Source organism: Streptomyces sp. JW3 (assembly GCF_052216785.1).
Classification (GTDB): domain Bacteria; phylum Actinomycetota; class Actinomycetes; order Streptomycetales; family Streptomycetaceae; genus Streptomyces.
On sequence record NZ_JBQOUX010000007.1, the window covers coordinates 1 to 54528 of the forward strand.

A 54528-nucleotide genomic window follows, 5' to 3' on the forward strand; every position below is an offset into this window, starting at 1 on the left:
GGCCGGCGCCGGCCCCCCGGCGGCGGTCAGGTCCCCGGCGAGCGCCGCCAGCACGGACCCCGCGTCGGCGCCCTCCGGTACCCGTCCCAGCAGCGTGCCGACCGGCCGTCCCGCCCGCCGGACCAGCACGAACACCTCGCCCGCGGTGACCGGCGGGCTCCCCGGCCCCGGTCTGAGCGACGGCCCCGCGGCCGCGCCGTCCCCGAGCTCCAGCTCGGCCACCTGCACCGGCCCGATGCGCAGGAAGTTCGCTATCTCCCGTTCCGCGGTCTCTCGTTCCGCGGTCTCCCGTGCCGTCCCCCGTAGGGCCCGCCCTGTCCCGAACACACGCATCCCCCCTCGGTCCTCGGTCCTCGGTCGTCGGTCCTCGGTCGTCTATGTGCGCCGCAGCCGCGCCGCGCCGCGCAGCGTCCGTGCCGCCAGCGAGGCCAGCCGCGGCCGGTCGCGGACGAAGCCGTGCGCCCGGCGCGCGGGCTCGCGGCCGAGCCAGTACAGCGCGGCGCCCGCCCCCCAGCGCGTCACCGCGCCCTCGTACACGGGCAGCTCGCCCGTCTTCAGCGAGTCCTTGTACTCGGCCGCGCCGCGCCCCATGTCCAGCAGGCCGATGCCCTCGGCGGCGGCGGCCTCGGCCATCCGCAGATGCAGCACCAGGCCCGGCGAGTACTTCCCGACCGCCACGTCGTACGCCGGGAACCAGCAGGCCAGGACGGTCGACGAGCGCAGCCCGAAGTGGGCGGCGACCGGCCGGCCGGCGGCGTAGAGGACGGACAGCGTGCCGGCGCACTCCGGGGTGCGGGTGGCGGCGAGCCGGCCGACGAGTTCGGTGATCCAGCGCTGCGCGAACCGGTCCCGGCGGCCGGTCCGGCGGTACTGCGCCGACTTCCACGCCATCAGCGTGCGCAGCGCGGCCGGGTCGCGCTCGTCGAACACGAAGCGCACGTCCCCGACCTGGCGGCCGAGCCGGCGCTCCTTGGCCAGGGTGGTCTTGAGGAACTTCGGCGACCGGGCGCGCAGCTCGCTCTCGTACGCCGGGTAGCCGTTGGCGACGTCGATGACGTGCGAGGCGTACTCCTGGGCGGCGTACGGCGTGAACAGTGCCTGGTCCGCCTCCAGGTTGTCGAAGGCGAAGCTCGACAGCCCGCAGGCGCGCAGCAGCCGGCGGGTGTCCGGAAGCGGGCCCTGGCGCAGTACCGCTCCCTGGCAGTCCGAGACCCCGAGACCGATGGCCCGGCCCTGCCCCAGCGGGCCGCGCTCGTACGGCAGGAAACCGGCCGGTTCGCCGCCGGCGTAGAGCACCGCCACCCGCGCCCGCGGCCGGACCCGGCCCACGGTCTCGGTGAACTCCGGTTCCATGAAGGGGTTGCGAGGGGCGTGCGACTTGGCGCGCAGCTCGCGCCAGTGCTCCCGTTGGCCCTCGCCCAGTTCCCCCGGCCTCAGCACACGAATGCGTCCGCTGCTCAACCCGACCCCCCGATCAAGTCCCCCTGAACAGAAGGACGGTACCCCTGGGGCCGCGCGGAGGGTAGAGAGCGGAGCATGTTGTTGCCAACCGGCGCACAGCGCTTTAACTGCCTTTAGCCGGTGATGCGTCAGCTTTCGGACATGTGGACCGGTGAACGAGTGGCGGCCGAGGGTGAGTCGGGGGCGCGCGATGTCCGTATTCTCTGATCATGGACCCCACCGCATACGCACTCGTCGCCACCGATCTAGACGGAACGCTGCTGCGCGGCGACGACACCGTCTCCGAGCGGTCGCTCGTCGCGCTCGGCCGGGTGGCCGCGGCCGGGGCGCACCACCTGGTGGTGACGGGCCGCCCGGCGCCGAGAGTGCGCCCGCTGCTCGGCGGCCTCGGCTGCGGCGGGCTCGCGGTGTGCGGCCAGGGCGCGCAGGTGTACGACGCCGGCGCGGACCGGCTGCTGTGGTCGGTCACCCTGGACCGGGAGCTGGCCGAGACCGCGCTCGGCAAGATCGAGGCCGAGGTGGGCCAGGTGCACGCGGCCGTCGACCAGGACGGGGTGGCGGGGCTCACGCTGATCGAGCCCGGGTACCTGATGCCGCACCCGACGCTGCCCGCGGTGCGGGTGGACCGGCGCGACGACCTGTGGGCGGCACCCATCAGCAAGGTGCTGCTGCGCCACCCCTGGCTGTCCGACGACGAGCTGGCGACGACGGCCCGCGCGGTGGTCGGCTCGCTCGCCACGGTCACCATGTCGGGGCCGGGGACGGTCGAGCTCCAGCCCAGCGGCGTCACCAAGGCGACCGGTCTGGCGCTGGCGGCGGAGCACCTGGGGCTGAGCCCGGAGCGGACCGTCGCCTTCGGGGACATGCCCAACGACATCCCGATGTTCCTGTGGGCGGCGCACGGCGTCGCGATGGCCGGCGCCCACCCGGAACTGCGGGCGGTCGCCGACGAGGTCACCACGTCGAACGAGGACGACGGCGTGGCCGTCGTCCTCGAACGACTGTTCAGGTGACGCGTGCTTCCGTCACGCGCCGGGGCTCAGTACGCGCTGAAGACGTTGTCCATCGAGCCGTACCGGTCGGCCGCGTAGTTGCAGGCGGCGGTGATGTTGGCGACCGGGTCGTACAGGTCCCAGGAGGTGCCGTCGACGTGGTAGGCGTCGAAGGTGGGCTGGATGACCTGGAGCAGGCCCTTGGACGGGGTGCCGTTGATGGCGTTGATGTCCCAGTTGTTGATGGCGAACTGGTTGCCGGACGACTCCCGCATGATGTTGCGGTAGATGCCGTTGTACGTGCCCGGGATGCCCTTGTCGGCCATGATGTCGAGCGACTGGCGGATCCAGCCGTCGAGGTTGTTGCTGTAGCCGTTCGCCGCGGTCATCGCGGCCGTGGTGGTCGCCGTGGTCGAGTCGGCGGCCGGAGTGGCGGCGGACGCGCTGGTGGCGCCGGCGATCGGCAGTGCGAGCACGGCCGCGCCGGCCCCGGCGAGGGCGAGCTTGCGGACGAGTCGGTTGGTCCCGGCGGCGTGCCGGAGGCCCTTTGCAGGCATGGTGCGGTCCTCTCCATACGCCTGCGAGGTGAGCTGTCGGGTTCGGGCGGAAAGGTGCCCGGCCGTGCCCTGTCGGGCCCGGCTTCACCCCGAGCCGCCCCGGTCCGGTGGACCGGCGCGGCGACTTACCTGGGTCCCCCGCTCCTGCCGTGAATGAGTCGGATGTGGGTGCGTCGGGCGGTGGCAGGATTCGGCGTCCGCTCGACAGGCCGGGAACGTATGCGACAGCACATGTCCGGAACAAGTGCCGGAATCACCTAACGTGCATGTTGACCTTGGTCTGAGGCATTTGGGGTGCTTGATCCTTTGCTGAAGGCAAGGGTCAACTGGCTTACGGGGCAAAGGGATGGACGCTGCGCGGGCGGTGCCGCGCGACCGGTCGGCGGCGTGAGTCAAGTCACTGGCGTCGACAAGTAAGGCAAATCGGGCAATAAGGCCAACTCGTGCTTTATGGGGCAGCGGTGGCGGGGCGGCCCGCGTCACTCGCCCGAAAGTGGGAACGGAGGTCCATGGGTCGAATGGGTGACGTTCCCGGGTCGCACGACGTTGGGAGGGGTGGTGGGATCCGTGATGTCTCTCTATGTCCGCTCATATCGCCTGATCAAAAACATACAGTTCATGATCTGATACCGACCGGCCTGTAACGGTGGGCGCTATCGGTGATCGAAAGGTGACCGGATACGCTGACTTGAGTGATGGCAGCGACCTATCGACCAGCCGTGTAACCGCGAGTAGACACCAGCAGACAGGAGACCCCTCGTGACCGTCGTCGGGCCGTTCGGGCTGAGCGTGCGGGACCAGGCTCTGGAAGCCGATGTCCAAGCCGGAATGGCGGCAGTCGAGGAAGGACTGCTGGAGGCAACCAAGAGCGAGGTGCCCTTCATCACGGAGGCCGCCCAGCACCTGGTGCGGGCCGGCGGCAAGCGGTTCCGGCCGCTGCTGGTGATGCTCGCGGCCCAGTTCGGCGACCGCCACGCCCCGGGCATCGTGCCCTCCGCCGTCGTCGTCGAGCTGACCCACCTCGCCACGCTCTACCACGACGACGTGATGGACGAGGCCGCGGTGCGCCGCGGGGTGCCCAGCGCCAACACCCGCTGGGGCAACTCGGTCGCCGTGCTGACCGGCGACTTCCTCTTCGCGCGGGCCTCGCAGATCCTCGCCGATCTCGGCCCGGAGGCGGTCCGGGTGCAGGCCCTGGCGTTCGAGCGGCTGGTCACCGGCCAGATCCTGGAGACCGCGGGACCGCAGGACGGCCGGGATCCGGTCGAGCACTACCTGGATGTGCTGGGCGGCAAGACCGGCTCGCTGGTGGCGGTCTCCTGCCGGTTCGGCGCGATGATGTCCGGCGCCGACGAGACGGTCGTCGACGTCCTCACCCAGTACGGCGAGCGGCTCGGCGTCGCCTTCCAGCTCGCGGACGACGTGCTGGACATCGCCTCCGACTCCGACGAGTCGGGCAAGACCCCCGGCACCGACCTGCGCGAGGGCATCGCGACCCTCCCGGTGCTGCGGCTGCGCGAGCGCGCCGCCCGGCTGGGGCTGGCCGAGGACCTCGCCCTGTGCGAACTGCTCGCCTCCGACCTCACCGACGACGACCGGCACGCCGAGGCGCTGCGCCTGCTGCGCGCCCACCCCGCCCTGGAGCAGGCCCGGCGGGACACCGTCCGCTACGCGGAGGAGGCCCGCGCGGCACTGGCCCCGCTGCGGGCGTGCGACGCGAAGACGGCGCTGGTGGAGCTGTGCGACGCGGTCGTGCACCGGGCCGGCTGACGCCCCGTCCCCTACGGGTCGGGGTGTGTCCCGTCGTCGCGTGTCATACCGCAGCAGTACACGGAGTTGAGCCTGCGGTCTGACGCATCCCGGTGGCCGATTTGGTCAGATGGTCATCACGGAAAACCACACATCCTCACCGATTCGGGTGAGAATGGCGGCTCAAGGTGGACTTCAGGGTGACGGGGCGAGGTCACGGACAGCCGCCGGCGACGACGGAGGTAGGGCACATGACACCGTACGAATCCGGAACCGATACCGATACCGATACCGATGCCGAGGAGCGCGGGGCGCGTCGCCGCAGGGCCGCGCGGTACGTCGTCCCGGTCACGGTGATGGGCGTCGCGGCGGCCACCATCGGACTGGTTCCCGCGCTCGCCGACTCCGGGGACCCCGACCTGCCCGACATCACGGCGCAGCAGCTGGTGGAGAAGATCGCCGCGTCGGACACGCAGCAGCTGTCCGGCACGGTCAAGATCAGCACCGACCTCGGCCTGCCGGACCTCGGGGGTCTGGAGAGCGGCCTGCTGTCCGGTGCCACGCCCTCCGGCGGCAGCGGCGGCGCGGACGACGGTTCCGCCGCGGACCCGACCACGAAGCTGACGGAGCTGGCCTCGGGCACGCACACGCTGCGCGTCGCGGCCGACGGCCCCGACCGGCAGAAGGTGTCGCTGCTCCAGGACGCCGCCGAGTACAGCCTGATCCACGACGGCAAGGACGTCTGGGGCTACGACAGCAAGTCCGGCGAGGTCTACCACTCGACTGCCGACACCACCGACGCCGCCGGCCCGGACGGTCGGGCGGAGGAGGTGCCGGCCACGCCCGGCGACCTCGCCGAGGAGGCCCTGAAGGCGGTCGACGACACCACCTCCGTGACCGTCGACGGCACCGCGCAGGTGGCCGGCCGGGACGCGTACCGCCTGGTGATCGAGCCGAAGCAGAAGGGTTCCACGGTCGGTTCGATCAGTGTGGCCGTGGACGCGAAGACCGGGGTGCCGCTGAAGTTCACGCTCAGCCCCGCGGGCGGCGGCTCGGCGGTGGTGGACGCCGGCTTCACCCAGGTCAGCTTTGCCAAGCCGGCCGCGTCGACGTTCGACTTCACGCCGCCGAAGGGCGCGAAGGTGACCGAGGGCGACGAGATCGACAAGGGCGCCGGGACCGACAAGGGCACCGAGACCGACAAGGGCACCGCGTCGGGCAAGGCGGAGAAGGGCGAGGTGGGCAAGGACCTCGACGGCCTGAAGGTCATCGGCGAGGGCTGGAACGCGGTCGCCACCTTCGACACCGGCGCCGAGGGCGGCCTGCCGACCGGTGCCGCCGGCGGTGACCTCGGCGGCTTCCTGGACTCGCTCGGCGACCAGGTCAAGGGCAAGTTCGGTACGGGCACGGTGTTCAGCACCCGGCTGGTCAACGCCCTGCTCACCGACGACGGCACGGTCTACGTGGGCGCCGTCACCAAGGACGCGCTGGTCAAGGCGGCCGACGCGGCCCAGTGAGGGGCCGCGCCCGTACCCCGCCGCAGCGGACGAAGTGAAGGAGCCGATGGACGACGCCGTCATCGCCACCCGGGGACTCACCAAGCGCTACCGCGGCGGACAGCTCGCCGTGGACGGTCTGGACCTGACCGTCCCGGCGGGCAGCGTCTTCGGCTTCCTCGGCCCCAACGGCTCCGGCAAGACCACCACCATCCGCATGCTGATGGGCCTGATCGCACCCACCTCGGGCACCGCCCGGGTGCTGGGCCGCCCGATGCCGCGCGCCGCCCGCGCCGTACTGCCCGAGGTCGGCGCCCTCATCGAGGGCCCGGCCCTGTACGGCTTCCTGTCCGGCCGCGACAACCTGCTGCGCTACGACGCCGCCGACCCGGCCGCCGACCCGCGCACCCGGCGCGACCGGGTGGCCGCGGCGCTGGACCGGGTCGGGCTGACGGCGGCGGCCGGCAAGAAGGCGAAGGCGTACTCGCTGGGCATGCGGCAGCGCCTCGGTCTGGCGGCGGCGCTGCTCCAGCCGCGCCGCCTGCTGGTCCTGGACGAGCCGACCAACGGGCTCGACCCGCAGGGCATGCGGGAGATCCGCACCCTGGTGCGGGACCTGGCCTCGGACGGCACGACCGTCTTCCTCTCCTCCCACCTGCTGGACGAGATCGAACAGGTGTGCACGCAGGTGGCCGTGATGACCCGGGGCCGCCTGATCACCCAGGGGCCGGTCGCCGACCTGGCCGCCGGCGCGCGCGGGCGGCTGGTGGTGACCACGCCGGACACGGTGGACGCGGCCCGGGTGCTGAAGGAACAGGGGGCCGCCGACGTGGTGATCGCCGAGGAGAGCGTGACGGCCGAGCCGCCGGAGCGCGACCCGGCCGAGGTGAACGCCGCGCTGGTGGCGGCCGGGGTCCGGGTACGCGGTTTCGGCCTGGAGCGGGCCTCCCTGGAGGACGCGTTCGTGGCGCTGACCGGAGAGGGCTTCGATGTCGCGGGCTGAGACGCAGGCGGACGTACCAGATGTACCGGAAGTACCAGATGTACCGGATGTATCAGGTGTGCTGGATGCACCGGACGTACGGGAGCCGCGTGCCCTGTGGAGCCTCGGGCTGCTGCGCAACGAGCTGCTGACCACCTTCCGGCGCTGGCGGACTCTCGCCCTGCTGGCGGTGCTGGCCGCCGTGCCGGTGCTGGTCGGCATCGCCGTGAAGATCGAGACCGGCGACGGGGACCCGGCCGGCGGCGGGGGCGGCGGACCGGCGTTCATCTCCCAGGTCACCAACAACGGACTGTTCCTGGTCTTCACCGCGCTGGCCGCCACGCTGCCCTTCTTCCTGCCGATGGCGATCGGCGTCGTCGCCGGGGACGCGCTCGCGGGCGAGGCGAGCGCCGGCACCCTGCGCTACCTGCTGGTCGCCCCGGCCGGCCGCACCCGCCTGCTGCTCACCAAGTACGCGACCGTGCTGGCCTTCTGCCTCGCCGCCACCCTGGTGGTGGCCGGCTCCGCGCTCGCGGTCGGGGCACTGCTGTTCCCGCTCGGCGACCTGACCACCATCTCCGGGACCCGGATCAGCTTCGCCGAGGGCCTGGGCCGGGCCCTGCTGATCGCCCTGGTGGTCGCCGCCTCGCTGGTCGGCGTGGCGGCGCTCGGCCTGTTCGTCTCGACGCTGACCGGCAGCGGCATCGCGGCGATGGCGACGACGGTCGGCCTGCTGGTCACTGTCCAGATCCTGGACCAGATCCCGCAGCTGCACGCCCTCCAGCCGTACTTCTTCTCCCACTACTGGCTGTCCTTCGCCGACCTGCTGCGCGAACCGGTCTACTGGGACGACCTGGTGCGGAACCTCGGCCTCCAGGCGCTGTACGCGGCGGTGTTCGGCTCGGCCGCCTGGGCACGGTTCGCGGCGAAGGACATCACGGCCTGAGTCACCGCCCGCGACCTGCGCCGGCGCCGGTGTCTTCGGCCCGCTGGGCGACCGCGAGCAGCAGTGCCTCCGCGCCGTGCGGTGCCACCAGTTGCAGCCCGGCCGGGCAGCCGTCGGCGCCGAAGCCCGCCGGGAGACTGAGCGCCGGATGCCCGCTGAGGTTGAACGCCCAGGTCAGCGCGGTGGAGTAGTGGTCGCCCGGACCCTCGTGGCCGTGCGGCGCGGTCGGGGTCGTCGGCGTGAGCAGCAGGGCGGCCGTGCCGAACAGCAGCACCAGCCGGCGGTCGTTCTCCGCCCGGGTCCGGTGCGCGGCGCGCGGGTCGGCGCCGGGGGTGCGCAGGGCCAGCCAGGCGGGCCCCGGGTCCAGCAGCCGGGGCGGCCGCCGGGGCCGTACCAGCCGTACCGCACCCGCCGCGACCAGCCGGTCCACTGCTGCGCGGGCCAGGGCGATGGGCTCCTCGTCGACGGCGGCGAAGCCGAGGTCGGGGGACCAGAGGGCGGGCGCGGGGAGCGCGGGGCCGGCCAGGCCGGAAGCGCCGGGCGCCACGGTCCGCAGATACGCCGCCGCGTCCGCCGCCGACCGGGTGAGGACGCCGGGCGCCGCCAGCCGGGTACGGTCGGCGTTGGTCAGCTTCAGCCCGAGCACGCCGCACCACGCCGCCGGGATCCGCACCGACCCGGCCCCGTCGCCGCCGGTCGCCAGCGGCACCAGCCCCGTCGCCACGGCCGCCGCCGCCCCGGCCGAGGAGCCGCCCGGCGTACGGTCGGCCCGCCACGGGTTGACGGTACGGCACCGGGCGCCGAGCCCCCAGGTCTGCCAGCCGGTGCCGGGGCCCGGCACGGAGGTCGCGCCCACGGCGACACACCCGGCCGCCAGCAGCGGGCCCGCCGCCCGCAGTCCCCGCCGGCCCTTCACGGCGATCGGTACTCCCGCCAGCGGCAGCCGGGCGTCCACCTCGGCGGCCCGGCGCGCCGCGTCTTCCGCCCAGACCTCCAGGAACGCGCCGAGCGAGCCGTCGGCGGCCGCGATCCGGCCGAGCGCCGCCGCCACGGCGTCCACCGCCCGCAGCCGTCCCGACCGGACCGCCTCGGCGATCTCCCCCGCGGCCGGGGCGGCGCGGCCCGCCCAGGGGTGCCGCAGCGACCGGTCGTCGTGACCGTGGCCGTGGCCGTGGCCGTGGCCGTGGTCGGGGTCGGGGTCGTGGTCGTGGTCGTGGCCGTGGTCGTGGTCGTGGTCGGGGTCGTACGGGTGCCGGGTGGTCAGCGGGTCGCCCCGGTCAGCCGGGCCAGTGCCTCCGTGCCGCGCGGCGGGGAGCCGTCGAGGTCGCCCAGCCGCCAGGCGGGCACCCAGGGCACGCGGTGCACCTCGACGGCGGATTCGAGCAGCCGCACCCGCTGCACGAGGGGGCGCGGCAGCCGCCCCGGCGCGTCCGCCACCAGCACGACGGCGGCCAGGTGCAGTCCCGGCGGCACCTCCCCGTGCCGGACGGCGTCCAGCGCGCGGACGGCGGCGGCCAGCCCCGCCGCGTGGGTGCGGGCGACCAGCAAGGCGGACGGCGGATCGGCGGGGCCGGGCCAGTTCCGGCCGCAGTCCTGGCCGCCGTAGACCTCGGCGAGGGTGGTGACGCCCGCGCCGCCGTGGGTGCCGACCCAGGAGTGGCGCCGTGCGGTGGGCGACGGCACCGGTTCGGGTGCGGACACCGGTCCGCGGATCCAGATCTCCGGCCCTTGCTGCATGCTGGTGCGCATGCCCGTGCTCCTCCCTCGTCACGCCCCGCCCCGCGGCCCGGAACGCCCCGGCGGCCCGGCCCCCACCTCCTGGAACGAGCCTGTGACAGCGCGGTGACGTGAGAACCGCGAGCGAGCGGAGAGACTCAACAGTAGGTGTTCGAATGGCTCCGGACGGCACGGGGAGGGAAACCACCGGTACGGCCGCCCACGGAACCCGCCCATGAGTGAGGGGACGATGGCACGACTCAGCCGCGACAAGAAGCGGGACCACCCACGCGTCGGACACGCGGCCGCCCAGGCGGCCCCGGTGGCGCCGATCGACGTGCGGGTGGCGGGCGCCGGAACCGGCACGGTCGGCGGCGTCCCCGTCGCCGCCGTACCGGGCGAGGAGATCCAGCAGACCGTACTGAACCGGCTCCAGGGCCTCGCCCGCGCCGCGGGCCGGCCGGTGCTCGCCACCGTCCACGACGAGCGCATCGGCTACGTCGTCGCGCTGCGCGTCGATCCGGACGGCTCCAGCCACCTCATGGCCGAGCCGGCCCGCACGGACCCGCCGCCGGACATCGCCCGCGCCGCGCACGAACGGCCCAACGGGGCGGTGCCGGCCGCGCCGGGTCGGGTACCGAGCCCTGCCCCTGCGCCGGCCCCTGCGCCGGCCCCTGCGCCGGCGGGCGATCCGTCCCCGACGTTCCGGCTGCGGACGCTGCCGGAGACCGGACCGCCGGCCGGTTCGCCAGCCGGACCGACAGCCGGACCGACAGCCGGACCGACAGCCGGTTCGCCGGCTGGTCCGGTGCGGGCGTTCGGCGCGGCTCCCGGGACGGTCGCGCCGCCGACCGGCGAGTTCGGCCCGCCGCCGCGGATGGACGGCCCGGCGGCGCCGGCCGAGCCTCCCCGGACCAGCACGCCGGTCGCGCCGCCCGCGGCCCCGGCACCAGCCACGACGCCCACCGCACCACCCACGCCCACCGCACCACCCACGCCCACCGCACCACCCACGCCCACCGCACCACCCACGCCCCCCGCGCCAGCCAAGCCCCCGTCGGTCAAGTCCCCGAAGCTCGACGTCCACCTGGGGAGTGACGCCGATCTCGTCGCCGATACCCAACCGACCCCGGCCCGCGGTTTCGACGCCGTGGCCGAGGCCGTGCTCGGGGACGGACCGATCACCGCGCCCGGCGACAGCACCGCCCCCGCCGTGCTCGCGGAGCCCACGGCCCGGGTCAACGAGGCGGTCCGGGACGGTCGTACCGAGGAGGCGGCCCAACTGGCCGAGCAGGCCGTCGCGGAGGCGACCGGGGCGCTCGGCGCCGACCACCCCGAGATCCTCCGGCTGCGCGAACTGACCGCCTACATCGCCTACCTGTCCGGCGACCCGGTGCACGCCCTGCACACGGCGCTGGACGTGGCCCGCGTGCACCACCGCGCGGGCGACGCGGAGGCCGCCTACGGCACCCTGCGCAGCGCGGCCACCGCCTGGCGGGCCGTGCGCGACCCCACCGAGGGGCTGGAGCTGGGGCACGAGCTGATCAGTCTGTGGACCGCGCTCGCCGTCGAGGCGGGCCCGGCCGCCGACGACATAGAGGAACTGGAGTCCGCCCGCGCCCGGATGGGCCGCCTCACCGAACGCGCCCGGGCGCTGGCGGAGTAGGACCGGGTCGGAGGGGGCGTACGGCCTCGGGGGAGGCGCCCGGGGCCGCGCCGGGCGCCGCCGCCCGCAGCGCCCGCGCGTTGCGTCGCGCCGTGCGCAGCGCGTTCCAGGTCAGCAGCACGAGCGCCACCCACACCAGGGCGAAGCCGGCCCAGCGCTCGGGCGGCATCTCCTCGTGGAAGTAGAGGATGCCGAGCAGGAACTGGAAGACCGGCGCCAGATACTGGAGCAGGCCCAGCGTGGACAGCGGGACGCGGATCGCGGCGGCGCCGAAGCAGACCAGGGGCAGCGCGGTGACCAGGCCGGTCGCGGCGAGCAGCGCGGCGTGCCCGGCGCCCTCGGTGCCGAAGGTGGCGTCGCCGTGCGCGCTCAGCCACACCAGATAGCCCAGCGCGGGCAGGAACTGGATCGCCGTCTCGGCGGCCAGTGACTCCACGCCGCCGAGGTTGACCTTCTTCTTCACCAGACCGTAGGCGGCGAAGGAGAAGGCGAGGCACAGGGAGATCCACGGCGGCCGGCCGTAGCCGACGGTGAGGACGACGACGGCCGCGAAGCCGGTCCCGACGGCCGCCCACTGCACCGGACGCAGCCGTTCCTTCAGCAGCAGCACGCCGATGGCGATGGTGACCAGCGGGTTGATGAAGTAGCCGAGGGACGCCTCGACGACGTGGCCGCTGTTGACGGCCCAGATGTAGACGCCCCAGTTGACGGTGATGACGGCCGCGGCGACCGTGACCAGGGCGAGTTTGCGCGGCTGCCGCAGCAGTTCGCCCGCCCAGGCCCAGCGCCGTACGAAGAGCAGCGCGACGGCGACGAAGACCAGGGACCAGGCCATCCGGTGGGCGAGGATCTCCCCGGCCCCGGCGGGCTTGAGCAGCGGCCAGAAGAGCGGGACCAGTCCCCACATCCCGTAGGCCGCGAAACCGTTCAGCAGCCCTATTCGCTGCTCGGCCTTCGACGTTCCGGCCGATGTCCCGGTCGCCGTTCCGGTCGCCGTTCCAGTCGACGTCCCGGTCGATGTTCCGGTCGACGTCCCGGTCGATGTTCCGGTCGATGTTCCGGTCACGGGCACCCCCTTCTCGCACTCTGGTCGCCCGCAGACGGTAGCGCCGCGCGCCGTCGCCTGTCATGTCCGTATCGCCATACGGTCATGACAGGCGGCGAACCCGGGGGCCCGGCGCTCACTTGCCCAGTGCGGCCTCGATCGCCTCGCTGAGCGCAGTGGTCGGGCGGCCGATGAGCCGGGACAGGTCGCCGGTGGTGACGACCAGTTCGCCCTTCTCGGTGGACGCCTCCACGCCGCCCAGGACCTCGGCCACCGGCTCGGGCAGCCCGGCGGCGACGAGGTCGCGGACGTACTCCTCGACGGACACGGGGCGGTAGACGACCTCGCGGCCGGTGCGCCGGCTCAGCTCGGCCGCGTACTCGGCGAAGCTCCACGACTCGTCGCCGCCCAGCTCGTACCGCTTGTTCTCGTGCCCCTCGCCGGTCAGTACGGCGACGGCGGCGGCCGCGTAGTCGGCCCGGGTGGCGGAGGAGATGCGGCCCTCGCGGGCGGCCTGCACGACGGCGCCGTGCTCCAGCGTCCGGGCGATGTTCTCGGTGTGGTTCTCGTGGTACCAGCCGTTGCCCAGGATCACCCAGGGCAGGCCGGAGGCGAGCAGCACCTTTTCGGTGGCCCGGTGGTCGTCCGCGAGGGCGGCGGTCAGGCCGCTGGGGGCGCTGGTGTAGGCGAGCAGCGCCACGCCGGCCGCCGCGGCGGCGTCGATGACGGTCCGGTGCTGGGCCGGGCGGTCCTTGGTGACCTCGTTGCCGGAGATCAGCAGCACCTTGTCGCCCGCCGCGAACAGCCCGTCGAAGGTCTCGGGCGCGCTGTAGTCGGCCACGGCGAGCCGTACGCCGCGCTCCGCGAGGTCGGCGGCCCGCGCCCGGTCCCGCACGACGGCGGTGACCTGGTCGGCCGGGACCTTCGCCAGCAACTGCCGCACCACGTGACGGCCGAGGTGTCCGGTGGCTCCGGTGACGACGATGCTCATGATCGGTGACTCCTTGTGCGGTGACGTTCTTTCTTGTCACTCACCCTAGGAGGGGCACTAACTTATGGACAGTACCCACTTTGGAGTAAGGTACCGACATGAAGGTGAGTGATACCCGGGCGGCCGACACCCGAGAAGCCGCCTGTCCCTACCGGCTGGTCCTGGAGCACGTCACCAGCCGCTGGGGCGTCCTGGCCCTGATGGAGCTGCTGGAGCGGCCCTACCGGTTCGGCGAGCTGCGCCGGGCCGTCTCCCGGCGGGGCCGGACGGCCAGCGAGAAGATGCTGGCGCAGACCCTCCAGACGCTGGAGCGGGACGGACTGGTGCACCGGGACGCCAAGCCGGTGATCCCGCCGCGGGTGGACTACTCGCTGACGGAGCTCGGCCGGGAGGCCGCCGAACAGGTGCGCGACCTGGCCGAGTGGTCGAAGGACCGGATGGCCGACGTCACCCGGGCCCGCCAGGCATACGACGAGGCCCGGGGCTGACCGCCGCCCCGGGCCCCGGTGCTCTCCGGACGGGTCAGCCCACGACCGTCCAGGTGTCGCCGCCGGCGAGCAGCGCGGCCAGGTCGCCCTTGCCGTTCTGTTCGATGGCGGCGTCGAGCTGGTCGCTCATCTGGTCGTCGTAGACGGGCCGGCGCACGGAGCGCAGCACACCGATCGGGGTGTGGTGCAGGGTGTCCGGATCGGCGAGCCTGCTCAGCGCGAACGCGGTCGTCGCGGAGGCGGCGTGCGCGTCGTGGACCAGTACGGACGCCTCGTTGTCCGCGGTGACCGGCACCACCTTCAGGTCGCCGGTGGCCGGGTCCCGTACGACACCCTTGGCGCGGTCGGCGCCGAACCGGATCGGCTGCCCGTGTTCGAGCCGGATCACCGCCTCCTCGGCCTGCTGCCGGTCCTTGAGGGCCTCGAACGCGCCGTCGTTGAAGATGTTGCAGTTCTGGTAGATCTCGATCAGTGCCGTGCCCGGATGGGCGGCGGCCTGCCGCAGCACCTCGGTGAGATGCCCCCGGTCGGAGTCGACGGTCCGCGCCACGAACGAGGCCTCCGCGCCGAGCGCGAGGGAGACCGGGTTGAAGGGCGCGTCCAGCGAACCCATCGGCGTCGACTTGGTGATCTTCCCGACCTCGGAGGTCGGCGAGTACTGGCCCTTGGTCAGGCCGTAGATCCGGTTGTTGAACAGCAGGATCTTGAGGTTGACGTTGCGGCGCAGGGCGTGGATCAGGTGGTTGCCGCCGATGGACAGCGCGTCGCCGTCGCCGGTGACGACCCAGACGGACAGGTCGCGGCGGGAGGCGGCCAGCCCCGTGGCGATGGCCGGGGCGCGGCCGTGGATGGAGTGCATCCCGTAGGTGTTCAGGTAGTACGGGAAGCGGGAGGAGCAGCCGATGCCGGAGACGAAGACGATGTTCTCCTTCGCCAGCCCCAGTTCGGGCATGAAGCCCTGCACGGCGGCGAGGATCGCGTAGTCACCGCAGCCGGGGCACCAGCGCACCTCCTGGTCGGACTTGAAGTCCTTCATCGACTGCTTGCCCTCGGCCTTGGGGACCAGGTGCAGTGCCTCGGTCGTCGTCACCTCAGTCATCTCAGTCATCTCAGTCATCGATGGCCTCCTGCAGTGCGGTGGCGAGCTGCTCCGCCTTGAACGGCATACCGTTGACCTGGTGGTACGAGTGGGCGTCGACCAGGTACTTCGCCCGGACCAGGGTGGCGAGCTGACCGAGGTTCATCTCGGGGATCATCACCTTGTCGTACGCCGCGAGGACCGCGCCGAGGTTGCCCGGGAACGGGTTGAGGTGGCGCAGATGAGCCTGCGCGATCGACTCCCCGGCCGCCCGCAGCCGCCGCACCGCGGCCGTGATCGGCCCGTACGTCGAACCCCAGCCCAGCACCAGCGTGCGCGCCCCGTCCGGGTCGTCGACCTCGATGTCGGGGACATCGACACCGTCGACCTTGGCCTGCCGGGTGCGGACCATGAGGTCGTGGTTGGCCGGATCGTAGGAGATGTTGCCCGAGCCGTCCTGCTTCTCGATGCCGCCGATGCGATGCTCCAGACCGGGCGTGCCCGGGACCGCCCAGGGCCGGGCGAGGGTCCCCGGGTCGCGTTTGTACGGCCAGAACACCTCGGTGCCGTCGTCCAGGGTGTGGTTCGGCCCCTGCGCGAACCGCACCCGCAGATCCGGCAGTTCCTCCAGCTCCGGGATGCGCCACGGCTCACTGCCGTTGGCCAGGTAGCCGTCGGAGAGCAGGAACACCGGCGTCCGGTACGTCAGCGCGATCCGGGCCGCCTCCAGCGCCGCGTCGAAGCAGTCGGCCGGGGTGCGCGGGGCCACCACCGGGACCGGTGCCTCGCCGTTGCGCCCGTACATCGCCTGGAGCAGGTCGGCCTGCTCGGTCTTGGTCGGCAGCCCGGTGGACGGGCCGCCGCGCTGGATGTCGATGACCAGCAGCGGCAGTTCGAGGGAGACCGCGAGCCCGATGGTCTCGCTCTTGAGCGCCACGCCGGGACCGGAGGTGGTGGTGACGGCCAGGCTGCCGCCGAACGCCGCCCCCAGCGCCGCGCCGATCCCGGCGATCTCGTCCTCGGCCTGGAAGGTGCGCACGCCGAAGTTCTTGTGCTTGCTGAGTTCGTGCAGGATGTCGGAGGCCGGGGTGATCGGGTACGAACCGAGGAACAGCGGCAGGTCCGCCTGCCGGGAGGCGGCGATCAGCCCGTGCGCCAGCGCCAGGTTGCCGGAGATGTTGCGGTAGACGCCGGGCGGGAACGCCGTCGCCGCCGGGGCCACCTCGTAGGAGACCGCGAAGTCCTCGGTGGTCTCGCCGAAGTTCCAACCCGCCCGGTACGCCGCGATGTTGGCCGCCGCGATGTCCGGCTTCTTCGCGAACTTGGTGCGCAGGAACTTCTCCGTGCCCTCGGTGGGCCGGTGATACATCCAGCTCAGCAGACCCAGCGCGAACATGTTCTTGCTGCGCTCGGCCTCCTTGCGGGTCAGCGCGAACTCCTTCAGCGCCTCGACCGTCAGGGTGGTCAGCGGCACCGGGTGCAGGCTGAAGCCGTCCAGCGACCCGTCGTCGAGCGGCGAGGCGTCGTAACCGACCTTCTGCATCGCCCGCTTGGTGAACTCGTCCGTGTTGACGATGATCTCCGCGCCGCGCGGCAGGTCCCCGATGTTGGCCTTCAGCGCGGCGGGGTTCATCGCGACCAGCACGTTCGGCGCGTCGCCCGGAGTGAGGATGTCGTGGTCGGCGAAATGCAGCTGAAAAGAGGAAACCCCAGGCAGAGTGCCTGCCGGAGCGCGGATCTCGGCCGGGAAGTTCGGCAGCGTAGAAAGATCATTTCCAAAGGAGGCGGTCTCCGAGGTGAAGCGGTCGCCGGTGAGCTGCATACCGTCACCCGAGTCGCCCGCGAACCTGATGATCACCCGGTCCAGCCGGCGGACGTCCTTCGTCCCCGCCGGTTTGCGCTGCTCTCCTACGACCGTTCCGTCGGCCTGCTCCGCTGGGCTGCTGACCTGGCTGGTCACTGAACTGGACCTCCCTCGAGGCGGCTGTCCGGGGAGTGGCCTTGGACCGGCCATCCCAGGATCAACCCTACGACCGTGGGGGTTGCCTTCCGGTGGACATTCGCATGATGGACACGACTTCGAGACAGCCCGGCGCCTTGCAATTCCACGGCTCGGCCACGACTCGCTCACCCCCCCGGCGCGGTGAAAGACGCGCCTGTTCGTCGTGCGGTTTCCCGTCTGTGTCGTCCGTTCGGGTGAACTGGCGATGATCGCGATGATCGGCGTGATCGGTGAATTCCTAGGAGTGCGGTGTGACCAGGGGATTCAGGAGTTCAGATAGGTGAGCACGGCGAGAACGCGGCGATGATCGCCGTCACTCGGGGACAGGCCGAGTTTCAGGAAGATATTGCTGACGTGCTTCTCGACGGCTCCGTCGCTCACCACGAGCTGCCTGGCGATCGCGGAGTTCGTCCGGCCCTCGGCCATCAGCCCCAGCACCTCCCGCTCGCGCGGGGTGAGTCCGGCGAGCACGTCCTGCTTGCGGCTGCGCCCGAGCAACTGCGCGACCACCTCGGGGTCCAGAGCCGTACCCCCCTGGGCGACCCGCACCACCGCGTCCACGAACTCACGTACTTCGGCCACCCGGTCCTTGAGCAGATAGCCGACCCCGTGGCTGGAACCCGCGAGCAGTTCCGTGGCGTAGCGCTCCTCCACGTACTGCGACAGCACGAGCACCCCGACCCCCGGATGCGTCTTGCGCAACCGCACCGCCGCCCGCACCCCCTCGTCGGTGTGCGTCGGCGGCATCCGCACGTCGGCCACGACGACGTCCGGCAGCGCACCCCGGCCGTCCAGCTCGGCGACGGTCTTCAGCAGGGCCTCGCCGTCCCCGACCCCGGCCACCACCTCGTGCCCGCGGTCGGTCAGCAACCGGGTCAGGCCCTCCCTGAGCAGCACTGAATCCTCGGCGATGACCACGCGCACCCTGTCCTCCATGAATTCCGGCCCCCCAAAGCCCCACGCGCCCGCCCCGGTGGACGGGTCCGGCGTCGGGCCTCGTCTGTGTCCGGGCAACGGTAATGCGGGGGAGGACATGCCGCCTCACCTCGGCCCGAGGACGTGCCCCGGCACCCTGTGCTCACCCCAGCCGGTCCGAGCGGTGCGGCGCCGAGGACGTGCCCCGGCACCTGGGGCTCATCGCAGCCGGTCCGAGCGGTGCGGCGCCGAGGACGTGCCCCGGCACCTGGGGCTCATCGCAGCCGGTCCGAGTGCTACGGCGCCGAGGACGTGCCCCGGCACCCCGGGCTCATCCCAGCCGGTCCGAGCGCCACGGCAGTTCCGCCGTGACCCGGGTGGGGCCGCCGGCCGGCGAGTCCACCACCAGGATTCCGTCCACCGCGTCCAGCCGCTCCGCCAGTCCCGCGAGTCCGGAACCGGACGACGCGTCGGCGCCGCCCATCCCGTCATCCATGACCTGGAGCATCAGCCGGTTCTCCACCCGCCACACCTCCACGGCCGCGGACCTGGCCCGCGCGTGCTTGCTGACGTTCTGGAGCAGCTCCGAGACGGTGAAGTACGCGATCCCCTCGATCGCCGGGGCCGGCCGCTCGGCCAGGTCCACCTCCACCGTCACCGGCACGGTGCAGCGGGAGGCGACCGAGGACAGCGCGGCGTCCAGGCCGCGGTCGGTCAGGACGGCCGGGTGGATGCCGCGAGCCAGGTCCCGCAGCTCCCGCAACGCCGTCTTCACCTCGCCGTGCGCCTCGTCCACCATCCGCGCCGCCTCCCGCGGGTCCTCGCGGAGCTTCTCCTTGGCCAGACCCAGGTCCATGGCGAGGGTGACCAGCCGGGCCTGCGCGCCGTCGTGCAGGTCGCGCTCGATGCGCCGCAGGTCGGCGGCGGCCGTGTCGACCACCACGCCCCGGTCCGACTCCAGCTCCACGACCCGCGTCACCAGCCGGGACGGGCCGAGCAGCCCGTGCACCATCACCCGGTCCACCAGCGTCAGCGCCCGGACGATCCACGGCCCGGCCAGCGTGAACAGCAGCCCCACCAGCGCCGTCACGGTGATCTCGAACGGGTTGTCCAGATAGATCCGGTGGGTCTCGTCGCCGTACAGCTGCAACCCGTCCTGACCGGCGTACATCGGGAAGACCCAGAACCACAGCGGGTACGTCAGCATCGCCCAGCCCCAGGTCCAGACGGCCACGGTGACGCCGAACGAGAGGACCGCCCACGGCAGGTGCAGCAGCGCGTACAGCAGCGACCGCCAGGAGGAGCCGCTCTTGAGGACGGCGCCCATCCAGCCGAAGGCACCCCGCTTCCGGGCCCGCAGCGGCTCCGGGTCGGCCACCTCCATCCCCAGCAGGGCGCGGGCCCGGACCCGCTCCACCGCGCCGAACCCGCGGGTGGTGGCGAGCGCCGCCGCCAGCACCGGGACACCGAGGAAGGTCACCAGCAGGCCGGCCCCCAGGGAGACCAGCGTGACGGCCGTGGTGAAGAGGAGGACGCTGATCGGCAGGCTCAGCAGTACGTAGCAGAACTCGCGCCAGCTGCGCGCCTCGAACGGTGCCCGCAGACCGGCCGGCAGCCGGTGCCGCCGCCCCGCACCGGCCTGCCCGGAAGACCCTCCGGATCCGGACCCCTGCCCGTACTCCCGCCCGGACCCCTGCTCGTATCCCCGCCCGAACCTCTGCCCGTACTCCCGCCCGGAGGACCCGTATCCGGACCTCTGCCCGTACTCCTGCCCGTACTCCTGTCCGTACTCCGTGGTCATCGCTGCCGTCCTTCTGCTCGTCCCTGCCTGCCCTGTGGCGCGCCCGCGTGCTACGGCTGTGCCGTCGTACCTCCACCCTCCTTGGTCACGCGGCCGTGGGACATGGAGCCCATCGGTCTCTTGGACCGGGGGTTTTCCCCACCTCGGACACCTCAGACGGGGGCGGAACGGTCCCGCCACGGCAGTTCGGCCGTCACCTTCGTCGGGCCGCCCTCGGGGGAGTCGACGACGAACAGGCCGTCGACGGCACCCAGCCGGTCCGCGAGCCCCTTCATCCCCGTACCGCCGTCCAGCCGCGCGCCCCCGCGGCCGTCGTCCCACACCTGTATGAGCAGCCGGGTCTCCGAGCGCCAGACCTCCACCGCCGCCGACCTCGCCGCGCTGTGCTTGCTGACGTTCTGGAGCAGCTCGGAGACGGTGAAGTAGGCGATGCCCTCGATGGCCGCCGCCGGCCGCTCCGCGAGATCGACCGTCACCTTCACCGGCACGGTGCAGCGGGAGGCGACCGAGGACAGGGCGGCGTCCAGGCCGCGGTCGGTCAGGACGGCCGGATGGATGCCGCGGGCCAGGTCGCGCAGCTCCCGCAGGGCCAGTTTCACCTCGCCGTGCGCCTCGTCGACCATCGCCGCCACCTGCTCGTCGGCCTGGCCCTCCAGCAGTTTCTCCTTGGCCAGGCCCAGCCCCATGGCCAGGTTGACCAGCCGGGCCTGCGCGCCGTCGTGCAGGTCGCGCTCGATGCGCCGCAGGTCGGCGGCGGCCGTGTCGACCACCACACCCCGGTCCGACTCCAGCTCGGCGATCCGCCGCTCCAACTCGTCCGAGGGGGACAGCAGCCCGCGCACCATCGCGCGGTCGGCGTTGGCCAGCCCCCGCGCGATGAACGGCAGCACCGGCCACAGCACGAACAGCGAGGTCAGCGTGGTGACGAAGGTGAGGATGCCCCAGGGCAGCCGGATGAACCCGTACAGGGCCGTGCGCCAGCCCACCGGGTCCCGCAGCGCCGACCACAGCCGTTGGAGGAACCCGCCCCGGCCGCGCCACGGCAGCCGGCTCGGCTCGTCCACCCGCACCCCGAGCAGCGCCCTGGCCCGGCCCCGCTCCAGCCTGCCCAGCAGACGCGCGCCCATCAGCCCGGCCGCCAGCAGCGGGAGCCCGACCACCGTGACGGTCAGTCCGGCACCCACCGACAGGACGGTCACCACGTACACGAATCCCACGAGCGCCGCCGGGAGGTTCGCCAGCAGATGGGCGATCTCCTTCCAGGTGTGCCGGTCGTAGGCGAAACGGGCCGGCGGCGGGCGGTCACCCGGCACGGCCGGCGAGAGGCTTTCGGTCATACGGATCAGCGTGCCGTGCGCCGGGTCCCGGCGCCATGAGGTGGACCTCCCGGAACCACTGAGGAAAACCCCACCCTGCTTACGGTTTCTTTAGCAGGCTCTAGACTCGCAGTCGTCTCAGTGGGGACAGGTACGGACAGCGACGGACAGTGACGAACAGGGAGCGAGGGACGGACGTGCCGGAACCGACCGTCGTCACGGCGGCGGACTACTTCCAGTCGTACTCGGTCGTCGGACTGCTCGCCGTCGTCGGCGTGCTCTTCGTGGCCGTGGCGTTCGGCGCGGGCCGCCTGCTGCGCCCGGTGGTCCCCACGCCCGAGAAACTCCTGACCTACGAGTGCGGGGTCGACCCCGTCGGCGAGGGCTGGGCGCACACCCAGGTCCGCTACTACGTCTACGCGTTCCTGTACGTGATCTTCGCCGTCGACTCGATCTTCCTCTTCCCCTGGGCGACGGTCTTCGCCGCACCCGGGTACGGTGCGACGACGCTCGTGGAGATGTTCATCTTCCTCGGCTTCCTGGCCGTGGGCCTGCTGTACGCATACAAGAAGGGCGTCCTGGCATGGACGTGACGCCGTCCGAACGGTCCGAACGGTCCGAACAGCTCGAACGGTCCGGACGACCCGAACAGGCCGAACCGGTGCCGCTGCCGGAACCGAAGCGGCTCGGTGCCCTCTCGCGGCTCGCCCCCGAGCCGATGAAGGTCGTCCTCAACTGGGGCCGCCGGTACTCGTTGTGGGTCTTCAACTTCGGACTCGCCTGCTGCGCGATCGAGTTCATCGCCGCGTCGATGGCCCGCCACGACTTCATCCGCCTCGGCGTGATCCCGTTCGCGCCGGGCCCGCGCCAGGCCGACCTGATGGTCGTCTCCGGCACGGTGACGGACAAGATGGCCCCCGCCGTCAAGCGGCTGTACGAGCAGATGCCCGAGCCGAAGTACGTCATTTCCTTCGGCGCGTGCAGCAACTGCGGCGGCCCGTACTGGGACTCGTACTCCGTGACGAAGGGCGTCGACCAGATCATCCCGGTCGACGTCTACGTCCCCGGCTGCCCGCCGCGCCCCGAGGCGCTGCTCCAGGGCATCCTCAAGCTCCAGGAGAAGATCGCCCGGGAGTCGCTGGGGGAGCGGTACGGCACCTCGCGGCCGTCGGCGGCGGCGTTGCGGAGCGGTCTGGTGCGGCCGCCCGCGTCCGGCCACGCGGAGGAGGGCCGATGAGCGGGGTCGGCTGGCTGCCCGCCGACGCCGGGGAACTCTTCGGCCCCGAGGCCACGGCCGAGGAGTCCTACGACGTCCTGACGGTGGACGTCCCCCCGGCGGACTGGATCACGGCCCTGCGCACCGCCCGCGACCGGCTGGGCTGCACCTACTTCGACTGGCTGAGCGCGGTCGACGAACCGGGCACGGGCTTCCGCGTCGCGGCGCACGTCGCCGCCCTGTCGCCGGTACGGCGCCTGCTGCTGCGGACGACGGTCGCGCACGAGACCCCGGTACTGCCCACCGCGGTGGGCGTGTTCGCGGGGGCGGCGTGGCACGAGCGCGAGACCCACGAGATGTTCGGCGTCGTCTTCGACGGCCACCCGGGACTGGATCACCTTCTCCTGCCGGAGACCTTCGAAGGCAACCCGCTGCGCAAGGACTTCGTCCTCGCCGCCCGGGTCGCCAAGGCGTGGCCGGGCGCGAAGGAGCCGGGGGAGTCCTCGGCGGGCGCCGGCCACGCCGGCCCCCGGCGCCGCCAGATGCTCCCGCCGGGCGTCCCCGACCCGAACGAGTGGGGTCCCCTCAAGGGCCAACTCCCCGCCGCCCCGGCCCGTCCGGCCCGCGCCGCCGCCCGCCCGCCCGCCACCACGGGCGACCGCCCGGTCCGCCGGACCCGCTCGGCCTCGGAGGGCTCCGCCAGCCAGGCGGGGACGGGTGCCGGTCAGGCGGGGGCGGATGCCGGTACGACGGGAGCGGATGCCGGTACGACGAGGTCGGATGCCGGTACGACGAGGTCGGATGCCGGTACGACGAGGTCGGATGCCGGTACGACGAGGTCGGTGCGGCGGTCCCGTACGGCGGCGGAGGGGTCGGCGAGTCAGGCGGCACCGGGGAGCGCGTCTCCGGCGCCGGCGCGGCGGTCCCGTACGGCGGCGGAAGGCTCCGCCAGCCAGGCGGCTCCGCCCGCCGAGCCTCCGTCGGCCCCATCAGCCTCATCAGCCCCGCCGGCCCCATCAGCCCCGTCGGCACCGTCAGTCCCGTCCGGTCCCTCAGCCCCGTCCGGCCCAGCTGGTGAGACGACGGTCTCTCGTGGCGGGACCGAAGAGACCGGTGACTCCCAGGACACCTCCGCCACCCCCCGCAGCCCGGACGCCCCGTGGCATCACGCCCGCCCGGCCTTCGACGAACCCACGTCCGAGCCGCGAGGCGACGCGGACGACGAATCACCCGAACCCGGCCACGACTCCGGACCCGCGCCCGACTCCGGACCCGCACCGAACCCCGCCCCCGAGCCGGACTCCGGACCCGCACCGAACCCCGCCCCCGAGCCGGACTCCGGACCCGCACCGAACCCCGCCCCCGACAAGGGCCCCGCCCCCAAGAACCCCCCAGGAGGCCCGCAGTGAACGACGCGCTCGACGTCATCCTGCGCCTCCTCGTCGTCTTCGTCGTCTTCCTCGCGTTCCCGCTGATCGTCGGCCAGACCGAGCACAAGGTGATGGCCCACATGCAGGGCCGCCTCGGTCCGATGTACGCCGGCGGCTTCCACGGCTGGGCCCAGCTCGTCGCCGACGGCGTGAAGTTCGCGCAGAAGGAGGACATCGTCCCCGCGGGCGCGGACCGCCGTATCTTCCAGCTCGCCCCCGCCGTCGCCCTCCTCCCGTACCTCCTCGTCCTCCTGGCTGTCCCCGTCGGCCCCGGCGAGGGCGCGGTCGGTCAGGCCGTCGACGCCGGGATCTTCTTCGTCCTCGCCGTGATGGGCGTCGGCGTACTCGGCTCGCTCATGGCCGGGTGGGCCTCCGCCAACAAGTTCTCCCTCCTCGGCGGCCTGCGCACCGCCGCCCAGCTCCTCGCCTACGAACTCCCCATGCTGCTCGCCGCCGCCTCGGTCGCGATGGCCGCCGGCACGGTGTCGCTGACCGGCATCCTCGACGCCTTCGCGTGGTGGTGGCTGCCCTGGCAGATCGTCGGCGCGATCGTCTTCTTCGTGGCCGGCCTCGCCGAACTCCAGCGCCCGCCCTTCGACATGCCCGTCGCCGACTCCGAGATCATCTTCGGCGCGTACACCGAGTACACCGGCCTGCGTTTCGCCCTCTTCCTCCTCGCCGAGTACGCCGGGATCGTCGTCCTGTGCGGCCTGACCACCGTCCTCTTCCTGGGCGGCTGGCACGGCCCGTGGGGCGCCGACGGCCTCGGTTGGGTGTGGACCCTGCTGAAGACCGCCGTCCTCGCCTTCGTCGTGATCTGGCTCCGCGTCACCTACCCCCGCCTGCGCGAGGACCAGCTCCAGAAGCTCTCCTGGACCCTCCTCGTCCCCCTCGCCCTCGCCCAGATCGCCCTCACCGGCGTCGTCAAGGTGGTGATCCAGTAACCATGGCCCCCATTCCAGGAAGTGGCCTGGCCAAGGGCCTGGCCGTCACCCTGCGCACGATGACGAAGAAGACCGTCACCGAGCAGTACCCGGACGTCCAGCCCGACCTCCCGCCCCGCACCCGCGGCGTGATCGGCCTGTTCGAGGAGAACTGCACGGTCTGCATGCTGTGCGCCCGCGAGTGCCCGGACTGGTGCATCTACATCGACTCGCACAAGGAGACGGTCCCCGCCGCGGCCCCCGGCGGCCGCGAACGCAGCCGCAACGTCCTGGACCGCTTCGCCATCGACTTCTCCCTGTGCATGTACTGCGGTATCTGCATCGAGGTCTGTCCTTTCGACGCCCTGTTCTGGTCACCCGAGTTCGAGTACGCCGAGACCGACATCCGCGACCTCACCCACGAGCGCGACAAGCTCCGCGAGTGGATGTGGACGGTCCCGGCCCCGCCCGCCCTCGACCCCGGCGCCGAGGAACCCAAGGAACTCGCCGCCGCCCGCAAGAGCGCCGAGAAACTGGCGGCGGCAGCCGAAGCCGAACCCCGGGAGGGCGACGCGTGAGCCTCGCGGCCGAAACCCACGGTTTCCTCTCCCCGACCGGCGTCGAGATCGCCTTCCTCCTCGTCGGCCTGGTCACCTTCGGCGCCGCGCTGGTCACCGTGACCACCCGGCAACTCGTACACGCCGCCCTGTGGCTGGTAGTGGCCCTCGGCGGTCTCGCCGTCGAATACCTCCTGCTCACCGCCGAGTTCATCGCCTGGGTGCAGGTCCTCATCTACGTCGGTTCCGTCGTCGTCCTCCTCCTGTTCGGGCTGATGCTCACCAGGGCCCCCATCGGCCGCTCGCCGGACGCCGACTCCGGCAACCGCTGGGCCGCTCTCGCCGTGGCCGTCGCCGCCGCGGCGGCCCTGGTCTGGGTGGTCGCCGACGCCTTCCGCACCACCTGGATCGACCTCGACGGCCCGGCCGCCGGCTCCACCGCCGTCACCGGAGCGAGCCTCTTCCAGCACTGGGTCCTCCCCTTCGAGGCCCTCTCCGTCCTCCTCCTCGCCGCCCTGGTCGGCGCGATCGTCCTGTCCCGCAAGGCCAAGGCCGACCAGCCCGCCGCCGACCAGCCCGCCACGGACCAGCCCGGCACCGGCGCGGGTGCCGGCCAGCCCGCCGCCGACACGGGTGCCGGCCAGCCCGATGCCGGCTCGGGTGCCGAGAAGGACGGTGTCCGCTGATGCACCTCGCCTACCCCGCCGTCCTGTCCGCCCTCCTCTTCTGCACCGGCCTCTACGGCGTCCTCGCCCGCCGCAACGCGATCCTGGTCCTGATGTCGGTCGAGCTGATGCTCAACGCCGTCAACCTCAACCTGGTCGCCTTCGACGTCTGGCTCAGCAGGACCGCCGCGGAGACCCTGCACTCCGGGCAGGCCCTGACCCTCTTCACCGTCGCCATCGCCGCCGCCGAGATCGGCATCGGCCTGGCGATCGTGCTCGCCGTCCACCGCAACCGCGGCACCGCCGACATCGACCGGCTCCGCGACACCGCCGAGGGCCCCGGCCCCGACGACCCCGCCCCGGACGAGGACGTCCCCGCCCCGCACAAACCCGACGCCCCCACCACCGGGACGGCCGCCGAGAAGGCCGAGGCCACCGCGTGACCACCACCAACCTCGCCGTCCTCGTCCCCCTCCTTCCCTTCCTGGGCGCCGCAGCCGGCCTGCTCCTGGGCCGCACCGCACCCGGCTTCGTCCGTCCACTCGCCGTGCTGCCGACGCTCGCCGCGTTCGCCCTCGCCGTGACCGTCGCCGCGCGCCAGGGCGGCGGCCGGGCGATCGACGCCGTCACGGAGCTGACTCCCACCGGCTCGGTCCCGATCGAACTCGCCCTGCACATCGACGGCTTCGCCGCCCTGGTCGCTGTCCTGGTCGGCCTGGTCGCCACCTGCGTCCAGCTCTACTCGACGGGCTATCTGCGCGACGACCCGCGCTACCCCTCGTACGCCGCGCTCGTCTCCCTGTTCACCTCCGCCATGCTGCTCGTCGTCTACTCCGGCGACCTGATGGTGCTGCTGGTCGGCTGGGAGGTCATGGGCATCTGCTCCTACTTCCTGGTCGGCCACTACTGGGAGACCCCTCAGGCCCGCGCCGCCTCCCTCAAGGCGTTCCTGGTGACCAAGCTCGGTGACGTCCCCTTCCTGATCGGTCTGTTCGCGCTGGCCGGCGACGCCGGTTCGTTCCGGATCACCAAGATCCTCGGCGCGGTCGCGAGCGACGGCGGCCTGGACCACCCGACCCTGATCGCGCTGCTGCTCCTGGCCGGGGTGGCGGGCAAGTCGGCGCAGTTCCCGCTGCACACCTGGCTGCCCGACGCGATGGCGGGCCCGACCCCCGTCTCCGCGCTGATCCACGCGGCGACGATGGTCGCCGCCGGTGTCTACTTCACCGCCCGGCTCCTTCCGGTCTTCGAGGCGTCGCACGCCGCGATGGCCGTGCTGGCCGTCATGGCCGCGGTCACGATGACCGGCTCGGCGCTCGCCGCGCTCGCCCAGGACGACATCAAACGCGTCCTCGCCTACTCGACGATCGGCCAGCTCGGTTACCTGACCGGCGCGCTCGCCGTCGCCGACCGCGGTGCCGCCGTCTTCCACCTCCTGTCCCACGGCGCCTTCAAGGCGCTGCTGTTCCTCGCCGCCGGCGTGCTCATCCACGCCGCCGGCACCAACTCGCTGGCCGCCATGTCCCGGATGCGGAACCTGCGCGCCCGGGTCCCTGACGCCTACTGGACGATGACCGTCGCACTGCTCGCGCTCGCCGCGATCCCTCCCTTCAGCGGCTTCTTCTCCAAGGAGTCCGTGCTCGGCGCCGCCGAGCACGTGGCCGGCGGCCACACCGAGCACGCCCCGGCCGCCGCCGGCTGGACCGTGCTCGTCGCCGGTCTGCTCACGGCCCTGCTCACCGCGGCCTACGCGACGCGCCTGTGGCTGCTGGCCTTCCGCGGCCACGGCGCCGACGCCCCCGACCACGGCCGGCAGCCGGTCGCCATGAACACCGTGCTCTGGGTGCTGGCGATCCCCTCTCTCGCGTTCGGCGGACTCGCCTTCCGCCTGCTGCCCGACTGGTTCGACGGCCGTTCCCTCACCCCGACGCTGACCACCTCCGTGCTCGGCACCGGTGTCGCCCTGGTCGGCGGCGTCGTCACCTACGGCGCCTGGCGGCACACCACCGCGCTCGCCGCCCGGGTGCCGCTGGGCGCGGTCGCGGCGCACCCGGAGCGCGACGCCGGCGTGGTGGAGGCCGAGGCCATCGCCAGCCACCGGCCCGCCTACGGAGACGTGGCCTACGCCCCCGACCCGGCCGATCCCGGACGGCTGCTCCTCGGCCCGCTGCACCGGCACGCGGCCGTCGGCTTCCACCTGGACGCGGTGTACGAGGCGCTCTTCGTCCGCCCGGTCCGGGCCGGCGCGAGGCTCGTCCGGTTCCTGGACCGCGAGGTCGTCGAGACCTACGTCCGCGGGGCGGGCGCCCTGCCCCGCTGGCTGGGAACCGCCGTACGCCGCGCCCAGACCGGCAATGTGCAGACCTATGTGAGCGCGCTGCTCGCCGGCACCGTCGTCCTCGCGGTCGCCGCCGTCCTCGTCGCCACGGGAGCGTGAGCAGGCGTGATCGATATCAACGAGTCCGTGATGCAGGTCCTTCTGGCGTTGATCGTCGTCGGCCCGCTCCTCGGCGCCGTCGCCGCCCTGCTGCCCGCGCCGCCCGGGCTGAAGGGGAAGTCACCGGAACAGGCCGTACTGCGGCACGGCGTCACCGTGACCGGTGCCGTGCTCATCGCCGCGATCGTCCTCGCGCTCGGCTTCGACCACGACCAGCCGTCGAGGATGCAGGCCACGACCGACATCAGCTGGATCCCCGCACTCGACGTGCGCATCCACCTCGGCATCGACGGCATCTCCCTCCCCCTCCTGGTCCTGACCGCGCTGCTGACGTTCCTGTGCGCGCTCTACTCGTACTTCAAGATGCCTGCCGGGCCCACCCCGAAGGCGTTCGTCGCGCTGCTGCTCGTCCTGGAGTCCGGCACGCTCGCCAGCTTCGCCGTCCTCGACCTGATCCTCTTCTTCCTCGCCTTCGAGATGGTCCTGGTCCCGATGTACTTCCTCATCGCCCGCTGGGGCGGCGAGGGCCGGGCCGAGGCGGCCTGGAAATTCATCCTGTACACCCTCCTCGGCTCCGTGGTCATGCTGCTCGGCCTGCTCCTGATCGGAATCAAGGCGGGCACTTTTGACATGGTGGCACTCGCCACTGACAACGGCCGGTCGCTGACCACATCCGTGCAGGTCATCGCGGTATTGGCGGTCGGCATCGGGCTCGCGGTCAAGACCCCGATGTGGCCGCTGCACAGCTGGCTGCCGGACGCCCACACCGCCGCGCCCACGGTCGGCTCGGTCCTGCTGGCCGGCGTACTGCTGAAGATGGGTACGTACGGGTTCGTCCGGATCGTCCTGCCGGTCGCCCCCGACGGGTTCCGTACTTTCGCGCCGTACCTGGCCGCCTTCGCCGTCGTCGGCATCATCTACGGCTCCCTGGCCTGCCTGGCCCTCGCCCGACGCGGCGCCAAGGGCGACCTCAAACGCCTCATCGCCTACTCCTCCGTCGGCCACATGGGCTTCGTCCTGCTCGGCATCGCCACCATGACCCCGACCGGCGTCAACGGCGCCCTGTTCGCCAACATCGCCCACGGTCTCATCACCGGCCTGCTGTTCTTCCTGGTCGGCGCGCTCAAGGACCGCACCGGCTCCACCGACCTCGACACCCTGGCCGAGGAGACCGGAGCCGCGCTCTACGGCAAGGCACCCCGCCTCGGCGGCCTGCTCGCCTTCGCCGCCGTCGCCTCGCTCGGACTGCCGGGACTGGCCGGGTTCTGGGGCGAGATGCTCGCCCTGTTCGGCGCGTTCGACCCCGCGCCCGGACTCAGCCGCCCCGCCTTCCTCACCTTCATGGCCATGGCCGCTTTCGGCACGCTGCTGACCGCCGCGTACCTGCTGATCGTGGTCCGCCGCGTCTGCATGGGCGCCAACGTGCCGGACACCCCGGCTCTCCCCGACGTCCGCCGCTACGAGTTCGCGGCCTGGACCCCGCTCGTCGCCCTCACCGTCGTCGCCGGCCTCTGGCCGAAGGCCCTGCTCGGCCTGACCGACCCGGCCGTGCAGCAGCTCCTCGCAGGAGGCACCCGATGAGCGCCCTGGCCCAGCCCTTCGCCCAGTCCTTCGCCGAGCCGTTCGCCGAGCCCTTCGCCGAGCCCTTCGCCGAGCCGTTCGCCGAGCCCCTTGTGCATCCCTTGGCCCAGGACCTCGTCCAGTCCGTCGACTGGCTCGCGATCGCACCGCCCACCCTGACCGCCGTGATCGGACTCGCCGCCCTGGTCGCCGATCTCTTCCTCAAGGACGGCCGGAAAACGCTCCTTGGCTGGCTGTCGGTTGCCGGTCTCGCCGCCTCGCTGCTCCTGCTGCTGCCCCTCCTGGACGGCGACCGCGCCACCTTCTGCCTGACCGACGGCACGCGCGCGTGCAGCTACGTCGCCGACCCGTTCACCCTGGTCATCCAGCTCCTGGTGCTGGGCGGCGCCCTGGTGGCCGCCCTGCTGTCGGTCACCACCCTGAAGGACGCCGACCGTGGACTGCCCGAGGGCGAGTTCTGGTTCCTGCTGCTGTCCTCCGCGGCCGGCGCCGCCCTGCTGCCCGCCTCCCGGGACCTCGCGACCCTGGTCGTTGCCCTGGAGGTCGCCTCGCTGCCCGCCTTCGCCCTGGTGGGCCTGCGCCACGGCGACCGGCGCTCCTCCGAAGCGGCCCTGAAGTTCTTCCTCTCCTCGGTCACCGCGACCGCCGTCAGCCTCCTGGGCATCAGCTTCGTGTACGCCGCCACCGGCACCCTGCACCTCACCGAGATCGCGCAACGCGTCCAGGACGTCGACGGGCGGTTCACCACCCTCGTCCACACCGGCGTCGTCCTCACCCTGGTCGGCTTCGCCTTCAAGACCGCCGCGGTCCCCTTCCACTTCTGGGTGCCCGACACCTACGTGGGCGCGCCGCTGCCGATCGCCGCCTACCTGTCCGTGGTCGGCAAGGCGGTCGGCTTCTCCGGCCTCATCCTGGTCACCGTCGTCGCCCTCCCGTCGTACGCCGACGTCTGGGGCCCGGCACTGGCCGCGCTGGCCGCCCTCACCATGACCGTCGGCAACGCCGGCGCCCTCCGGCAGCGGGGCACGCGCGCGTACAGCGCCGTACGCCTGCTCGCCTGGTCGTCCGTCGGACAGGCCGGCTACCTCCTGGTGCCGATCGCCGCCGCCGCGTACTCCGACGATCCCGAGCGGTCCATCGGCTCCACCGTCGCCTACGCCCTCATGTACGGCGCCGTGAACCTGGGCGCCTTCACGGTCGCCGCCCTGGTGGGCCGTACGAAGTCCGGCAACCGCGTCTCCGACTACCGCGGCCTGTACGCCACCAACCCGCTCACCGCCCTCCTCCTGGCGTTCTTCCTGCTCTGCCTCGCCGGGCTGCCGCCCGGCATCATCGGCCTGTTCGCCAAGGTCAGCGTCTTCTCCGCGGCCGTCGACGCCGGCCTCGGCTGGCTCGCCGTGCTCATGGCCGTGAACGTCGTCGTCGCGCTGTACTACTACCTCCGGTGGACCGCCCTGCTGTTCCGCGCCGCCCCGGAGGGCGAGACCCGCGGCCACCGCGTCCCGGCCCCGCTCACCGCCGCCCTCGCGGTCACCGCGGTGCTGGCCGTCGCCCTGTCCGGCGCCCCCCAGCTGATCCTCCGCTTCGCCGGCACCGGGCTCTTCTGACCCCCGGCCCGCCCGCGGGCCCGTAGCCGCCCCGCTCACCCGGACGGCCCACGCCCGCCCCCGCGTCGCCCGGGGAACTGGTGGCCGTCGCCTGGCGTTGACCAGTACGGAAGGGTCCACTGGACGTGTCACCACACACCGGTGGCATCGACCGACCGGGAAGCGACCACAGCGAGCGAGACCAGCAAGCAACGGGCTCAAGCAAAGGGTTCCCCTGCTGCACCATTTGGAGGGCGTACCGTGCACCGCCGGCACAACGGGCTCAGGACCGCAGTACTCCTCGGGGGACTGTCCGCGCTCATCATCGTCATCGGCAGCTTCTTCGGCCGAGCCGGACTGGTCGTCGCCGTTCTCGTCGCCCTGGGCACCAACGCGTACGCGTACTGGAACAGCGACAAGCTGGCGCTGCGCGCGATGCGGGCCCGCCCGGTCAGCGAGTTCGAGGCCCCGGGGCTGTACCACATGGTGCGCGAGCTCTCCACCCAGGCCCGGCAGCCCATGCCCCGCCTGTACATCTCCCCGACCGAGGCCCCGAACGCCTTCGCGACCGGCCGCAATCCGCGCAACGCGGCGGTGTGCTGCACCGACGGCATCCTGCGCCTGCTCGACGAGCGCGAGCTGCGCGGCGTCATCGGCCACGAGCTGAGCCATGTCTACAACCGCGACATCCTCATCTCCTCGGTGGCCGGCGCCCTCGCCTCGGTGATCATGTTCCTGGTCAACTTCGCCTGGCTGATCCCCATCGGCCGCTCCGACGACGACGACGGCCCCGGCCTCCTCGGCATGCTCCTGATCATGCTGCTCGGCCCGCTGGCCGCCAGTCTGATCCAGCTGGCCATCAGCCGCTCCAGGGAGTACGAGGCCGACGCGTCCGGCTCCCAGCTCACCGGTGACCCGCTCGCCCTCGCCAGCGCCCTGCGCAAGCTCGACGCGGGCACCAAGCAGCTCCCGCTTCCCCCTGAGCCCCGTATCGAGACGGCCAGCCACATGATGATCGCCAACCCGTTCCGCCCGGGGCAGGGCCTCTCGAAGATGTTCTCCACCCACCCGCCGATGGCGGAACGCATCGCCCGACTCGAGAAGATGGCAGGTCGCCGGCAGTGAAGACCATCCTCAACCTCATCTGGCTCGTCCTGAGCGGCTTCTGGCTGTTCCTCGCCTACCTGCTCGCGGGCGTGCTCCTGTGCGTCACGATCATCGGCATCCCGTTCGGCATAGCGGCGTTCCGGATCGGCGTCTACGCCCTGTGGCCCTTCGGGTACACCACGGTCGAGCGCCGGGACGCGGGCGCCGCCTCCTGCGTCGGCAACGTGCTGTGGCTGGTCCTCGCGGGCTGGTGGCTGGCCCTCGGCCACATCCTCACGGGCATCGCGCTGTGCGTGACGATCATCGGCATCCCGCTCGGCATAGCCAACTTCAAGCTGATCCCGGTCTCCCTGCTCCCGCTGGGCCGCGACATCGTCCGCACCGACCAGCCGTTCGCGGCCCGCTGACACCGGCGTCACACCAGAGATCGGGCGCCCGCCGCTACCTCCGGAATCCCGCCGGCCCGCGCACCGCGGCGGCGGCGAGTTCGCCGACCCGGGCGGCGGACACCGGCACCCCGGGCGCCTGCTGCACCCAGGCCACGAACTCCGGGACGGTGAGCCCGGACGGCGGCTGTCCCACGTACGGGAGCGCGTACAACGGGGTGTTGGGCTCGCTGCGCCAGCTGTCGGCCAGCGGGCCGAGGTCCACCGTGTCGAAGCCGAGGACGTCCAGCAGGCCGGCCACCTCCTTCTTGGCGGCCGGGTCGTCGCCGGACAGGGGCAGCGCGGTGCGGTCGGGGGCGCCGGCCGGGCGGAACAGCTCCAGCAACTGCTTGGGGCCGATGTTGTGCAGCGCCTTCACTACCCGGGCCCCCGCGAGGTGGCGCTGCACCAGCTCGCTGGAGGTCAGCTCGTCGCGGTCGAGTTCCGGCAGTTCGAAGCCGGCGTGCGGCGCGTAGTTCATCAGATCGATCACGGTCCTGCCGGCCAGTTCCGCCCGGGGCAGCCGCTCCCGGGCGGCCAGCGGCACGGCCGCCACGACCAGCTCGGCGGCGCGCGCCGCGGCGGCCGGGGTGGCCGCGCGGGCCCGCCCGCCGAGCTCCGCGACGAGCGGGGCCAGCGTCTGGGGACCGCGCGAGTTGCTCAGTACGACGTCCAGGCCGGCGTCGACGGCGCGGCGGGCGACCCCGAGGCCGACCATGCCGGAACCGATGACGCCGAGGGTGGTCACGCTCACTGTGTTCTCCGTTCGCATCTGCCCGCGTCGCTTCGACGGGTTGCACCGGCGGGCCGGGATGTACCCATCACACCCGCGATGACCTGCGCGAACAATGACCAAAGAGGCTCGGCAGCAATCACATCGTGTGATAGATCAGGGAGATGGAACTGAGGGCGTTGCAGTACTTCGTCACCGTCGCCGAGGAACTGCACTTCGGGCGCGCGGCGCAACGACTGGACATCGTGCAGTCGGCGGTGAGCCAGCAGATCGCCCGGCTCGAACGCGAACTCGGCGTACGTCTGCTCGACCGCACCTCGCGCCGGGTACGGGTCACCCCGGCCGGCGAACGCGTGCTCACCGCGGCCCGCAAGACCCTCGCCGCGGCGGCCCGGGTCCGGGTGGTGGCCGGCGAACCGGCGGCCGTACTGCGGATCGGGGTGGCGTCCTGCGTCACCCGGCGGCTGGACCGGGCGGTGGGCCGCCTGGGCGCCGGCGAGCGCCCCGCCGAGCCGAAACTGGTCGACCTGCCGGTGGCCGCGCGACTCGACGCCGTACGCGACGGCGAGCTGGACCTGGCGCTGGTCCGGGGCGCGTTCACCGCCACGACGGTGACGGTGGCGCGCGCCTGGTCCGAGCCGCTGTACGCCGTACTCGCCCACGAACACCCCGCCGCCCGCGAGCCCGCGGTCGGCCTGCGCGACCTCGATCCGGCCGGGCTGCGGCTTCCCGCCCGCGACAGCGACCCGCCGCTGCACGACGCGATCCTCGCCGCCCTGCCAGCTGCCCCGCTGCGGCCGCCGGCCGGGGACATGCTCAACGTACTGTTCGAGGTGGGCCGGGACCCCGAGGGCTGGACGCTGCTGCCGGCCGAGCAACTCGACGGGAACCGCTCCGAGCGGCTGCGCCAGGTGCCGCTCGACCCGCCGGTGACCATCGACGGCCACGTCGTGACCTCACTGGCCACCCCGGAGCTGTGCGTGGCGTCGTACGTGGCCGCGTTCGCGGACTGAACCGCCGCCCGGACCAACCGCAACCGCCACCGTCCGCAACCGCCACCCCAGTCGTTGCGTCTTCAACTTAGACAGAGCGCGGCAGAAGCAACGCACCGCACAGCGGTTTCGCAGCGCGGGCACAGGGAGAGAGGGCAGGTTCAGGGCATGACCGTCATCAGTTGGATCATCCTGGGGCTGCTGGCCGGAGCCATCGCCAAGGTCCTGTTGCCGGGCCGCGACCCGGGCGGCCTCATCGGCACGACCCTCATCGGTATCGCCGGCGCGTTCATCGGCGGCTGGATATCGGCCCGCTGGCTGGACCACCCGATCACGAACGACTTCTACGACGGGGCCACCTGGGCGGCCGCGATCGGCGGCTCGTTCGTCCTCCTGGTCGCCTACCGCATCCTGTTCGGCAACTCGCGCGACTGAGACCCCCGGAGCGCGGCCGGCGAACGGGGAAGGGCGGGCACCACCCGGTGCCCGCCCTTCCCCGTGCCCGCCTGGGACCGGATCACCGGTAGTTCACGAACTGGAGTGCGAAGTCGAAGTCCTTGCCCTTCAGCAGCGAGATCACCGTCTGGAGATCATCCCGGCTCTTGGAGCTGACCCGCAGCTCATCGCCCTGCACCTGGGCCTTCACGCCCTTGGGGCCCTCGTCCCGAATGATCTTCGCCACCTTCTTCGCGTTGTCCTGGGAGATGCCCTCCTCGACGGACGCGAAGATCTTGTACTCCTTGCCGGAGAGCTGCGGCTCACCGGCGTCCAGCGCCTTCAGTGAGATCCCGCGCTTGATCAGCTTGGACTGGAAGACGTCGAGGACGGCCTTGACCCGGTCCTCGGAGTTCGCCTCCATGAGGATCTTCTCGCCGGACCACGAGATCGAGGCCCCCACGCCCTTGAAGTCGTAGCGCTGCGAGATCTCCTTGCCGGTCTGGTTGAGGGCGTTGTCGACCTCCTGCCGCTCGACCTTCGAGACGATGTCGAAACTGGAGTCGGCCATGTCCTGTGGCTCCTTGTATCGGGGTGCGTGTCGGACAAGCCTAGCCACCCGACGCCCGCCGGGCGCAGACCAATCAGGTGGCGGAGCACCCCTCCCCATCGGGTATTGTTTACGTCGTTGCCACGGAGCACCGCCGAAAAGCGGTTCGAAGGGCAGCGAACCCCGGCGGTGTGCCCGAGCGGCCAAAGGGAGCAGACTGTAAATCTGCCGGCTCAGCCTTCCCAGGTTCGAATCCTGGCGCCGCCACACTGGGGAAGACCCCCTCCACCTGCGGAAACGCAGTGCGGAGGGGGTCTTTGTCATAGGGCTGCGGCACACTGGGGCCATGTCGTCCCGTCGCCGTCTCTGCCCCGCCTGCCGTCGCGAGATCGCCGTCGTCGCCGGTCGGTACGCGCGGCATGATCCGCCCGGCGCCCGGGAGAGCGGGGAGCTCACGTCCTGCCCCGGCTCCCGCCGGCCCGCCCAGATCGGCGCCGCGCAGCCCGCGCTGGACGGCTATGCCGTGCCCGACTTCCCTGGGCAGCTGCCCCTGTTCTGAACAGCTGCCCAGGGAAGTCGGTTCCCGCTCAGTTCCCCGCGACCGACTTCACGGCCACCGACACCGGCGTGGACCCGCTGACCAGTTCCAGCGTCAGGCCGGCCGTCGCCGAGGTGTCCACCAGCTCCGCCAGCACCGAGGCCACGTCGTCGCGCGGGACCGGGCCGCGGCCGGTACGCGCCTCCAGGCGGACCAGGCCGGTACCGGCGTCGTCCGTGAGGGCGCCCGGGCGCAGGATCGTCCAGTCCAGCGCGTCCAGCGACCGTACGTACGCGTCGGCCTCGCCCTTGGCGCGCAGGTAGACGTCGAAGACCTCGTCGCCCTGGTGCCCGGGGTCGGCGGCCATGGACGACACGACCACGAAACGGCGTACGCCCGCGCGGACGGCCGCGTCCGCGAACAGCACCGCCGCCGCCTTGTCCACCGTCTCCTTGCGGGACGTGCCGCTGCCCGGACCCGCGCCCGCCGCGAAGACCGCCGCGTCCGCGCCCCGCAGCCGCTCGGCGACCTCGTCGACCGAGGCCGACTCCAGGTCCAGGACGACCGGTTCGGCCCCGGCCGCCCGCAAGTCGTCGGCCTGCTCGGCCTTGCGGATGATGCCCGCCACCTCGTCCCCGCGCGCGGCGAGCAACCGCTCCAGCCGCAGCGCGATCTGACCATGACCACCAGCGATGACAATGCGCATGTCTTCGACCGTACGCCTCGGCGGACGTCCGCGCCGCACGGCTTCCCGGCCGCCTTCCCCGCGACTCGACGAAACCGGACCCGAACACTCCGCAGCGCCGACCGACGGAACGTCAGGGCAGCTGCCCCCGCCCCTGCCGGGGCAGCCCCAGCTCCGTGGCCGACGAGCAGTCGCCGTACTCCCGCACCGCGCTGGTACGCGCCACCACGCGCCCCCCGTGCACCACAACACGGCTGTACGCCAACGAGAGCGCCCCCGCGAGCCGGTCGCCGCGCACCGCGAGGAGTTCGGCCGGGAAACCCGCCTCCACCCGGACCTCGGGCAGCCCCAGCGCCGCCCGCGCCGCCCCGCTCACCGCCTCGTACGCCTCCTCCGGCCGCAACCCGTGCCGGGAGGCCAGCAGATACGCGGCCTCCAACGGGTCCCCGCGCCCCACCGGGTTGGCCAGGTCCCGCAGCGCGCCGCTGCCGGCCGCCACCCGCACCCCGGCCCGCCGCAGCAGCCGTACCGGAGCCGTCGCGCGCCGCCCCGCGTCGCCGCAGCCGCCCTGCGGCAGGCACACCACCGTCACCCCGGCCGCCGCCAGTTGGTCCGCCGCGCGGTGCGCCACCTCGGCCGGCAGCCCGTCCAGACCGCCGCACGGCCCCAGGGTCACCCCCGGCCGCAGCCCGCCCGCCATCGCCGCCAGCCGGGCCAGCCGGGCCGGGTCGGCGGCGTCCGTGTGCAGGTCGACGGGGCAGCCGTGCTCGGCGGCGACCTCCAGGACCGCCTCCACGTACCCGGTCGGATCGGGGTCCAGGTCCGGACATCCGCCCACCACCCCCGCGCCCATCTTCAGCGCGTCCCGCAGCATCGCCAGCCCGTCCGCCCCGGCCGCCCCGGTCAGCACCCTCGGCATCGCCACCGGCGTCAGCTCGACCAGCCCGCGCAGCGCCCGCCGGGCCCGCAGTACGGCGGTCAGGGCGCCGAGCCCCGGCACGTCGCCCACCCGCACGTGCGCCCGCAACGCCGTGGCGCCGTGCCCCAGTTGCAGCAGCGCTGCCTCGGTGGCCCGGCGCTGCACGTCCAGCGGCTGGTCGGAGACCGGCCCGGCGGAGTCGGCGGTCAGGGCGGTGTCGGCGTGCGCGTGCGGCTCGGCGGGGGCCGGCAGGAGCAGATAGCCGGTGAGGTCCACCCGGCCGCCGGCCCCGGGCGGGCGGGCCGGCGCGAGGCTGCCCGCCGTGCCGACGGCCTCGATCCGGCCGCCGTACAGCCGTACGTCCACGGTCCGGCCGTCGGCGAGCCGGGCCCCCGACAGCAGCAGCGCGCCGGGCCCCGCCGGGCCCCGGCGGGAGGAGGAGTGGGACGGCTGCTGCGGCTGGCTGTCGGGCATCGCGCTCCTCTGGGCTCGGGGCTGCGCAGTGGGGGACGCATGATCACGCAGAGTGAGTCGAGCCTAGGGCGGTGATCAGCCCCTGGCGCGGAGGAGCGCAATAGTCGTACCGGTGTGGTCGGCCCTTTCGGACCGGCCCGGCGGCCGGGCGACGGGCCGGGACAGGAGCCGCGAAACGGATTTGGGCGAACGGCGGCCGACCGTGTAATGTCTTCATCGCTCGCCCCAATAGCTCAGTCGGCAGAGCGTCTCCATGGTAAGGAGAAGGTCTACGGTTCGATTCCGTATTGGGGCTCTGGTGTGAGAGGTTCCCGCCGCGAGGCGGGACTCGATCGCATCGCAGCGGTGTAGCTCAGTCGGTAGAGCAAGCGGCTCATAATCGCTGTGTCACCGGTTCAAGTCCGGTCACCGCTACTCTAAGTAGCCGATTGCGGGGTCGGTCCTTCGATCGGCTACTCTTCTATGCGTTAACCCAGTCCCATCCGTTCGTCAAGGAGCACTCACGTGGCTGCCACCGACGTCCGCCCGAAGATCACGCTGGCCTGCGTGGAGTGCAAGGAGCGGAACTACATCACCAAGAAGAACCGGCGTAACAACCCGGACCGACTGGAGATGAAGAAGCACTGCCCGCGTTGCAATGCGCACACCGCGCACCGCGAAACGCGATAATTTCAGGCTCGTACACGAGGCCGTCCCCGAACGCTGGGGGCGGCCTCGCGTCGTTTCATCCAGTAGGAACCAGCAGCAGGAGGTACCGAGCCCATGGCGCTCGACCAGTCCTTCGTGGGGCGGACCTACCCGCCCACCGCGCCCTACGAGGTGGGCCGGGAGAAGATCCGCGAGTTCGCGGAGGCGGTGGGTGACACCAGTGCGGTGTACACCGACCCCGAGGCCGCCAGGACGCTCGGTTACCCCGACGTGATCGCGCCGCCCACCTTCGTGTTCTCCATCACGTTCCGGGCCGCGGGCGTGGTCATCCAGGACCCGCAGCTCGGCCTCGACTACAGCCGGGTGGTGCACGGCGACCAGAAGTTCGCCTACGTCCGTCCCGTGTGCGCCGGTGACCGGCTCACCGTCACCTCCACCATCGAGACGGTCAAGTCCCTCGCGGGCAACGACATCCTGGACATCCGCGGCGAGGTGCACGACGAGGCCGGCGAGCTCGTCGTGACCGCCTGGACCAAGCTGGTCGCCCGCGCGGCCGAGGGGGCGTGAGCAACCGATGACGGCGAAGATCGCGTACGACGACGTCGAGGTCGGCACCGAACTGCCGGCCCAGTCCTTCCCCGTGACCCGCGACACCCTCGTCCGGTACGCGGGTGCCTCCGGTGACTTCAACCCGATCCACTGGAACGAGCGGTTCGCCAAGGAGGTCGGGCTGCCGGACGTCATCGCGCACGGCATGTTCACCATGGCCGAGGCGATCCGGGTGGTCACCGACTGGACCGGCGACCCGGGCGCGGTCGTCGAGTACGGCGTCCGATTCACCAAGCCGGTCGTCGTCCCGGACGACGGCCGGGGTGCCGCCATCGAGGTCAGCGCCAAGGTCGCCGCCAAGCTCGACGACCACACCGTGCGGGTCGACCTCACGGCGACCAGCGCCGGACAGAAGGTGCTCGGGATGTCCCGGGCGGTCGTGCGGCTGGGCTGAACTCTTCATGAGCAGCGGTAAGGGGCGTTCCGTCAGAGGGGCGCCCCTTACCCGTCCTTCTGGGGGACGCCCCTTACCTGTCTGTCTGTCCTGCCTGTCCGCAGGGCTTGCGCAGGTTAGTGATTAAGTACTAACTTGGTCGCATGGTCAGGATGAGCGCAGAGGAACGGCGCGAGAGCATCGTCCGCGCGGCGATGGCCGAGTTCGCCCGCGGCGGCTACTACGGCACGTCGACCGAGGCGATCGCCAAGCGGGTCGGCGTCTCGCAGCCGTATCTCTTCCGGCTCTTCCCCGGCAAGCAGGCGATCTTCCTCGCCGCGGCGGAGCGGTGCATCGAGGAGACCATCCGCACGTTCGAGGAGGCGGCCGAGGGGCTGGAGGGCGAAGCGGCGCGGTACGCCATGGGGCACACCTACTCCGAGGTCATCATTCAGCGGCCGGAACGGCTGCTGATGCAGATGCAGATGTACCTCACCGTGGGCGCCGCCGAGCAGGCGGGCGACCGCGAGTTCGGCGAACTGGTGCGGGCCGGCTGGATGCGGCTGTGGGACACGGTCCATGCGCTGGCCGGCGGTGGCGACATCACCGGGACGGGTGACTTCATGGCGAAGGGGATGCTCATCAACACCCTGGTGGCCATGGGGTTTCCGCCCGGACACCGGGTCTGGGAAGGCGTGTACGGGACCGGACGTCCGTAAGGGGTCGGGGATGCGTCCTTGCGGGCCCTCTTTTTTTGACCATGAAAGTTAGTCATCAATAACTAATCGAAGCGTCAGTGACAACCTCTGGGGGAGTCATGTCACAGCAGCAGCAACAGATCTCACGCCGCGGGGGAGCGGCCTGGGCGCTCGTCATCACCAGCGTGGCCGGGTTCATGGCCGCCCTGGACAACCTCGTCGTCACCACCGCGCTGCCCGCCATCCGCGAGGACCTCGGCGGCGCACTGCACGACCTCGAATGGACGGTGAGCGCCTACACGCTCACCTTCGCCTGTCTGCTGATGACCGGCGCGGCCCTCGGCGACCGCTTCGGCCGCCGCCGGCTCTTCCTGGTCGGCACGGCCGTCTTCACCGCGGCCTCCGCCGCGGCCGCCCTCGCGCCCGGCATCGGCGGCCTCATCGCGGCCCGCGCGGTGCAGGGTGTCGGCGCGGCGATCATGATGCCGCTGACGCTCACCCTGCTGACGGCCGCGGTACCGGCCGCCAGGCGCGGCATGGCGTACGGCATCTGGGGCGCGGTCAACGGGCTCGCGGTGGCCTCCGGGCCGCTGATCGGCGGCGCGCTGACCGAGCACATCTCCTGGCAGTGGATCTTCTGGCTGAACGTGCCGCTGGGCATCGCCCTGCTGCCGCTCGCCCGCCTGCGGCTCGCCGAGTCCCACGGCACCGGCGCCCGGCTCGACATACCCGGCACCCTGCTCGCGAGCGGCGGGCTGTTCGGCGTCGTCTACGGCCTCGTCCGCGGGCCCGCCGACGGCTGGACCGACAGTGTGGTCCTGCTGTCCCTGTTCGCCGGGGCCGCGCTGCTCGCCGGGTTCGTCCGGCACGGCATCCAGGCCAGGAACCCGGTGCTCCCGATGCGGCTGTTCCGCTCCCGGGCGTTCGCCGGGATCAACGCGGCCAGCCTGCTGATGTTCCTCGGCGTGTTCGGTTCGGTCTTCCTGCTCAGCCAGTACCTCCAGGGCGTGCTCGGCTACTCGCCCACCGAGGCGGGCCTGCGCATGCTGCCCTGGACCGGCATGCCCATGCTGGTCGCGCCGATCGCCGGCCTCCTCGCCGACCGGGTCGGCGGCCGGCCCGTGGTCGCCGCCGGACTCTTCTTCCAGGCCACCGGCCTCGCCTACCTGGGCCTCGTCATCACCACGGACGCCTCCTACGCCGTCCAGCTGCCCGGCCTGATCATCTGCGGCATCGGCATGGCCCTGTACTTCGCCCCCGCCGCCCACCTCGTGATGTCCAGCGTCCGAAGCCACGAACAGGGCGTCGCCTCCGGCGCGAACAACGCCCTGCGCGAGGTCGGCGGCGCGCTCGGCGTCGCGGTGATGGGCTCGATCTTCTCCGCCCAGGGCGGCTACGAGAGCGCGCTGACCTTCGTCGACGGGCTGCGGCCCGCGCTCGTCACCGGCGCCGCGGCGGTCGCGGTCGGCGCGGTGGCGGCACTGCTGATCCCGGCGCGCCGCCCGGCCGGCCCGGCCGACGACGGCGGCGCGACGGCGCCCGCGCCCGCCCTGGAAACCGCCGCCCGCTGAGTCCCGCCCGCAGCCCGAGAAGCCCGCAGCCCCGAGAAGGAGCCCGCCATGCCCACCCTGCCCTGGATCACGCCGAACACCCCGCCGCCCGCCAACGACGGCAAGGGCGCCCCCGACGTCCACGTCTTCGCCTCCCGCTTCGAGACCCGCACCCTGTGGGGAGCGTTCCGCTTCCTCGCCCGGACCCCCGCCGTGTGGCGCCAGGTGGGGCGGGCGCCCGGCGCGTACGGCGCGTCCCTGCGGGCCCGGCCGTTCCGGCGGACCTTCTGGACGCTGTCCGCCTGGGAGTCGCCCCAGGCCCTCAAGGAGTTCGCCCGCGCGGGCGCCCACGGACCGGCGGCCGGCGGGCTGGCCGGGCAGATGAAGGACGCGAAGTTCGTCTCCTGGACGGCGAGCGGCGACAGCCTCCCGGCCGACTGGGCCGAGGCGCTGCGGCGCCTCGGCTGAGCCCGCACGCGCGCGTACCGGCGAGGAACGGCCCCGGCCGTTCCTCGCCCGTGGCGCTGTCAGTGGCTTCTCGTAGTCTTGGGCGCGTGCAGGAACTCCACGACGCCCCCCTCGCCCCGCTGACCACCTTCCGGCTGGGCGGTCCCGCGACCCGGCTGGTCACCGTCACCACCGACGCCGAGGTGATCGCCGCCGTCCGCGAGGCCGACGCCACCGGCACGCCGCTGCTGGTGATCGGCGGCGGCTCCAACCTGGTCATCGGCGACAAGGGCTTCGACGGCACCGCGCTGGCCGTCGCCACCAAGGGCTTCGCCCTCGCCGGCACCCGGCTGGAGCTGGCCGCCGGCGAAGTGTGGACCGACGCCGTCGCCCGCACGGTCGAGGCCGGACTCGCCGGCGTCGAATGCCTGGCCGGCATCCCCGGCTCGGCCGGCGCCACCCCGATCCAGAACGTGGGGGCGTACGGCCAGGAGGTCGCCACCACCATCACCGAGGTCGTCGCCTACGACCGCACCACCGGGGAGACGGTCACCCTCACCGCCGAGCAGTGCGGGTTCTCCTACCGCCACAGCCGCTTCAAGGCCGAACCCGACCGCTACGTCGTCCTGCGGGTCCGCTTCGCCCTGGAGGACGCCGCCGGGCTCTCCGGACCGGTCAAGTACGCCGAGACCGCCCGCGCCCTCGGCGTCGAGCCCGGCGACCGGGTCCCGCTGGCGGCCGCCCGCGAGACCGTGCTGAAGCTGCGCGCGGGCAAGGGCATGGTCCTCGACCCCGAGGACCACGACACCTGGTCGGCCGGGTCGTTCTTCACCAACCCGATCCTCACCGACGAGGAGTTCGCCGCGTTCCACGCGCCCGGCGTGGCCGCGGCGCCGCTCGGACCGGTCGTCGTGCCGGCGGTCGCGCCCTGCGACGGGGAGCCGGCCGGTGCCTCGGGGCTGCCGCCCTTCCGCGCGCCGGGGTCGGCGGGGAGCGCGGAGCCCGGCAGTTCGTTGCGCGGTCCCTCGCCGGGGCCGGGCACGACCACCCGGTCCGCGTCGCGCACGGCACCGCCGAGCAGCGAGCCGACCAGCAGCGTCACGCCGGTCACCAGGAAGGTGATCAGGGCCCCGCGGCGCAGCACGTACCGGCGCAGGTCCCAGAGGTGGGCGCGGGGGCCGAGCCGCCGCCAGGCGCCGCCGGCCAGCCGGCCGTCGACGGAGTAGACCGGCGCTCCGGCGATGACCAGCGGCGACCAGGCGGCCAGGTAGATGATGTCGGGCGCGTCGTAGGCGGGGACGCTCTTCCAGCTCACGGTGAGCAGCAGGGCCGCCGACAGGAACGCGCCGACCGCGGCGGCCACCCGCTGCCAGCAGCCGAGCACGGTCAGCACGCCGACGATGACCTGGAGGAAGGCGATGACCAGCCCGGAGCCGACCGGGTGGGCGAGGGCGAACTGCCGCAGCGGCTCGGCGACTTCCCAGGGGTGCAGGGTGTTCAGCCACTTCACCATGGAGCCGCGCTCGCCGCCGTCGAAGTAGACCGGGTCGCAGAGCTTGCCCATGCCGGCGTAGACGGAGATGAAGCCGAGGAAGACGCGCAGCGGCAGCAGCACGACGCCGAGGTTCATCCGGCGGCCGGGGTAGTAGGCGTGCCGGGCGGGGTCGTCGGCGCCCCGGCCGGAGCGCGGGTCCGCCGGGTCGAGGTCGTCGTCGAGGCCGTCCTCGTAGCCGTCCCGGTAGCCGTCCTCCGGGTAGCCGGGCGGCTGGAAGGCGGGTTCGTCGTAGGCGCTGCCGACGGTGCGCATGGCGGGCAGCAGCCGGGTGCCTCCCCCAGCGGGGGGACCCCCAGGCCGGCCGCCGGTGCGCTGGGCGCCGACGACGGGGGTCGGGACGGTCCCCGGGCCGAGGTCGTCGGCGCGGTCGTCGTACCCGTCGCCGTATCCGCCGCCGCCCGCGGCGCCGCCGTCGACGCGCGGGATGACCTGGGTGGCCCCGGCGTCGGCGGGCGCGGCGCCGGCCCGTACCGCCTGGAGCAGCCGGTGGGCACCGGAGTCGTCCGGGTCCGACCGGCCGCTCCAGACGACGGCCCGGCGCCGCGCGGGCGCGCCCGCGTGCTCGGACCCGCCGACGACGGGGATACGGGCGGTGTCCTGGGTGGCGCTCAGGTGCCGCGTGATCCGCGCGGACGTGGTCCGCCCCGCCGAGGCACCCAACCGGACGCGGAAACTCGCGTGGTTGACGATGACCTGGGCCGGATCGCTCGGCACCTTCACCATGCTCAGCGCGGGAGCGTCGTCGATTCCCGACGAGCGGTCCCCCGTGGGTGTGCGGGGTGTTCTGGTGTCCACACTCATCTAACCGAGTGACGTGACGTTAGGACACTGCCTTGACCACCGGTATCTGTCCGGACCCCGTCAAGATCGTCGGGGCGGGTGTTCCGGACGTGTTCAGGCCCGCTTGCGGGCCGCCTCGTACAGCACGACGCCCGCCGCCACACCGGCGTTGAGCGACTCCGCGCCGCCCGGCATCGGGATCCGCACCCGGTGGTCGCAGGTCTCGCCGACCAGCCGGGACAGGCCCTTGCCCTCGCTGCCGACGACGATCACGACCGGTCCGCCGAGCGCGGCCAGCTCGCCGACCTCGGTCTCCCCGTCGGCGGCGAGGCCGACCACCGTGACCCCGGCCTTCTTGTACTGCTCCAGGGCGCGGGTCAGGTTGGTGGCGCGGGCGACCGGGGTACGGGCGGCGGTGCCGGCGGACGTCTTCCAGGCACCGGCGGTCATCCCGGCCGCGCGCCGCTCGGGCACGACCACGCCGTGTCCGCCGAACGCCGAGACGGACCGGACGACGGCACCGAGGTTGCGCGGGTCGGTCACCCCGTCCAGGGCGACGATCAGCGCGTCCTCGCCCGCCTCGGCGGCGTCGGCGAGCAGGTCCTCGGGGTGCGCGTACTCGTAGGGCGGCACCTGGAGCACCAGCCCCTGGTGGTTGAGCCCGTTGGTCATCCGGTCCAGTTCGGGCCGGGGCGCCTCCATGAGGTTGATGCCGCCGCGGTCGGCGGCGAGCTGGAGCGCCTCGCGGACCCGCTCGTCGCTGTCGATGAACTGCTGGACGTAGAGGGTGGAGGCGGGCACGCCGCCGCGCAGCGCCTCGACGACGGGGTTGCGGCCGACGACCATCTCGGAGGCCGACCGGCCGCCGCGCCGGGCCTGGGTGCGGCCCTGGGTGCGGCGGGCCTTGGCGTTGGCGACGCGCTGCTTGACGTGTCCCTTGCGCATCTCGGCGGGCGGGGTGGGGCCCTTGCCTTCCAGGCCCCGGCGCCGCTGGCCGCCACTGCCGACCTGCGCGCCCTTCTTGCCGGACATGCGGCGGTTGTTAGCGGCCATGAGTAGGTGTCTCGCTTCCTGAGATGTGGTCGGTACGTTCTATGCAGTGTGCCGCCCGGGGGGCCGGGCGGCACAGTCGATCTTCGGTGACCGAGGGGAACCGGGTGCGGGTCAGCGGGGGCCGAGGCTCCAGCGCGGGCCCTGCGGGCCGTCCTCGATGACCAGCCCGGACTGGCCGAGCCGGTCCCGGATGGCGTCCGCGGTGGCCCAGTCCTTGCGGCCGCGGGCCGCCTCCCGCTGGTCGAGCACGAGCCGTACGAGGCTGTCGACGACGCCGCCCAGGTCCTCACCGGTCTCGGTGTCGCCGGCCCAGCGGGCGTCCAGCGGGTCGAGTCCCAGGACGCCGAGCATGGCCCGCACCTCGGCGAGCCGCGCGACGGCGGCCTCCTTGTCGTCGGCGGCCAGCGCGCTGTTGCCCTGCCGGACGGTGGTGTGCAGGACGGCGAGCGCCTGCGGGACGCCCAGGTCGTCGTCCATCGCGTCGGCGAAGGCGGGCGGCACCTCGGCGGCGGGCTCGACGGCGGTGCCGGCCAGTTCGGCGGCGCGCTGCACGAACCCCTCGATCCGGGCGAACGCCGTCTCCGCCTCGCGCAGCGACTCCTCGCTGTACTCGATGGTGGAGCGGTAGTGCGGGGTGCCCAGGTAGTAGCGGAGCACGATCGGCCGCCACTGCTTGACCATCTCGCTGACGAGTACGGAGTTGCCGAGCGACTTGGACATCTTCTCGCCGCTCATGGTGACCCAGGCGTTGTGCGCCCAGTACCGGGCGAAGGCGTCGCCGAAGCCTCTGGCCTGGGCGATCTCGTTCTCGTGGTGCGGGAAGATCAGGTCGATCCCGCCGCCGTGGATGTCGAACTCCTCGCCGAGGTACTTGTGCGCCATCGCCGAGCACTCCAGGTGCCAGCCCGGCCGCCCGCGTCCCCAGGGCGTCTCCCAGCTCGGCTCGCCGGGCCGGGCCGCCTTCCACATGGCGAAGTCCCGGGGGTCGCGCTTGCCCGTGGCACCCTCGTCGGGCTGGCGCAGGTCGTCGATGTCCTGGTTGGACAGCGACAGGTAGCCCGGCAGGGAGCGCACGTCGAAGTAGACGTTGCCCTCGGCCTCGTAGGCGTGGCCGCGCTCGATGAGGCCGCGCATCATCTCGACCATCTCGGTGATGTGCCCGGTGGCGCGGGGCTCGTAGGTGGGCGGCAGGCAGCCGAGGGCGGCGTAGGCGTCGTTGAACGCCCGCTCGTTCTCGTACCCGATGGACCACCAGGGGCGGTGCTGCTCCGCCGCCTTCTTGATGATCTTGTCGTCGATGTCGGTGACGTTGCGGATGAACGTGACGTCGTAGCCGCGGTGGGCGAACCAGCGGCGCATGATGTCGAAGTTCAGCCCCGACCGGATGTGCCCGATGTGCGGGGCGGCCTGCACGGTGGCACCACACAGGTAGATCGAGACGCAGCCCGGCACGAGGGGGGCGAAGTCACGGATCTGCCGGGCGCTGGTGTCGTACAGCCGAATAGTCACGAGTCCAGGGTAGTGGGCCGCGAGCAGTGCCCCATGACTTTTGGGTGGGTGAGGCCCCCCGCCCGGGTCCGGGCGGGGGGCTGCTCTTCTCTACCGACCTACCGACCTACCGACCTACTGACCTACTGACCTACTGACCGAGCCGGGTGGCCGAGTGGGCCGGCCCCTGCTGCTCGCGCTACTCCTGCTACTCCTGCCGCTCGGAGACGACCAGCGCCGTCGCCACCGCCATCAGTCCCTCGCCGCGCCCCGGGAAGCCCAGCCCGTCCGTGGTCGCGCCGGACACCGACACCGGCGCCCCGGCCGCGTCGGAGAGGATCCGCTCCGCCTCCGCCCGCCGCTTGCCGACCTTGGGCCGCGCGCCGACCACCTGCACGGCGACGTTCCCGATCCGGAACCCCGCCGCCCGTACGATCCGCGCCGCCTCCGTCAGCAGCGTCACCCCGGACGCCCCGGACCACTGCGGCCGGCCGGTGCCGAAGTGCTGGCCGAGGTCGCCGAGCCCAGCCGCCGAGAACAGCGCGTTGCAGGCCGCGTGCGCGACCACGTCGGCGTCCGAGTGTCCGGCCAGTCCCGGGCCCTCGCCCTCCCACTTCAGGCCGGCGCACCACAGCTCCCGCCCGTCCTCGAAGGCGTGGATGTCGGTGCCGATGCCGACCCTGGGCAGTACCAGGTCAGAAGCCATCGTTCAGCCTCCTGCGGGCCACGACCGCCTCCGCCAGCACCAGGTCCAGCGGCCGCGTCACCTTGAACGCCTCCTCGTGCCCCGGCACCACCACGACGGTCCGCCCGAGCTGCTCGACCATGCTCGCGTCGTCGGTCACGTTCTCCGTCACGGTCTCGTGCGCCCGTACCAGGATCTGCCGGTCGAAGCCCTGCGGGGTCTGCACCGCGCGCAGCCGGGCCCGCTCGGGGGTGGCCACCACCGGCTCCGGGCCGCCCGGCGCGGCGGCCGGCGCGACCTCCTTCACGGTGTCGGCGAGCGGCAGCGCCGGCACCACCGCCGGCGCGCCGCCGCGCACCGCCTCGATGACGGAGTCCACCGTGTCGACGGGGACCAGCGGCCGGGCCGCGTCGTGCACCAGGACGACGTCGTACTCGGGCGGCAGCGCGCCGAGGCCGAGCCGTACCGACTCCTGCCGGGACGCCCCGCCGGGCACCACCGCGAAGTCGGTCCGGTCGGGCAGCGCGTGGGCGTCGAGCAGGCTCTTGACCTCGGCGGCCCCGTCGGGCGGCGCGACCACGACGACCAGGGAGACCGCCCGGGAGGCGGCCATCGCGCGGACGGCGTGGATCAGCATGGGCGTGCCGCCGAGCGTGCGCAGGGCCTTGGGGGCGCCCGGACCGAGGCGCACGCCCCGTCCGGCGGCGGGGATCACGGCGGCGGTACGGGACCCGGCGGACCCGCCCGCCGGGCCGCTCTCGGAGCCGTTCGCGGCGGCAACCACGGGCGAGGGACGCGATTCGTCAGACATCGGTTCCTGTCAGGTTTGTGTGCTGGCCTGGCGTGGGTATGGCCCTGGGAGTGCCGGGCGCGACGCCTTGACCGGACCCTTCCGTGACACCGGTCGAGACAGCTGCCCGGGCCCGGCACACCAGGACCGGGGAAGAACATTCTCCGGGTGCGAGAACCCGGGCACGAACATGCCGCAGCGCCCGCGACGGCAAAGCCGTCATCGGGCACCGCGGCATTTCATGTGTGGAACCGAGCGGTGTGGAGCCGGGCGGTTCCGCCGTGCTTCAGGAGGAATGCCTCGGGAGGGGGTCCCTCAGGAGGCGAGCACCTCGTCGAGCAGAGCTTCGGCCTTGTCCTCGTTGGTGTTCTCCGCGAGAGCCAGCTCGCTCACCAGGATCTGGCGGGCCTTGGCGAGCATGCGCTTCTCACCGGCGGAGAGTCCGCGCTCACGCTCCCGGCGCCACAGGTCACGTACCACCTCCGCGACCTTGATGACATCGCCGGAGGCCAGCTTCTCCAGGTTTGCCTTGTAACGACGCGACCAGTTCGTGGGCTCCTCGGCGTACGGCGCGCGCAGCACCTCGAAGACCCGGTCCAGCCCGTCCTGACCGACCACATCACGCACGCCGACGAACTCCGCATTGTCCGCTGGCACACGTACCGTCAGGTCGCCCTGGGCGACCTTCAGCACCAAGTAGGTCTTGTCCACGCCTTTGATCTGGCGAGTTTCGATAGCCTCGATCAGCGCGGCCCCGTGATGGGGATAGACCACGGTGTCGCCAACCTTGAACGTCATGTGACAGGTACCCCTTCCGTGGCTATCCAGGGTAACACGGAAACGGCGGGTTCTGAATGGCGTTTTCGCAGGTCAGGGCATATCTCGGGGCTTGACAACAGCAACCGGAACGTGCTGCGCGGGCCGACCGGAAGAAGGTATTCGCAGGTCGGAGCGGCTCTTCGGGGTGGGTGAAACGCCGCCGTCACACTCGTCCGGAGGCACGGCCGAGTGACCGAACATCCCCATATGTCCGATTCCATCCGTGCGACTTCCGCTACTCCGTTCGATGTCCGGAGTGGGCTTCCGGACGATTCCGAAATTGATCACGACACGTTCGTGCCGCGTTCGCGCTACCCGGCTCGTGATCAATTCCGGGCCGCCCGCGCATTCCCGCACAGAAAATGTGCGGTCCGTTCGGCGGCCGGTATGCCGGACGGGTTCTTATCCGAATGGCGGATGCGCGGGTGGCCCAATGCGACCGGTGCGGGCCGTGCGGAACGGGCCGCGACGCGCCGCTCTCCGGGCGAAGCGGGAGCCCAGGGGGGAGGGTCGGGTGCGGCGGCGGGCGACCCGGTCGGTAACCTGAAGCCGCTGACCACCACTTAGGGCGGCTTTATCCCTGCCGCCGCCTCTGACGAGTCAAGGAGTTGCCGCCGCCGTGAGCAGCAGCCTTCGACGCGGCGCCCTCGCCGCCGCCGCCATCGCGTTCTCGATTCTCCCGCTCGCCGCGTGCGGCGCCGGCAACAGCGCCCAGACCCTGGAGATCAAGCCGGACAACGCGGCGACGAGCGTCGGCGACATCAAGATCCAGAACGCCATCGTCATCACCCAGCCCGACCTGGAGTCGACCGGCCCGGCCGCGATCTCCGCCACCCTCTTCAACGGCGGCTCCACCGACCAGAAGCTGGAGTCGATCCGCGTCGACGGCACCGGCAAGACCGCCGAGCTGAAGCCGGTCAAGGGCAAGGAGCTGACCGTCCCGGCCGGCGGCTCGCTGGTCATCGGCGGCAAGGACAACGCCGCCGCCACCCTGCCCAGCAGCCGCGAGGCGGTCAAGGACGGCAACGCGCAGAAGATCACCTTCACCCTCAGCAAGACCGGTGACGTGAGCCTGAAGGCGTTCGTCGTGCCGGCCGAGAACTACTTCACCTCGTGGGGCCCGAGCGAGGTGCCGACCGCGCCGGAGGCCTCCGAGGACCCGTCGACGTCGACCGCCTCGGCCGACGAGCAGACCGAGAGCGAGCCGTCCGGCGACGCGTCGGGCGACGCCGGTTCCGGCTCCAAATCGGACAGCTCCGAGTCGGCCGGCACGGAGTCGGGCTCCCCGACCGACGCGGCCTCCGCCAGCGTCTCCGCCGACGCGGACACCGCCGGCCACTGAGCGCCGTAGCGCCGGCCCCTGCACGCCGTGGCGCCGGTCACTGAACGCCGTAGAACCGGTCACTGAACGCCGTAGAACCGTGCGGTACGCCGAAGGGCGGGACCCCCGACGACCGGGGGCCCGCCCTTCGGCGTACCGCACGCGGGGCGCGGGCCGGTCTACGGCTCGAACTTGTAGCCGAGACCGCGGACCGTCACCAGGTACCGCGGCGCGCCCGGGTCCGGCTCGATCTTGGCGCGCAGCCGCTTGACGTGCACGTCGAGGGTCTTGGTGTCACCGACGTAGTCGGCGCCCCAGACCCGGTCGATGAGCTGCATCCGGGTCAGCACCCGGCCGGCGTTGCGCAGCAGCATCTCCAGCAGGTCGAACTCCTTGAGCGGCAGGTCGACCTTGGCGCCGGCCACGGTCACCACGTGCCGGTCGACGTCCATCCGGACCGGCCCGGCCTCCAGCGCGGCCGGGGTGACCTCCTCCGGCTCGCCGCGGCGGCGCAGGACGGCGCGGATACGGGCGACCAGTTCGCGGGTGGAGAAGGGCTTGGTGACGTAGTCGTCGGCCCCTATCTCCAGTCCGACCACCTTGTCGATCTCACTGTCCTTGGCGGTCACCATGATCACGGGGACGTTGGAGCGGGACCGCAGCTGACGGCAGACCTCGGTGCCCGGCAGGCCGGGCAGCATCAGGTCGAGCAGGACGAGGTCGGCGCCGTTGCGCTCGAACTCGTCGAGTCCGTCGGGCCCCGTGGTCGCGACGGCGACCTCGAAGCCCTCTTTGCGGAGCATGTACGACAGGGCGTCGGAGAAGGACTCCTCGTCCTCGACGACGAGCACACGGGTCACGGAAGGACCTCCGGGGCGGGAAGCGTTTCGTACGGGGATGGTGCGGGGGGTGTGACGGAGGACGCGCCGGTGGCTGCGGCGGGACGGCCGTCGTCGGGGTCGTCGGGGTGCTCGGCGTCGTCGGCGAGTCCGAAGCGGTCGGGACGCTGCCGTGCGCGGACGCGGGCCGAGCCCGCCTCCGGCAGCCGCAGGGTGAAGGTGGAGCCCTGGTTCTCGGCGCTCCACACCGTGACCTCCCCGCCGTGCGAGGCGGCCACGTGCTTGACGATCGCGAGACCCAGTCCGGTGCCGCCGGTCGCCCGGGACCGGGCCGGGTCGACGCGGTAGAAGCGCTCGAAGATGCGCTCCTTGTCCTTGTCGGAGATGCCGATGCCCTGGTCGGTCACGGCCACCTCGATCATGTCACCGCCGGCGGCGGCCACCCGCCGGACCGCGATACCGACGCGGGTGCGGGCGGGCGAGTAGTTGACGGCGTTCTCGACCAGGTTGCCGAGGGCGGCGGCGAGCTGGCCGCGGTTGCCGTGCACCCGCAGCTCGGCGGTGCCGCCGGCGGCCATGGTGATCTGCTTGGTGCCGGCCGCGTGCCGGCAGCGGTCGATGGCCTCGGCGACCAGTTCGTCGACGCGGACCGGTTCGGCGTCCTCCAGCGGGTCGTCGTTCTGCACCCGGGAGAGGTCGATCAGTTCCTGGACGAGGTTGGTCAGCCGGGTCGCCTCGATCCCCATGCGCCCGGCGAACCGGGTCACCGCCTCGGGGTCGTCGTAGGCGTCCATGACCGCCTCGGACAGCAGCGAGAGCGCGCCGACCGGGGTCTTCAGCTCATGGCTGACGTTGGCGACGAAGTCGCGCCGTACCGCTTCTATCCGCCGGGCCTCGGTGAGGTCCTCGACCAGCAGCAGCACCAGCCGGGAGCCGAGCGGCGCGACCCGCGCGGAGACCGCCAGCGCCTCGCCCCGGCCGGTGCCGCGGCGCGGCAGGTCCAGTTCCACCTGGCGTATCTCGCCGTCCCGCCGGGTGTCGCGGGCCATCTGGAGCATCGGGTCGACGGCGAGCTTGCCGCCGCGCACCAGTCCGAGGGCGTACGCCGCCGAGCTGGCCTTGACCACGGCGTCCTCCTCGTCGAGTACGACGGCGGAGGACCTCAGTACCGACAGGACGGTGTCCACCCCCGGCGGCAGCACGGGGTCGGTGTGCAGCGAGGTGCGGGTGGGGCGCTTCTGGTCGCGCTCGCTCCAGCGGAACGCGAGCATGGCGATGACACCGGTCACCGCTCCGGCGATCGCTGCCACTGCGGCGACCGCCGCGTTCACGTCCATGCGTCCAGGTTAGGCATGCGGAACGGCCGGGCCGAAGCCATCGGAGTGCGACCTCGAACACTCGTCGCCCAGAGTTCACCTTGGAGCCAGTGCTGGTTCATTTGAGGTGCCGGAAACGGACGCGTACGGGCCGGAACGTGGCAGCGTGGGAGTGAGTACCCCCTGGACAGGACCCCTCCTGCCCAGGAACCCCCAGGCGGAACGTACGAGAGGGAACCGAAGATGCGGGACGCGTACCACGAGGAACTGGATTCGATCGGCGACGGACTGGTGGAGATGGCCCGGCTGGTCGGGTCGGCGATCGGGCGCGCCACGACCGCCATCCTCGACTCCGACCTGAAGCTCGCCGAGAACGTGATCGAGGGCGACCAGAAGGTCGACGACCTCCAGCACGACCTGGAGGCCAAGGCGATAACCCTGCTGGCCCGCCAGCAGCCGGTGGCGACGGACCTGCGGATCGTCGTGACGTCGCTGCGGATGTCGGCGGACCTGGAGCGCTCCGGCGACCTGGCCCAGCACGTCGCGAAGCTGGCCCGGCTGCGGTACCCGGAGCGCGCGGTCCCGCAGGACCTGCACGCCACCATCCTGGAGATGGGCCAGCTCGCGCAGCGCCTGATGGCGAAGGCGGCGGAGGTGATCATCACCAAGGACGTCGACCTGGCGCTCCAGCTGGAGCAGGACGACGACGAGATGGACCTGCTGCACCGCACCCTCTTCCAGCACCTGATGGAGGAGAAGTGGAAGCACGGCATCGAGACGGCGGTCGACGTGACGCTGCTGGGCCGCTACTACGAGCGGTACGCGGACCACGCGGTGGCGGTGGCCAAGCGGGTGGTGTACCTGGTCACCGGTGAGCACGCGGACGAGCTCCAGGCGGACATCCAGCCGGTGACGGGGGTGGAAGGCGCCTGAACCGGGCGGGCGGCGGGGGCGCGTGCGGCGGTGCGTGCGGTAGTGGGCGCGGGGCGCGTACCGGCGCCCCGATGCGCCGTTGATGCGACCGCCGCCCTGGGCATCCAATGGGCACAGGCATCTGCCGCTAGGAGGACCCATGGCCGAATCCCCCAGCACCACGCCCGACC

General features: G+C 72.5%; 53 protein-coding genes, 3 tRNA genes, 3 pseudogenes and 1 riboswitch (1 of these 60 only partly in view). Of the genes and pseudogenes, 35 read left to right on the forward strand and 24 right to left on the reverse strand.

The window, feature by feature from the left end; translation table 11 throughout:
- Both ACTT8P_RS04850 and ACTT8P_RS04855 read right to left on the reverse strand, forming a co-directional pair.
- Positions 1-333 (reverse strand): annotated as a pseudogene (locus ACTT8P_RS04850) (hypothetical protein); the annotation flags it as partial.
- 42 nt (positions 334-375) lie between these two features.
- On the reverse strand, positions 376-1440 hold the full coding sequence (locus ACTT8P_RS04855; protein WP_442830263.1) for a GNAT family N-acetyltransferase: 1065 nt from the start codon (positions 1438-1440) through the stop codon (positions 376-378).
- 230 nt (positions 1441-1670) lie between these two features.
- Between ACTT8P_RS04855 and ACTT8P_RS04860 the strand changes: the two genes are divergently transcribed.
- Entirely contained in the window at positions 1671-2474 is an 804-nt protein-coding gene (locus ACTT8P_RS04860) for an HAD family hydrolase (RefSeq protein WP_442830264.1), read from the forward strand.
- 26 nt (positions 2475-2500) lie between these two features.
- On the opposite strand, the gene ACTT8P_RS04865 is transcribed toward ACTT8P_RS04860, so the two are convergent.
- Positions 2501-3010 (reverse strand): transglycosylase SLT domain-containing protein, encoded by a 510-nt coding sequence (locus ACTT8P_RS04865; RefSeq protein ID WP_442830265.1) that lies wholly within the window; start codon positions 3008-3010, stop codon positions 2501-2503.
- 4 nt (positions 3011-3014) lie between these two features.
- Positions 3015-3181, reverse strand: a riboswitch (cyclic di-AMP (ydaO/yuaA leader).
- Positions 3182-3769: 588 nt separating this feature from the next.
- Here ACTT8P_RS04865 and ACTT8P_RS04870 point away from each other — a divergent pair.
- From ACTT8P_RS04870 to ACTT8P_RS04885, 4 genes are all read left to right on the forward strand, one after another.
- Positions 3770-4780, forward strand: coding sequence for a polyprenyl synthetase family protein (locus tag ACTT8P_RS04870; protein WP_442830266.1), 1011 nt, complete (start codon positions 3770-3772; stop codon positions 4778-4780).
- A gap of 230 nt (positions 4781-5010) precedes the next feature.
- Complete coding sequence (locus ACTT8P_RS04875; protein ID WP_442830267.1) at positions 5011-6276, forward strand: LolA family protein; 1266 nt, start codon at positions 5011-5013, stop codon at positions 6274-6276.
- Positions 6277-6322: 46 nt separating this feature from the next.
- Positions 6323-7258: an ABC transporter ATP-binding protein gene (locus ACTT8P_RS04880; protein WP_442830268.1), complete on the forward strand. Its 936-nt coding sequence runs from the start codon at positions 6323-6325 to the stop codon at positions 7256-7258.
- On the forward strand, positions 7245-8183 hold the full coding sequence (locus ACTT8P_RS04885; RefSeq protein WP_442830269.1) for an ABC transporter permease: 939 nt from the start codon (positions 7245-7247) through the stop codon (positions 8181-8183). The genes ACTT8P_RS04880 and ACTT8P_RS04885 overlap by 14 nt, the downstream gene beginning before the upstream one ends.
- 1 nt (position 8184) lies before the next feature.
- Here ACTT8P_RS04885 and ACTT8P_RS04890 read toward each other — a convergent pair whose 3' ends face one another.
- The gene (locus tag ACTT8P_RS04890; protein WP_442830270.1) at positions 8185-9243 is read right to left on the reverse strand and encodes an amidase family protein; all 1059 of its coding nucleotides are present in this window, start codon (positions 9241-9243) and stop codon (positions 8185-8187) included.
- A gap of 200 nt (positions 9244-9443) precedes the next feature.
- Positions 9444-9932, reverse strand: coding sequence for a DUF6668 family protein (locus ACTT8P_RS04895; protein ID WP_442830271.1), 489 nt, complete (start codon positions 9930-9932; stop codon positions 9444-9446).
- Between the two features lie 217 nt (positions 9933-10149).
- Here ACTT8P_RS04895 and ACTT8P_RS04900 point away from each other — a divergent pair, with 217 nt between their 5' ends.
- Complete coding sequence (locus tag ACTT8P_RS04900; protein ID WP_442830272.1) at positions 10150-11565, forward strand: tetratricopeptide repeat protein; 1416 nt, start codon at positions 10150-10152, stop codon at positions 11563-11565.
- Here ACTT8P_RS04900 and rarD read toward each other — a convergent pair.
- The gene (gene rarD, locus ACTT8P_RS04905; protein WP_442830388.1) at positions 11534-12472 is read right to left on the reverse strand and encodes an EamA family transporter RarD; all 939 of its coding nucleotides are present in this window, start codon (positions 12470-12472) and stop codon (positions 11534-11536) included. The two genes, ACTT8P_RS04900 and rarD, sit on opposite strands and share 32 nt — an antisense overlap.
- 274 nt (positions 12473-12746) lie before the next feature.
- A complete protein-coding gene (locus tag ACTT8P_RS04910; RefSeq protein ID WP_442830273.1) occupies positions 12747-13601 on the reverse strand; it encodes an NAD(P)H-binding protein in 855 nt (284 codons plus the stop codon).
- A gap of 98 nt (positions 13602-13699) precedes the next feature.
- Between ACTT8P_RS04910 and ACTT8P_RS04915 the strand changes: the two genes are divergently transcribed.
- Positions 13700-14089 carry a winged helix-turn-helix transcriptional regulator gene (locus tag ACTT8P_RS04915; protein ID WP_442830274.1) on the forward strand — a complete coding sequence of 130 codons (390 nt, stop codon included), beginning with the start codon at positions 13700-13702 and terminating at the stop codon, positions 14087-14089.
- Positions 14090-14123: 34 nt separating this feature from the next.
- Here the strand turns inward: ACTT8P_RS04915 and ACTT8P_RS04920 are convergent, their stop codons facing one another.
- The 5 genes from ACTT8P_RS04920 to ACTT8P_RS04940 all read right to left on the reverse strand — a co-directional run bounded on the left by ACTT8P_RS04920 (position 14124) and on the right by ACTT8P_RS04940 (position 21222).
- Positions 14124-15197, reverse strand: a complete 1074-nt coding sequence (locus ACTT8P_RS04920; RefSeq protein WP_442830389.1) for a 2-oxoacid:ferredoxin oxidoreductase subunit beta — start codon at positions 15195-15197, stop codon at positions 14124-14126.
- Between the two features lies 1 nt (position 15198).
- Complete coding sequence (locus ACTT8P_RS04925) at positions 15199-17127, reverse strand: 2-oxoacid:acceptor oxidoreductase subunit alpha (protein WP_442830275.1); 1929 nt, start codon at positions 17125-17127, stop codon at positions 15199-15201.
- A 306-nt stretch (positions 17128-17433) separates the two neighbouring features.
- Entirely contained in the window at positions 17434-18105 is a 672-nt protein-coding gene (locus tag ACTT8P_RS04930) for a response regulator (RefSeq protein WP_442830276.1), read from the reverse strand.
- Between the two features lie 310 nt (positions 18106-18415).
- Positions 18416-19885, reverse strand: coding sequence for a sensor histidine kinase (locus ACTT8P_RS04935; protein WP_442830277.1), 1470 nt, complete (start codon positions 19883-19885; stop codon positions 18416-18418).
- 152 nt (positions 19886-20037) lie between these two features.
- Positions 20038-21222, reverse strand: coding sequence for a sensor histidine kinase (locus ACTT8P_RS04940; protein WP_442830278.1), 1185 nt, complete (start codon positions 21220-21222; stop codon positions 20038-20040).
- Positions 21223-21371: 149 nt separating this feature from the next.
- Here ACTT8P_RS04940 and ACTT8P_RS04945 point away from each other — a divergent pair, with 149 nt between their 5' ends.
- From ACTT8P_RS04945 to ACTT8P_RS05000, 12 genes are all read left to right on the forward strand, one after another.
- Positions 21372-21794 (forward strand): NADH-quinone oxidoreductase subunit A, encoded by a 423-nt coding sequence (locus ACTT8P_RS04945; RefSeq protein ID WP_442830279.1) that lies wholly within the window; start codon positions 21372-21374, stop codon positions 21792-21794.
- Complete coding sequence (locus tag ACTT8P_RS04950; protein ID WP_442830280.1) at positions 21785-22438, forward strand: NADH-quinone oxidoreductase subunit B; 654 nt, start codon at positions 21785-21787, stop codon at positions 22436-22438. Before ACTT8P_RS04945 ends, ACTT8P_RS04950 begins: the two co-directional genes overlap by 10 nt.
- Entirely contained in the window at positions 22435-23826 is a 1392-nt protein-coding gene (locus tag ACTT8P_RS04955) for an NADH-quinone oxidoreductase subunit C (protein WP_442830281.1), read from the forward strand. The genes ACTT8P_RS04950 and ACTT8P_RS04955 overlap by 4 nt, the downstream gene beginning before the upstream one ends.
- Complete coding sequence (locus tag ACTT8P_RS04960) at positions 23823-24791, forward strand: complex I subunit 1/NuoH family protein (protein ID WP_442830282.1); 969 nt, start codon at positions 23823-23825, stop codon at positions 24789-24791. Before ACTT8P_RS04955 ends, ACTT8P_RS04960 begins: the two co-directional genes overlap by 4 nt.
- 2 nt (positions 24792-24793) lie before the next feature.
- A complete protein-coding gene (locus tag ACTT8P_RS04965) occupies positions 24794-25348 on the forward strand; it encodes a NuoI/complex I 23 kDa subunit family protein (protein WP_442830283.1) in 555 nt (184 codons plus the stop codon).
- Positions 25345-26013, forward strand: a complete 669-nt coding sequence (locus tag ACTT8P_RS04970) for an NADH-quinone oxidoreductase subunit J family protein (RefSeq protein ID WP_442830284.1) — start codon at positions 25345-25347, stop codon at positions 26011-26013. The genes ACTT8P_RS04965 and ACTT8P_RS04970 overlap by 4 nt, the downstream gene beginning before the upstream one ends.
- Positions 26013-26435: an NADH-quinone oxidoreductase subunit NuoK gene (gene nuoK / locus ACTT8P_RS04975; RefSeq protein ID WP_442830285.1), complete on the forward strand. Its 423-nt coding sequence runs from the start codon at positions 26013-26015 to the stop codon at positions 26433-26435. The genes ACTT8P_RS04970 and nuoK overlap by 1 nt, the downstream gene beginning before the upstream one ends.
- Complete coding sequence (locus tag ACTT8P_RS04980; RefSeq protein ID WP_442830286.1) at positions 26432-28429, forward strand: NADH-quinone oxidoreductase subunit 5 family protein; 1998 nt, start codon at positions 26432-26434, stop codon at positions 28427-28429. The genes nuoK and ACTT8P_RS04980 overlap by 4 nt, the downstream gene beginning before the upstream one ends.
- 6 nt (positions 28430-28435) lie before the next feature.
- On the forward strand, positions 28436-30010 hold the full coding sequence (locus ACTT8P_RS04985; RefSeq protein ID WP_442830287.1) for a complex I subunit 4 family protein: 1575 nt from the start codon (positions 28436-28438) through the stop codon (positions 30008-30010).
- Complete coding sequence (locus tag ACTT8P_RS04990) at positions 30007-31617, forward strand: NADH-quinone oxidoreductase subunit N (protein WP_442830288.1); 1611 nt, start codon at positions 30007-30009, stop codon at positions 31615-31617. Before ACTT8P_RS04985 ends, ACTT8P_RS04990 begins: the two co-directional genes overlap by 4 nt.
- Positions 31618-31857: 240 nt before the next feature.
- Positions 31858-32721 carry a zinc metalloprotease HtpX gene (htpX, locus tag ACTT8P_RS04995; RefSeq protein ID WP_442830289.1) on the forward strand — a complete coding sequence of 288 codons (864 nt, stop codon included), beginning with the start codon at positions 31858-31860 and terminating at the stop codon, positions 32719-32721.
- The gene (locus ACTT8P_RS05000) at positions 32718-33110 is read left to right on the forward strand and encodes a YccF domain-containing protein (protein ID WP_442830290.1); all 393 of its coding nucleotides are present in this window, start codon (positions 32718-32720) and stop codon (positions 33108-33110) included. The genes htpX and ACTT8P_RS05000 overlap by 4 nt, the downstream gene beginning before the upstream one ends.
- A 34-nt stretch (positions 33111-33144) precedes the next feature.
- On the opposite strand, the gene ACTT8P_RS05005 is transcribed toward ACTT8P_RS05000, so the two are convergent.
- A complete protein-coding gene (locus tag ACTT8P_RS05005; RefSeq protein WP_442830291.1) occupies positions 33145-33882 on the reverse strand; it encodes an NADPH-dependent F420 reductase in 738 nt (245 codons plus the stop codon).
- A 143-nt stretch (positions 33883-34025) separates the two neighbouring features.
- Between ACTT8P_RS05005 and ACTT8P_RS05010 the strand changes: the two genes are divergently transcribed.
- Together ACTT8P_RS05010 and ACTT8P_RS05015 are read left to right on the forward strand one after the other, a co-directional pair.
- Positions 34026-34874 (forward strand): LysR family transcriptional regulator, encoded by an 849-nt coding sequence (locus ACTT8P_RS05010; RefSeq protein ID WP_442830292.1) that lies wholly within the window; start codon positions 34026-34028, stop codon positions 34872-34874.
- A 147-nt stretch (positions 34875-35021) separates the two neighbouring features.
- A complete protein-coding gene (locus tag ACTT8P_RS05015; RefSeq protein WP_442830293.1) occupies positions 35022-35288 on the forward strand; it encodes a GlsB/YeaQ/YmgE family stress response membrane protein in 267 nt (88 codons plus the stop codon).
- A gap of 82 nt (positions 35289-35370) precedes the next feature.
- Here the strand turns inward: ACTT8P_RS05015 and ACTT8P_RS05020 are convergent, their stop codons facing one another.
- The gene (locus ACTT8P_RS05020; RefSeq protein WP_442830294.1) at positions 35371-35859 is read right to left on the reverse strand and encodes a YajQ family cyclic di-GMP-binding protein; all 489 of its coding nucleotides are present in this window, start codon (positions 35857-35859) and stop codon (positions 35371-35373) included.
- 164 nt (positions 35860-36023) lie between these two features.
- Here ACTT8P_RS05020 and ACTT8P_RS05025 point away from each other — a divergent pair.
- Both ACTT8P_RS05025 and ACTT8P_RS05030 read left to right on the forward strand, forming a co-directional pair.
- Positions 36024-36105: transfer RNA gene (locus ACTT8P_RS05025), tRNA-Tyr, on the forward strand.
- Positions 36106-36184: 79 nt separating this feature from the next.
- Positions 36185-36397 (forward strand): hypothetical protein, encoded by a 213-nt coding sequence (locus tag ACTT8P_RS05030; RefSeq protein ID WP_442830295.1) that lies wholly within the window; start codon positions 36185-36187, stop codon positions 36395-36397.
- Between the two features lie 28 nt (positions 36398-36425).
- Here ACTT8P_RS05030 and ACTT8P_RS05035 read toward each other — a convergent pair whose 3' ends face one another.
- The gene (locus ACTT8P_RS05035; protein WP_442830296.1) at positions 36426-37082 is read right to left on the reverse strand and encodes an NAD(P)H-binding protein; all 657 of its coding nucleotides are present in this window, start codon (positions 37080-37082) and stop codon (positions 36426-36428) included.
- A gap of 112 nt (positions 37083-37194) precedes the next feature.
- Complete coding sequence (locus tag ACTT8P_RS05040) at positions 37195-38454, reverse strand: amidohydrolase family protein (protein ID WP_442830297.1); 1260 nt, start codon at positions 38452-38454, stop codon at positions 37195-37197.
- Between the two features lie 222 nt (positions 38455-38676).
- On the opposite strand from ACTT8P_RS05040, the gene ACTT8P_RS05045 reads away from it, so the two are divergent.
- The 9 genes and pseudogenes from ACTT8P_RS05045 to ACTT8P_RS05085 form a co-directional block, all read left to right on the forward strand.
- A tRNA-Thr gene (locus ACTT8P_RS05045) sits at positions 38677-38749 on the forward strand.
- Positions 38750-38795: 46 nt separating this feature from the next.
- A tRNA-Met gene (locus ACTT8P_RS05050) sits at positions 38796-38868 on the forward strand.
- A 90-nt stretch (positions 38869-38958) separates the two neighbouring features.
- Positions 38959-39123, forward strand: a complete 165-nt coding sequence (gene rpmG / locus ACTT8P_RS05055; RefSeq protein WP_003948671.1) for a 50S ribosomal protein L33 — start codon at positions 38959-38961, stop codon at positions 39121-39123.
- Between the two features lie 93 nt (positions 39124-39216).
- Positions 39217-39669, forward strand: a complete 453-nt coding sequence (locus tag ACTT8P_RS05060; RefSeq protein WP_442830298.1) for an FAS1-like dehydratase domain-containing protein — start codon at positions 39217-39219, stop codon at positions 39667-39669.
- Positions 39670-39676: 7 nt separating this feature from the next.
- Entirely contained in the window at positions 39677-40105 is a 429-nt protein-coding gene (locus ACTT8P_RS05065; protein WP_442830299.1) for a MaoC family dehydratase, read from the forward strand.
- Positions 40106-40248: 143 nt separating this feature from the next.
- Positions 40249-40803, forward strand: a complete 555-nt coding sequence (locus ACTT8P_RS05070) for a TetR/AcrR family transcriptional regulator (RefSeq protein WP_442830300.1) — start codon at positions 40249-40251, stop codon at positions 40801-40803.
- A gap of 98 nt (positions 40804-40901) precedes the next feature.
- The gene (locus ACTT8P_RS05075; RefSeq protein ID WP_442830301.1) at positions 40902-42353 is read left to right on the forward strand and encodes a DHA2 family efflux MFS transporter permease subunit; all 1452 of its coding nucleotides are present in this window, start codon (positions 40902-40904) and stop codon (positions 42351-42353) included.
- Positions 42354-42401: 48 nt separating this feature from the next.
- Positions 42402-42800 (forward strand): DUF3291 domain-containing protein, encoded by a 399-nt coding sequence (locus ACTT8P_RS05080; RefSeq protein ID WP_442830302.1) that lies wholly within the window; start codon positions 42402-42404, stop codon positions 42798-42800.
- An 86-nt stretch (positions 42801-42886) separates the two neighbouring features.
- Positions 42887-43654: pseudogene (locus ACTT8P_RS05085) on the forward strand (UDP-N-acetylmuramate dehydrogenase); the annotation flags it as partial.
- A 494-nt stretch (positions 43655-44148) separates the two neighbouring features.
- Here the strand turns inward: ACTT8P_RS05085 and ACTT8P_RS05090 are convergent.
- The 6 genes and pseudogenes from ACTT8P_RS05090 to ACTT8P_RS05115 form a co-directional block, all read right to left on the reverse strand.
- Positions 44149-45135, reverse strand: a pseudogene (locus ACTT8P_RS05090) (hypothetical protein); the annotation flags it as partial.
- Positions 45136-45228: 93 nt separating this feature from the next.
- Complete coding sequence (gene rlmB, locus ACTT8P_RS05095; protein ID WP_442830303.1) at positions 45229-46167, reverse strand: 23S rRNA (guanosine(2251)-2'-O)-methyltransferase RlmB; 939 nt, start codon at positions 46165-46167, stop codon at positions 45229-45231.
- A gap of 111 nt (positions 46168-46278) precedes the next feature.
- The gene (cysS, locus tag ACTT8P_RS05100; protein ID WP_442830304.1) at positions 46279-47676 is read right to left on the reverse strand and encodes a cysteine--tRNA ligase; all 1398 of its coding nucleotides are present in this window, start codon (positions 47674-47676) and stop codon (positions 46279-46281) included.
- Positions 47677-47863: 187 nt separating this feature from the next.
- Positions 47864-48361 (reverse strand): 2-C-methyl-D-erythritol 2,4-cyclodiphosphate synthase, encoded by a 498-nt coding sequence (gene ispF / locus ACTT8P_RS05105; protein ID WP_442830305.1) that lies wholly within the window; start codon positions 48359-48361, stop codon positions 47864-47866.
- Positions 48351-49151 carry a 2-C-methyl-D-erythritol 4-phosphate cytidylyltransferase gene (gene ispD, locus ACTT8P_RS05110; protein ID WP_442830306.1) on the reverse strand — a complete coding sequence of 267 codons (801 nt, stop codon included), beginning with the start codon at positions 49149-49151 and terminating at the stop codon, positions 48351-48353. The genes ispF and ispD overlap by 11 nt, the downstream gene beginning before the upstream one ends.
- 294 nt (positions 49152-49445) lie before the next feature.
- Positions 49446-49928, reverse strand: a complete 483-nt coding sequence (locus tag ACTT8P_RS05115; RefSeq protein ID WP_003953493.1) for a CarD family transcriptional regulator — start codon at positions 49926-49928, stop codon at positions 49446-49448.
- A 640-nt stretch (positions 49929-50568) separates the two neighbouring features.
- On the opposite strand from ACTT8P_RS05115, the gene ACTT8P_RS05120 reads away from it, so the two are divergent.
- Complete coding sequence (locus tag ACTT8P_RS05120) at positions 50569-51291, forward strand: DUF461 domain-containing protein (RefSeq protein WP_442830307.1); 723 nt, start codon at positions 50569-50571, stop codon at positions 51289-51291.
- Positions 51292-51449: 158 nt separating this feature from the next.
- Here the strand turns inward: ACTT8P_RS05120 and ACTT8P_RS05125 are convergent, their stop codons facing one another.
- Together ACTT8P_RS05125 and ACTT8P_RS05130 are read right to left on the reverse strand one after the other, a co-directional pair.
- Complete coding sequence (locus ACTT8P_RS05125) at positions 51450-52130, reverse strand: response regulator transcription factor (RefSeq protein WP_215166158.1); 681 nt, start codon at positions 52128-52130, stop codon at positions 51450-51452.
- Positions 52127-53446: a sensor histidine kinase gene (locus tag ACTT8P_RS05130; protein ID WP_442830308.1), complete on the reverse strand. Its 1320-nt coding sequence runs from the start codon at positions 53444-53446 to the stop codon at positions 52127-52129. The genes ACTT8P_RS05125 and ACTT8P_RS05130 overlap by 4 nt, the downstream gene beginning before the upstream one ends.
- 222 nt (positions 53447-53668) lie before the next feature.
- On the opposite strand from ACTT8P_RS05130, the gene phoU reads away from it, so the two are divergent.
- Together phoU and ACTT8P_RS05140 are read left to right on the forward strand one after the other, a co-directional pair.
- Positions 53669-54358, forward strand: coding sequence for a phosphate signaling complex protein PhoU (phoU, locus tag ACTT8P_RS05135; RefSeq protein ID WP_361156103.1), 690 nt, complete (start codon positions 53669-53671; stop codon positions 54356-54358).
- Between the two features lie 139 nt (positions 54359-54497).
- A protein-coding gene (locus ACTT8P_RS05140) for a hypothetical protein (RefSeq protein WP_442830309.1) crosses the window boundary here: on the forward strand, positions 54498-54528 show its start. Its footprint extends 125 nt past the window's final position; only the first 31 of its 156 coding nucleotides appear in the window; it begins with the start codon at positions 54498-54500; its stop codon lies beyond the right edge, outside the window.

Excerpts from the sequence above, each read along its gene's own strand:
- ACTT8P_RS04860 (WP_442830264.1), top strand. The coding sequence starts at position 1,671 with ATGGACCCCACCGCATACGCACTCGTCGCCACCGATCTAGACGGAACG.
- ACTT8P_RS04865 (WP_442830265.1), bottom strand. The coding sequence starts at position 3,010 with ATGCCTGCAAAGGGCCTCCGGCACGCCGCCGGGACCAACCGACTCGTC.
- ACTT8P_RS04875 (WP_442830267.1), top strand. The coding sequence starts at position 5,011 with ATGACACCGTACGAATCCGGAACCGATACCGATACCGATACCGATGCC.
- ACTT8P_RS04880 (WP_442830268.1), top strand. The coding sequence starts at position 6,323 with ATGGACGACGCCGTCATCGCCACCCGGGGACTCACCAAGCGCTACCGC.
- ACTT8P_RS04885 (WP_442830269.1), top strand. The coding sequence starts at position 7,245 with ATGTCGCGGGCTGAGACGCAGGCGGACGTACCAGATGTACCGGAAGTA.
- ACTT8P_RS04895 (WP_442830271.1), bottom strand. The coding sequence starts at position 9,932 with ATGCGCACCAGCATGCAGCAAGGGCCGGAGATCTGGATCCGCGGACCG.
- ACTT8P_RS04900 (WP_442830272.1), top strand. The coding sequence starts at position 10,150 with ATGGCACGACTCAGCCGCGACAAGAAGCGGGACCACCCACGCGTCGGA.
- rarD (WP_442830388.1), bottom strand. The coding sequence starts at position 12,472 with ATGTGGGGACTGGTCCCGCTCTTCTGGCCGCTGCTCAAGCCCGCCGGG.
- ACTT8P_RS04910 (WP_442830273.1), bottom strand. The coding sequence starts at position 13,601 with ATGAGCATCGTCGTCACCGGAGCCACCGGACACCTCGGCCGTCACGTG.
- ACTT8P_RS04915 (WP_442830274.1), top strand. The coding sequence starts at position 13,700 with ATGAAGGTGAGTGATACCCGGGCGGCCGACACCCGAGAAGCCGCCTGT.
- ACTT8P_RS04920 (WP_442830389.1), bottom strand. The coding sequence starts at position 15,197 with ATGACTGAGATGACTGAGGTGACGACGACCGAGGCACTGCACCTGGTC.
- ACTT8P_RS04930 (WP_442830276.1), bottom strand. The coding sequence starts at position 18,105 with ATGGAGGACAGGGTGCGCGTGGTCATCGCCGAGGATTCAGTGCTGCTC.
- ACTT8P_RS04935 (WP_442830277.1), bottom strand. The coding sequence starts at position 19,885 with ATGACCACGGAGTACGGACAGGAGTACGGGCAGGAGTACGGGCAGAGG.
- ACTT8P_RS04940 (WP_442830278.1), bottom strand. The coding sequence starts at position 21,222 with ATGACCGAAAGCCTCTCGCCGGCCGTGCCGGGTGACCGCCCGCCGCCG.
- ACTT8P_RS04950 (WP_442830280.1), top strand. The coding sequence starts at position 21,785 with ATGGACGTGACGCCGTCCGAACGGTCCGAACGGTCCGAACAGCTCGAA.
- ACTT8P_RS04955 (WP_442830281.1), top strand. The coding sequence starts at position 22,435 with ATGAGCGGGGTCGGCTGGCTGCCCGCCGACGCCGGGGAACTCTTCGGC.
- ACTT8P_RS04965 (WP_442830283.1), top strand. The coding sequence starts at position 24,794 with ATGGCCCCCATTCCAGGAAGTGGCCTGGCCAAGGGCCTGGCCGTCACC.
- nuoK (WP_442830285.1), top strand. The coding sequence starts at position 26,013 with ATGCACCTCGCCTACCCCGCCGTCCTGTCCGCCCTCCTCTTCTGCACC.
- ACTT8P_RS04990 (WP_442830288.1), top strand. The coding sequence starts at position 30,007 with ATGAGCGCCCTGGCCCAGCCCTTCGCCCAGTCCTTCGCCGAGCCGTTC.
- ACTT8P_RS05010 (WP_442830292.1), top strand. The coding sequence starts at position 34,026 with ATGGAACTGAGGGCGTTGCAGTACTTCGTCACCGTCGCCGAGGAACTG.
- ACTT8P_RS05015 (WP_442830293.1), top strand. The coding sequence starts at position 35,022 with ATGACCGTCATCAGTTGGATCATCCTGGGGCTGCTGGCCGGAGCCATC.
- ACTT8P_RS05020 (WP_442830294.1), bottom strand. The coding sequence starts at position 35,859 with ATGGCCGACTCCAGTTTCGACATCGTCTCGAAGGTCGAGCGGCAGGAG.
- ACTT8P_RS05030 (WP_442830295.1), top strand. The coding sequence starts at position 36,185 with ATGTCGTCCCGTCGCCGTCTCTGCCCCGCCTGCCGTCGCGAGATCGCC.
- ACTT8P_RS05035 (WP_442830296.1), bottom strand. The coding sequence starts at position 37,082 with ATGCGCATTGTCATCGCTGGTGGTCATGGTCAGATCGCGCTGCGGCTG.
- ACTT8P_RS05040 (WP_442830297.1), bottom strand. The coding sequence starts at position 38,454 with ATGCCCGACAGCCAGCCGCAGCAGCCGTCCCACTCCTCCTCCCGCCGG.
- ACTT8P_RS05060 (WP_442830298.1), top strand. The coding sequence starts at position 39,217 with ATGGCGCTCGACCAGTCCTTCGTGGGGCGGACCTACCCGCCCACCGCG.
- ACTT8P_RS05065 (WP_442830299.1), top strand. The coding sequence starts at position 39,677 with ATGACGGCGAAGATCGCGTACGACGACGTCGAGGTCGGCACCGAACTG.
- ACTT8P_RS05070 (WP_442830300.1), top strand. The coding sequence starts at position 40,249 with ATGGTCAGGATGAGCGCAGAGGAACGGCGCGAGAGCATCGTCCGCGCG.
- ACTT8P_RS05075 (WP_442830301.1), top strand. The coding sequence starts at position 40,902 with ATGTCACAGCAGCAGCAACAGATCTCACGCCGCGGGGGAGCGGCCTGG.
- ACTT8P_RS05080 (WP_442830302.1), top strand. The coding sequence starts at position 42,402 with ATGCCCACCCTGCCCTGGATCACGCCGAACACCCCGCCGCCCGCCAAC.
- rlmB (WP_442830303.1), bottom strand. The coding sequence starts at position 46,167 with ATGGCCGCTAACAACCGCCGCATGTCCGGCAAGAAGGGCGCGCAGGTC.
- ispF (WP_442830305.1), bottom strand. The coding sequence starts at position 48,361 with ATGGCTTCTGACCTGGTACTGCCCAGGGTCGGCATCGGCACCGACATC.
- ispD (WP_442830306.1), bottom strand. The coding sequence starts at position 49,151 with ATGTCTGACGAATCGCGTCCCTCGCCCGTGGTTGCCGCCGCGAACGGC.
- ACTT8P_RS05115 (WP_003953493.1), bottom strand. The coding sequence starts at position 49,928 with ATGACGTTCAAGGTTGGCGACACCGTGGTCTATCCCCATCACGGGGCC.
- ACTT8P_RS05130 (WP_442830308.1), bottom strand. The coding sequence starts at position 53,446 with ATGGACGTGAACGCGGCGGTCGCCGCAGTGGCAGCGATCGCCGGAGCG.
- phoU (WP_361156103.1), top strand. The coding sequence starts at position 53,669 with ATGCGGGACGCGTACCACGAGGAACTGGATTCGATCGGCGACGGACTG.